38 protein-coding genes (1 of these 38 running past the window's edge) are annotated in these 44,002 nt (G+C 68.5%); 6 read left to right on the forward strand and 32 right to left on the reverse strand.

The window, feature by feature from the left end:
* The 3 genes in view from QME70_11580 to QME70_11590 are tightly spaced (at most 34 nt apart) and all read right to left on the reverse strand, a layout consistent with a single transcriptional unit that may run on beyond the window.
* Positions 1–1,592 carry the 5' portion of an aldehyde ferredoxin oxidoreductase family protein gene (locus QME70_11580; protein ID MDI6895216.1) on the reverse strand. 244 nt of this gene lie to the left of the window's left edge, so 1,592 of the gene's 1,836 nt are visible here — the first part of the coding sequence; its start codon is at positions 1,590–1,592; its stop codon lies off the left edge, out of view.
* 22 nt (positions 1,593–1,614) lie between these two features.
* Positions 1,615–2,877: an S-layer homology domain-containing protein gene (locus tag QME70_11585; GenBank protein ID MDI6895217.1), complete on the reverse strand. Its 1,263-nt coding sequence runs from the start codon at positions 2,875–2,877 to the stop codon at positions 1,615–1,617.
* A gap of 34 nt (positions 2,878–2,911) precedes the next feature.
* A complete protein-coding gene (locus QME70_11590) occupies positions 2,912–6,421 on the reverse strand; it encodes an efflux RND transporter permease subunit (GenBank protein ID MDI6895218.1) in 3,510 nt (1,169 codons plus the stop codon).
* Between the two features lie 123 nt (positions 6,422–6,544).
* On the opposite strand from QME70_11590, the gene QME70_11595 reads away from it, so the two are divergent.
* Genes QME70_11595 through QME70_11610 form a run of 4 tightly spaced genes read left to right on the forward strand, consistent with a single transcriptional unit; the run spans position 6,545 to position 10,857 of the window.
* Positions 6,545–7,396, forward strand: a complete 852-nt coding sequence (locus QME70_11595) for a DegV family protein (protein ID MDI6895219.1) — start codon at positions 6,545–6,547, stop codon at positions 7,394–7,396.
* A gap of 16 nt (positions 7,397–7,412) precedes the next feature.
* Positions 7,413–8,891, forward strand: coding sequence for a radical SAM protein (locus QME70_11600; protein MDI6895220.1), 1,479 nt, complete (start codon positions 7,413–7,415; stop codon positions 8,889–8,891).
* Entirely contained in the window at positions 8,891–9,187 is a 297-nt protein-coding gene (locus QME70_11605) for a hypothetical protein (GenBank protein ID MDI6895221.1), read from the forward strand. The genes QME70_11600 and QME70_11605 overlap by 1 nt, the downstream gene beginning before the upstream one ends.
* Positions 9,187–10,857, forward strand: a complete 1,671-nt coding sequence (locus tag QME70_11610; GenBank protein ID MDI6895222.1) for an AarF/ABC1/UbiB kinase family protein — start codon at positions 9,187–9,189, stop codon at positions 10,855–10,857. The genes QME70_11605 and QME70_11610 overlap by 1 nt, the downstream gene beginning before the upstream one ends.
* Before the next feature lie 106 nt (positions 10,858–10,963).
* On the opposite strand, the gene QME70_11615 is transcribed toward QME70_11610, so the two are convergent.
* The 14 genes from QME70_11615 to QME70_11680 all read right to left on the reverse strand — a co-directional run bounded on the left by QME70_11615 (position 10,964) and on the right by QME70_11680 (position 25,157).
* Complete coding sequence (locus QME70_11615; GenBank protein ID MDI6895223.1) at positions 10,964–12,550, reverse strand: NADH-quinone oxidoreductase subunit N; 1,587 nt, start codon at positions 12,548–12,550, stop codon at positions 10,964–10,966.
* A gap of 1 nt (position 12,551) precedes the next feature.
* On the reverse strand, positions 12,552–14,018 hold the full coding sequence (locus QME70_11620) for an NADH-quinone oxidoreductase subunit M (GenBank protein MDI6895224.1): 1,467 nt from the start codon (positions 14,016–14,018) through the stop codon (positions 12,552–12,554).
* A 3-nt stretch (positions 14,019–14,021) separates the two neighbouring features.
* Positions 14,022–15,947: an NADH-quinone oxidoreductase subunit L gene (gene nuoL, locus QME70_11625; GenBank protein MDI6895225.1), complete on the reverse strand. Its 1,926-nt coding sequence runs from the start codon at positions 15,945–15,947 to the stop codon at positions 14,022–14,024.
* Between the two features lie 4 nt (positions 15,948–15,951).
* Complete coding sequence (nuoK, locus tag QME70_11630; GenBank protein MDI6895226.1) at positions 15,952–16,260, reverse strand: NADH-quinone oxidoreductase subunit NuoK; 309 nt, start codon at positions 16,258–16,260, stop codon at positions 15,952–15,954.
* On the reverse strand, positions 16,247–16,975 hold the full coding sequence (locus tag QME70_11635) for an NADH-quinone oxidoreductase subunit J (GenBank protein ID MDI6895227.1): 729 nt from the start codon (positions 16,973–16,975) through the stop codon (positions 16,247–16,249). The genes nuoK and QME70_11635 overlap by 14 nt, the downstream gene beginning before the upstream one ends.
* Positions 16,972–17,526, reverse strand: coding sequence for an NADH-quinone oxidoreductase subunit I (locus tag QME70_11640; GenBank protein ID MDI6895228.1), 555 nt, complete (start codon positions 17,524–17,526; stop codon positions 16,972–16,974). Before QME70_11640 ends, QME70_11635 begins: the two co-directional genes overlap by 4 nt.
* 4 nt (positions 17,527–17,530) lie before the next feature.
* Positions 17,531–18,538, reverse strand: a complete 1,008-nt coding sequence (gene nuoH, locus QME70_11645) for an NADH-quinone oxidoreductase subunit NuoH (protein MDI6895229.1) — start codon at positions 18,536–18,538, stop codon at positions 17,531–17,533.
* A complete protein-coding gene (locus QME70_11650) occupies positions 18,535–20,406 on the reverse strand; it encodes an NADH-quinone oxidoreductase subunit D (protein ID MDI6895230.1) in 1,872 nt (623 codons plus the stop codon). Before QME70_11650 ends, nuoH begins: the two co-directional genes overlap by 4 nt.
* Position 20,407: 1 nt before the next feature.
* On the reverse strand, positions 20,408–20,929 hold the full coding sequence (locus QME70_11655; protein MDI6895231.1) for an NADH-quinone oxidoreductase subunit B family protein: 522 nt from the start codon (positions 20,927–20,929) through the stop codon (positions 20,408–20,410).
* Positions 20,920–21,273, reverse strand: a complete 354-nt coding sequence (locus QME70_11660; GenBank protein MDI6895232.1) for an NADH-quinone oxidoreductase subunit A — start codon at positions 21,271–21,273, stop codon at positions 20,920–20,922. The genes QME70_11655 and QME70_11660 overlap by 10 nt, the downstream gene beginning before the upstream one ends.
* A gap of 194 nt (positions 21,274–21,467) precedes the next feature.
* Positions 21,468–22,571, reverse strand: a complete 1,104-nt coding sequence (locus QME70_11665) for a N(4)-(beta-N-acetylglucosaminyl)-L-asparaginase (protein ID MDI6895233.1) — start codon at positions 22,569–22,571, stop codon at positions 21,468–21,470.
* Between the two features lie 115 nt (positions 22,572–22,686).
* Positions 22,687–23,889 (reverse strand): amidohydrolase, encoded by a 1,203-nt coding sequence (locus QME70_11670; protein MDI6895234.1) that lies wholly within the window; start codon positions 23,887–23,889, stop codon positions 22,687–22,689.
* A gap of 145 nt (positions 23,890–24,034) precedes the next feature.
* A complete protein-coding gene (locus QME70_11675; GenBank protein ID MDI6895235.1) occupies positions 24,035–24,745 on the reverse strand; it encodes an HAD family hydrolase in 711 nt (236 codons plus the stop codon).
* Between the two features lie 61 nt (positions 24,746–24,806).
* The gene (locus tag QME70_11680) at positions 24,807–25,157 is read right to left on the reverse strand and encodes a hypothetical protein (GenBank protein ID MDI6895236.1); all 351 of its coding nucleotides are present in this window, start codon (positions 25,155–25,157) and stop codon (positions 24,807–24,809) included.
* 490 nt (positions 25,158–25,647) lie between these two features.
* Between QME70_11680 and QME70_11685 the strand changes: the two genes are divergently transcribed.
* Complete coding sequence (locus tag QME70_11685) at positions 25,648–26,169, forward strand: ECF transporter S component (GenBank protein ID MDI6895237.1); 522 nt, start codon at positions 25,648–25,650, stop codon at positions 26,167–26,169.
* A gap of 140 nt (positions 26,170–26,309) precedes the next feature.
* Positions 26,310–26,591 (forward strand): hypothetical protein, encoded by a 282-nt coding sequence (locus QME70_11690; protein MDI6895238.1) that lies wholly within the window; start codon positions 26,310–26,312, stop codon positions 26,589–26,591.
* Positions 26,592–26,613: 22 nt separating this feature from the next.
* On the opposite strand, the gene cutA is transcribed toward QME70_11690, so the two are convergent.
* From cutA to QME70_11765, 15 genes are all read right to left on the reverse strand, one after another.
* Positions 26,614–26,940 carry a divalent-cation tolerance protein CutA gene (gene cutA, locus QME70_11695; GenBank protein ID MDI6895239.1) on the reverse strand — a complete coding sequence of 109 codons (327 nt, stop codon included), beginning with the start codon at positions 26,938–26,940 and terminating at the stop codon, positions 26,614–26,616.
* A gap of 100 nt (positions 26,941–27,040) precedes the next feature.
* The gene (locus tag QME70_11700; protein ID MDI6895240.1) at positions 27,041–27,514 is read right to left on the reverse strand and encodes an RDD family protein; all 474 of its coding nucleotides are present in this window, start codon (positions 27,512–27,514) and stop codon (positions 27,041–27,043) included.
* 36 nt (positions 27,515–27,550) lie between these two features.
* Positions 27,551–28,543: an NADH:flavin oxidoreductase gene (locus QME70_11705; GenBank protein MDI6895241.1), complete on the reverse strand. Its 993-nt coding sequence runs from the start codon at positions 28,541–28,543 to the stop codon at positions 27,551–27,553.
* 59 nt (positions 28,544–28,602) lie between these two features.
* A complete protein-coding gene (gatB, locus tag QME70_11710) occupies positions 28,603–30,096 on the reverse strand; it encodes an Asp-tRNA(Asn)/Glu-tRNA(Gln) amidotransferase subunit GatB (GenBank protein ID MDI6895242.1) in 1,494 nt (497 codons plus the stop codon).
* A 70-nt stretch (positions 30,097–30,166) separates the two neighbouring features.
* A complete protein-coding gene (gene gatA, locus QME70_11715; protein MDI6895243.1) occupies positions 30,167–31,660 on the reverse strand; it encodes an Asp-tRNA(Asn)/Glu-tRNA(Gln) amidotransferase subunit GatA in 1,494 nt (497 codons plus the stop codon).
* Between the two features lie 20 nt (positions 31,661–31,680).
* Complete coding sequence (gene gatC, locus QME70_11720) at positions 31,681–31,977, reverse strand: Asp-tRNA(Asn)/Glu-tRNA(Gln) amidotransferase subunit GatC (protein MDI6895244.1); 297 nt, start codon at positions 31,975–31,977, stop codon at positions 31,681–31,683.
* A 164-nt stretch (positions 31,978–32,141) separates the two neighbouring features.
* Positions 32,142–33,113: a D-2-hydroxyacid dehydrogenase gene (locus tag QME70_11725; protein MDI6895245.1), complete on the reverse strand. Its 972-nt coding sequence runs from the start codon at positions 33,111–33,113 to the stop codon at positions 32,142–32,144.
* Positions 33,114–33,123: 10 nt separating this feature from the next.
* Complete coding sequence (locus QME70_11730) at positions 33,124–34,377, reverse strand: FAD-dependent oxidoreductase (GenBank protein MDI6895246.1); 1,254 nt, start codon at positions 34,375–34,377, stop codon at positions 33,124–33,126.
* Positions 34,293–34,937: a MoaD family protein gene (locus QME70_11735; GenBank protein ID MDI6895247.1), complete on the reverse strand. Its 645-nt coding sequence runs from the start codon at positions 34,935–34,937 to the stop codon at positions 34,293–34,295. Before QME70_11735 ends, QME70_11730 begins: the two co-directional genes overlap by 85 nt.
* Positions 34,938–35,028: 91 nt before the next feature.
* Entirely contained in the window at positions 35,029–36,786 is a 1,758-nt protein-coding gene (locus QME70_11740; protein ID MDI6895248.1) for an aldehyde ferredoxin oxidoreductase C-terminal domain-containing protein, read from the reverse strand.
* A 315-nt stretch (positions 36,787–37,101) separates the two neighbouring features.
* Complete coding sequence (locus QME70_11745) at positions 37,102–39,087, reverse strand: DUF2325 domain-containing protein (protein MDI6895249.1); 1,986 nt, start codon at positions 39,085–39,087, stop codon at positions 37,102–37,104.
* Positions 39,088–39,111: 24 nt separating this feature from the next.
* Entirely contained in the window at positions 39,112–40,155 is a 1,044-nt protein-coding gene (locus QME70_11750; protein ID MDI6895250.1) for an acyl-CoA dehydratase activase, read from the reverse strand.
* A 1-nt stretch (position 40,156) separates the two neighbouring features.
* On the reverse strand, positions 40,157–42,382 hold the full coding sequence (locus tag QME70_11755) for an acyl-CoA dehydratase activase-related protein (GenBank protein ID MDI6895251.1): 2,226 nt from the start codon (positions 42,380–42,382) through the stop codon (positions 40,157–40,159).
* A gap of 212 nt (positions 42,383–42,594) precedes the next feature.
* Complete coding sequence (locus QME70_11760) at positions 42,595–43,032, reverse strand: zinc ribbon domain-containing protein (GenBank protein ID MDI6895252.1); 438 nt, start codon at positions 43,030–43,032, stop codon at positions 42,595–42,597.
* Between the two features lie 112 nt (positions 43,033–43,144).
* Positions 43,145–43,711 (reverse strand): class II aldolase/adducin family protein, encoded by a 567-nt coding sequence (locus QME70_11765; protein ID MDI6895253.1) that lies wholly within the window; start codon positions 43,709–43,711, stop codon positions 43,145–43,147.
* Positions 43,712–44,002: the final 291 nt, after the last annotated feature.

A 44,002-nucleotide genomic window follows, 5' to 3' on the forward strand; every position in this document is an offset into this window, starting at 1 on the left:
TCCAACTCGAACAGGGAGGTGTTCCAGCCGGTAACGACCCTCACCAGATCGGCGAGCTGGTGGTACGTCCAGGGGACGAAGTAGCAGACCACGGCGGAATCCTGGAAGTGACGCCAGTTGGTCACGTAAGTAAACAGCCGCACCTTGTCAGGGCCCAGGTCGTGCAGGGGAACGGGCCCTGCCAGGCCGAACACGCCCGCCTCCTTCACCGACGAGGATCCTTCCTTCATCCAGATGGTGTCGTGCAGGTTGTGGCAGTGGTCGGCCCCGGTGGGGGAAACGGCATAACCCAGCCCAAGAGCGTGCTTCAGGCGGGGCTCGTGCATGGGCACCTCCTGGCCCTTTACCTGCACCGCCCACGACTCGCTTCCCTGGCCCAGGAAGCGGGCCGCCCTGAGCGTTCCCTCAGCGAGCAGGTCCCCAATACCCTCCCGGCCCGCGATCTGCCGCACCAGCTCCAGCATGCCCTCCGCGTCCCCGAAGCGGGGCAACCTCCTCCCCTGCCAGGCGTCCAGCACCCCGCGTTCGGCGCATTCCATGGCGAAGGCCACCGTTACCCCGGTGGAGATGCTGTCAAGCCCCTGGGCCGCACATATCTCATTGGCCTTGCACACCGCGGCCAGATCATCCACGCCGCAGGAGGAGCCCAGAGCCGCCACCGTCTCATACTCGGGCCCTCCGTAACGGGGATAGGGTGAGGTGGCCTTCACCACCCGCTTGCACCGGATGGGGCAGGCGTAACAGCTCTCCCGGCCCGCCAGCAGGGTAGCGGTCATGGTGCGGCCGTCTATCTTTTCGACTCCCTCAAACGATCCCTGGCAGAAGTTCCGGGTGGGGAGTCCCCCCTGGGCGGAGAGGGCTGCCGTGCCCCCGGCCGTCCCGTGCTCGTGCAGGCCCCAGGCCTTTTCTCTCCAGGTGGTGCTCATTTCCCGCACCAGCCTGCGGAAGCCGGCCTCGTCGGCCACCGGGACGGAGGCGTCACCCCGCACGGCGACGGCGCGCAGCTTCTTGGACCCCATCACCGCCCCCAACCCGGTCCTGCCTGCGAAGTGGGTGAGGTCGTTCACCACGCAGGCGAACCTCACCAGCTTCTCGCCCGCTGGCCCGCACTGGCACACCCGGAGGCGGGACCCCAGCTCCTCCCGCAGGCGGGCTTCTACGTCAGCCGTCTCCAGGCCCCAGAGGTGGCGGGCATCCCTGATCTCCGCCCCGCCGTCGTGGATCCAGAGGTACGCCGGGACGGGTGAGCGTCCCTCCACCACCAGGGCATCGAAACCCGCCCGCTTGAGCTCTGCCCCCCAGAATCCGCCGGCCTCGGCGCTGCCCAACCGCCCGGTCAAGGGGCTCAGGGCCGCCACCCCGTTGCGCCCGCATCCGGGCGCAGGAACCCCGGTCAGGATTCCGGGGGCAAACACCAGCCTGTTCTCGGGTCCCAGGGGATCGGCCCCCTCGGGCACCTCGCGCCACAGGAGGTACGCAGCCAGACCCCGTCCTCCCATCAGGCGGCGCAACGGCACTTCTTCGAGCGGCTCAATGCCTACCCGCCCCCGGGTGAGATCCACCCGGAGCAGCTTTCCCCACCAGCCTCCCATCCCAGACCCCCCGTGCAAGAGACTACCTGATGAATACGGGGATGCGCAGCACTGTTCCTGCCGCCCCCTCGTCCTCGGGAGGCTGATAGCTCACCTCCACTATTCCCGCACTGGAAGTCAGAGGCCGGGTGAAATACAGCCATTCGGCGAACCAGCCCGGCCCGGAGCCTTCCGCCCCCGAGCACAGGCTTGCCGACCGGGAAGCCAGTTCCCGACCCCGGGAATCCATCAGCGTCACGCTTACCTGACCGCGGGACCACCGGGCGGTACCGACCACCAGCACCTCGCCCTCCAGGCTGGCCTGAGTGACGGGACTCACCACCCAGAGGTCGGGCCCCCCCAGCTGCAGGAGCCCCGCCAGCACCCCGGCCCACTCGGCACGGGAGATCATCTCCCGCTCCACCCAGGGACGGCCGGAGCCATCCGGGATGGCCGCGCCTGCTTCGTCCCCGGCCGCCCGGTGCAACCACTCCACGAGGGTTGCACCGTCAAGAGCTTCGCCCGGTGAGAACGCCTCGTGGCTGCGGGCATCCGGTACGATCCCCCGTCTCATTGCCTCGGCCAGGTAAGGCAGCACCCAGTGCTCCCGGGGCACATCGGAAAACCCGATCTCGGCCGTCGCTCTCGCCATCCCCACGGGCAGGCCCCGTCCGGGCAGGGCCTCCACCAGGGACTTGATCGCCTCCGCCCGGGTGAGCGCCCCCTGGGGCCGAAACATCCCGTCCGGATACCCGGAGAACACTCCCCGCAGCGTCAGGGCCAGGACGGCCCCGTCATCCGCGTCTCCCTGCAGGTCGGGAAACCCTGCGAAGACCACGCGGGGGTCGGGTGCCACCCCCTCCGGACCCGCCGGGAGCCAGGGGCGGCCTCCCGCCCTTACGACAACTCTGTCCACATCGGGAAACTGGCAGAGGGTATGAACGATGGCCTGTACGGCCAGGTTTGCCAGGCTCCCCCGCGGCTCCGGTTTGCCCGGTTGCAGATCCACCGAAGCGATGCGGCTCGCCACCGTCAGGCGCTCCACGCGGGTACCGCGGGGCAGGGCCGGACCTACCACATCGCCAGCCCGTGGCCCCCGGCACAGGGCCTCCAGGACGTCCCGGTAGGGACTGGCTCCTTCCCACAGGAACACCCTGACGGGCAACAGCCAGGCGGGTTGCCCGCGGGGGAAGTTCAAGTAGAGCAGCCGCGCCTGCCCGGCCTGGGCGTGCACCTCCGGCAGCACCCCTGCGGCCAGCACTGCACCCGCGACCAGCACCGCGCACATAAACCGAGCAACACGCACCCTGGCGTCCCCACCCAACTCCGTATCTACCCGTTTAGACTCCAGGCCTATCCTCGCGGTTCCCCCTCCGGGCGACCAGCAGGAACAGCTTGCCCAGGATTTCGAGCAGTTCCGAGAACTCCTCCATGGTTACCTCCTCGCCGGAACGCACCATGGCCTGAGCTGGCTTCCTGGCAGAAGCCGAGGCGGGGGTGCCCCCGGAGGCAACCGCAGCACCGGCGAACAGGGAAGGCTCCAGCAACGCGCCGGCAGCAGGCGACGCGGCCGGGGGTGCGGCAGCGCCGGCGGCGGAGGACGGTGATGGCACGGGGGCCCCGCTGGCGGCAGGCGACGGCGCGGCCGGGGATGCGGCAACGGCGGCGGCGGCGGAGGACGGCGCGGGAGCAGGGGCAGCCTCAGAGGCGGGCTGCCACCGGCGGGTACCGGCCAGCAGGCTGTACGCGACGGGGATCACCAGCAGGGTGAGGGCAGTGGAGGTGGTGAGACCGCCCACCACGGCCCGGGCCAGAGGGGCGTTCAACTCCCCGCCCTCGCCCCAACCAAGGGCGAGGGGCAGCAGACCCAGGAGGGTGGTGAGGGCGGTCATGAGGACGGGACGCACCCGCACGCCTGCCCCCTGCACGATGGCTTCCCGGCCCTCCAGGCCCCGGCGGCGGAGCTGGTTGATGTAGTCCACCATCACGATCGCGTTGTTGACCACGATCCCGGCCAGGATGATGCCGCCGATGTAGGCAGTTATGCCCAGGGAGGTTCCGGTGGCGTACAGGGTACCCACCACGCCCACGAAGGCCAGCGGAACGGTCAGCATGATGATCAGGGGGTGAAGCAGCGATTCGAACTGGGTGGCCATGACCATGTAGACCAGGGCCACGGAGAGGGCCAGGGCCAGGTTCAGCCCACTGAAGCCCTCCTCCATCATCGCCGAGGCACCCCCGATTTCCACCGTGACTCCCTCCGGCAGGTCCAGGCCGCCCAGGACCTTCCCGACGTCGGTGGTCACGCTGCCCAGGTCGCGCCCCTCCACCAGAGCGGTGATGAGGGCGGAAGGCCGCTGCCCGTCCCGGGTCATGCTCACCGGCCCCCGCGCCTCCCTCAGGCTGGCCACGTCCCCCAGCTTCACCGCCTGGCCGGACGATGCCAGGATGGGCACCGACTCCACGTCCCCCGGAGTGGGGAAGTGTCCGAAGTCCTGGCGCACCCTTACCGGCAGGGACTCCGAACCCAGCTCCACCCTGGTGACTATCTGCCCCTTGACGGCATTGCTCACCGCCATGGCCACCTGGGCGGGAGTGACACCCCGGGCCAGGGCCGTGTCCCGATCCACGGAGACATCAAGCTCCGGTTTCGCCTCTTCCAGGTTGGACTCCAGATTGCGCAGACCCACCACGTCCCGCAGCGCAGTCATGACGCGATCTGTCGATTCCGGAAGCCGACCGGAATCCAGGCTCTTTACGTACACCTGCATGCTGTTCCAGGCCATGCCACTGGCACTGCTGGCGAAAGACTGCATGTTGAAGGTGACCTGGGCCGGGCCCCTGATTTCCTCCACACGCTGTCGCACCCGGTCCATGATTTCGGCCGTGCTGGCCTTTCGCTCTTTCTCGGGGACCAGGTTCACCAGGATCTGCGCCCTCGACGTCCCGCCGGTCACACCGCGGGCCACTACCCCGAAGCCTTCCCCGCTGCCCACCGTGGTGGTATCCAGCTCGACCTCGGGGAACCCGTCCAGGATGGTCTCGATCTCTTTGGCCTTGGCGCTGGTCGCCTCCAGATCGGTACCGGCGGGCATGGCGATGTCGATGGTGAAGGCGCCTTCGTCGGTCACGGGGAGGAACTCCGTTCCTATGCCCGGTGCCAGGTAGGCCGCCCCGCCCAGGCAGAGCAGCACGCCCAGCACCACCACCGCCCGGTGTCCCAGGCACCAGCGCAGGGTGCGGGCGTATGCCCCCTCCTTGGGAGCGCGACCCCCCCTGCTCCGCGGGCGGAAAAGATGGGCGGCCATGGCCGGTACCAGCGTCACCGCCACCACCAGGCTGGCGGCCAGGGCGAAGCTCACCGTAAGCGCCAGCTCGCGGAAGAGGTGCCCGGTGATGCCTCCCACGAACACCACGGGCAGGAAGACGGCCAGGGTGGTGAGAGTGGAGGCGGTGATGGCCATGGCCACCTCGGAGGTGCCGGTGATGGCGGCCCGATGCGGATCTTCCCCCTGGTCCAGGTGGCGGAAGATGCTCTCGATGACCACGATGGCATTGTCCACCAGCATCCCCACCCCTAGGGCCAGGCCGCCCAGGGTCATGATGTTGAGGGTGAGGCCGGAGAAGTGCAGGAGCACGAAGGTAGCCACCACCGAGAAGGGAATGGCCACGGCGATGGCAAAGGTGCTGGCCAGGTGGCGCAGGAACAGGAAGAGAACCAGGACCGCCAGGGCCCCCCCGGCGAGCAGGTTATCCCGCAGGGTGCCCAGGAACATCTCGATGATGCGGGCCTGGTCCATTGCCACGAAGATCTTGGCCCCGGGATAGTCCTTCCGGATGGCATCCAGCTCTTCCCGCAACCGGCGGGCCACCTGGACCGTGTTGGCGTCTCCTTCCTTCTGGATGGAGAGCTCCACGCTGGGGCTGCCGCCCGTCCGGGAGACGGAGGTGGAAGGGGCAAACCCGCGCTCCACCGTGGCCACGTCAGCCAATCTGACCGGACGCATCACCGGCCGGGCTGGCGCGGGCCTCGAGCGGGCACCGGTCGCCAGCGAGCTCGCGTTTGCGGAGCCGTCCGGCGGTCTGGCACCCGCGCCCGCGGCGCCGGGGACGGCGTAATACCCCACCACCAGGTCGCGCAGGTCGTCAAGGGTCTGCAGGCGCCCGGACAGCCTGACCCCCAGCTCCCGGCCGTCCTTCCGCACGGAGCCCAGGGGCCAGTCCAGGTTGGAAGCCCTGATGACGCCCGCTATCTGATCCTGAGTGAGCCCGTAACGGTCGACTGCTGCCGGGTCCAGATCCACCTGGATCTCGGGGTCACTGGAGCCGAATACCTCGACCGCAGCCACGCCGTCGATGCTCTCCAGGCGGGGCTTGAGCACCTCGCGGGCAAAGGTCGTGGTCTCCCCCAGGTCCCCTTCCGTGGCCACGGTGAGCGACATCACCGGCATGAGGGTGGGATCGAACTTCACCAGGAACGGCCGCCTCGCCCCTTCGGGGAGGTTCACCTGGTCTACCCGCTCGGCCACGCCGGACCGCGCCTCGGCCATGTCCGTACCCCAGGCGAACTGCAGGATCACCACCGACACGCCTTCCTGGGAAATGGAACGGCAGTCCGTCACTCCCGGGGTGGTGGCCGCCGCCGCCTCGATGGGCTCCGTCACCAGCGACGAAACCTCCCGCGCGGAAGCCCCGGGATACGAGGTGATGGCCGCCACCACCGGTGCGTTCAACCGGGGGAGCAACTCCAGTCTCAGGTTGGTGAGCGCCACCACCCCCAGGAGGATGACCGCCAGCACCAGCATGGTGGTGGCCACCGGGCGGCGCACCGTGTGTTCCCACAGCTTCACGTCCTCGCCCCCCATCCGGCGCAATTATACTCCCACCTTGACACCGGCTTCCAGCGGAGATATCATGACCCCAGGCAAAATTGGGTCTTTTGGGATGAGGCCCGCAGGCTGAGGAGGAGAACCGTGGGGAAAGTTAAGGTGGTGACGGATAGCTGTTCTGGCTTCCCTCCCGAACTGGCGGAGGACCGAGGGGTGGCGGTCATCCCCCTCACGGTACGTTTCGGAGACAAAACCTTCCGCGACGGCGTGGACATGACGGCGGAGGAGTTCTACCGCCACCTGCCCTCCGCCCCTGAGTTGCCCAAGACCTCCCAGCCGTCGGTGGCCGAGTTCCGGGAGCTTTTCGACCGGCTGGCCGGACACGGTGACACGGCGGGAATCCTGGTGGTCACCCTGAGCCACAAGCTGAGCGGTACATACCAGTCGGCCGTCCAGGCGGCCCGGGAATTCAATCGGGTCCCGGTAGAGGTGGTGGACTCCATGAGCGCCTCGGTGCCGCAGACCTTTGCCGCGCTGGCGGCCGCCCGCGCCGCTGACCGGGGGGCGGGGCTGAGAGAGGCGGCGGCAGCCGCCCGGGAGGTGGCGGCCAGGTCCCGCCTGTATGCCACCCTGGAGACGCTGGAGTACCTGCGCCGGGGCGGGCGCATCGGCCGGGCGGCGGCCTGGGCGGGGGCAGTCCTCCAGATCAAACCGGTGATCACCATCGACGGCGGCGAGGTGGCGCCGGCGGCCCGCCTGCGGACGCGGGCCAAAGCAGTGGAGTTCATCCTGGATCGCCTGGGGGATGAGATCAAACCGGACCGGCCGCTGCACGCGGGCATCATCCACGCCAGCTCCCCGCAGGAAGCGGCAGATCTGGCCGGGGAGGTGAGAAGGCGTTTTCAGCCCGAAGAGATCATCATCTCGGGACTGACCCCCGTCCTGGGCACCCACGCAGGCCCAGGGGCCCTGGGAGTCGCTTACTACCAGGATTAACGAGGAGGCGACGGTCATGAGTACACCGGCCCGGGCTACTCTATCCGCGCGCGCCAAGCGCTATGCCGCCCGCCGGGCCATGGAGTGGCTGACGGGTTACCTGCGCCGGGACCCCGATCAGGCAGTGAACACCATTCTGTCGTGGGGCACCCGGCTGGCCATCATGGAGGCTCACCGCCGGCAGATCGAGGAGATAGCGGAGACCCTGCGGCGGAACCCCGCCATGATGCAGTACGTGCGCCGGCTCGCTCTGGAAGTCCACCCCAACCAGCACCGGGGTGCGATTTTCAACTGGTTTGTGAACAACATCCTCTTCGGAGTACCCGCCCAGTACGCCCTGGCCGCCAGGCTGGGGCACGGCATCCCCAACTTCATCCTGGTGGATCCAACCGAGGCGTGCAACCTGCGCTGTGCCGGCTGCTGGGCGGGGGAGTATGCCCAGCACCACACCATGGACTTCGACCTCCTGGACCGCATCGTCACCGAGGCCAAAGACCTGGGCATTTACTGGATCGTGATGTCGGGCGGCGAGCCGCTCATATACAAGCGTCTCTTCGACCTCTTCGCCAGGCATCAGGACGTGGCTTTCATGGCCTTCACCAACGGAACCCTCATCGACGACCGGGTGGCCGACCGCATCCTGGAAGTCGGCAATTTCGTCCCCTGCATCAGCCTGGAGGGGTTCCGGCAGAGCACCGACGGCCGGCGGGGGCCGGGCGTGTTCGATAAGATCTCGGCGGCCATGGACCGCCTGAAGGAGCGCAGGCTCATCTTCGGGACCTCGGTGACCATCACCCGGAACAACGTGGAGGAGATCACCTCCGACGCCTTCATCGACTGGCTCATTCAGAAGGGCGCTTTCTTTGGGTGGAGCTTCCACTACATCCCCATCGGGCGGGACCCGGACGTCAACCTCATGGTCACCCCCGAGCAGCGGGAATACTTGGTGTGGAGGGTGCGAGAGATCCGCACCACCAAGCCGTATCTGATGGCGGACTTCTGGAACGACGGCTACCTCACCCTGGGATGCATCGCCGGGGGGCGCCGCTACTTCCACATCACCGCGTCGGGCCACGTGGAGCCCTGCGCCTTCGCCCACTTCTCCGTGGACACCATCAAGGGGAAGAGCCTGCGCGAGGTGCTGCAAAACCCCCTCTTCCGCGCCTACCAGAAGCGGCAGCCCTTCAACTCCAACTACCTCCTCCCCTGCCCCATCATCGACAACCCCCAGGCTCTGCGCGAGATCGTGGCGGAATCTGGCGCCCATCCCACCCACCCCGGTGCCGAGACGGTGCTGCAGGGCCCCATCGCCTCCCACCTCGACGACGTATCCCGCCGCTGGGCCGAGCGGGCGGCCCTCATCCAGCGACGGCTGGAGGAGCGGGCGCGCACCCGCGGCCCGGCGGCCTCCGCGGAAGCGTCCACTGCCGGCACCGCCTGCGCAGGTGAAGAGGAAGAAGAGCGGGTAGCTGTTGCCCACGGAGGCGAGACGTGATGAGCGAGAGCATCAGCGAAGCCGCCCTCAAGGCGGCCGACCTGGCCCTGGGGGCCGCCGACTACGCCCTGGAGGCCGCCCGCAAGCTCACCGGGCAACTGACGGGTCGCGGCGGACAGCACCGCCAGGAGGTGACCCGCCGCCTCGAACGTTTGGCCGAGCGGGGCCGGCGGCTGCGCCTGGCCACCCGCGCCGACCTGGAACAACTGGGGACGCGTCTGGCCACCCGGGCCGACCTCGAGCGGCTGGAGGCCAGGATTGCCGCCCTGGAGAAAGCGGCCCGGAAAGAAAGCTGATGAGGTTCGCCTCCCGCCGGGCCCAGTTGGCCAGGCTGAGAGAAATCTCCCAGGTCATGTTGCGGCATGGCCTGGGATTTCTCCTTGTGGAGGCCGGCCTTTCCCACCTGGTGCCCCGGGCCCGGCGCCGTGCCGCTACCCGGGGATACCACCTGCGGGCGGCCCTGGAGGAGCTGGGACCAACCTTCGTTAAGCTGGGCCAGGCCCTGAGCACCCGCCGGGACCTCTTACCGGCCGACGTCATCCGGGACCTGGAGGCCCTGCAGGATCAGGCCCCGCCCCTGCCCTTCTCGCGGGTGAAAGAGGTCATCGAGGGGGAGCTCCGGGGGCCCCTGGAAGACGTATTCGCCTCGTTCACACCCGAGCCCCTGGCCGCCGCCTCCATCGGGCAGGTGCACCTGGCCGTCACCCCGGAGGGACGGACGGTGGCGGTGAAGGTGCAGCGCTGGGGTATCGAGGAGCGGGTGGAGGCAGATCTCGCCATCCTTCAGGAGACGGCCGGTCTAGTCGAGGCCCGTACCGCCTGGGGGAAACAGTACGGTCTGCGCGACCTGGTACGGGAGTTCGCCCGCACCATGCGGGCGGAGATGGACTACCGCACGGAGGCCGAGCGCTGCACCCGCTTCGGCGAGAACTTCGCCGGCGATCCCGAGGTCCGTATCCCCGCCGTGCTTCCCGAGTTGACCTCCCGGCGCGTGCTCACCCTGCAGTACGAAAGCGGGGTCAAGATCACCGACCTGGACGGTCTCCGCGACGCCGGTTACCGCCCCGGGGAAGTGGCCCGCAGGCTCGTGCGGGCCATGATGCGCCAGATCTTCGCCTTCGGGTTGTTCCACGCCGATCCCCACCCGGGCAACCTGGCCGTGCTCCCCGGGGAAGTGATCTTCTTCATGGATTTCGGGCAGGTGGGGCAGCTCACCCCCGACCAGCAGGATCTGCTCCAGGAAGGGGTAACGGCCCTGGCCCGGGGCGACGTGGACACCATGGTGCAGGTGGCCCTGGACCTGGGCACGGTGGGCGACCTGGACCAACAGGCCTTCTCGGCCCGGGTAGCCCATCTGGTGGAGAAATACCTCTCCCGGCCCATGGGCGGGCTCGACCCCGTGGAGGCGGTGCGGGACGCCCTGGACCTGGCCCGCGAGTTCCGGGTGCGCATACCCTCCGCCTTCGCCCTGCTGGGGAAATGCCTGGGCACCCTGGAGGCGGTGGTCACCACCCTGGACCCCGACCTCCGCATCATGGACATGGCCCGCCCCGCCGCCGAGGAGATCCTGCGCCAGCGCGTCTCTCCGCGGGCCGCCCTGCGCCGGGCTCGCCGCGACCTGGGCCTGTGGTGGTCCATGTTCCGCCGCCTGCCCCGTCGCCTGGACCGGGTCATTGCCAAGCTGGACCGCGACTCCCTGCGCATCCGCTTCACCCTGGAGGACCAGGAAGTCCTCCGCCGGGTCGAGCGCCTGGCCACCCGTCTCTCGCTTGCCATCCTGTTCCTGGGCGCCGCCGTGATGGTGACCGGCCTGGTGGTGGCGGGCGCCGCCGGCGGCGCCCTGCGCCTGCCCGCCTGGATGCTCAGCCCCTTCTTCCTGGCCGCGGCGGGCGCCGTAGTCGCCATGTTAGCCCTGGCCGTCCTCGCTTCCGCCCTGCTGGGCTCCCGCCCGCGCCGCCGCCGCTGACACCAGATGCACCACGAGCTACCTGTTTGGCCGCTCTATAGCGCTCAGCAAGTCGCGTTCATCGAACTCGCAGGCACAAGGGAAACGGCGGATGATCCCAAATCGCTCAGGGCAGGATGGCGGTGGCCGCGGCGGCCCAGCCCAGGAAGTACTCGAAACCGAGGCCGATGACTATGGTGAGGACGGCGGTTACGACCACCACCGCGGTTACCGCCGGGCAAACCCGCTCGTCCGCAGGAGACCGCTCGCCGGCGAGGGGCGTCCCGGCCGCAGGCACGGCGGGGGAGGGCCCTCCCGAGGCAGGCTCCGGGTGGTGGGGCTCCGCGGGCCGGGTGCCATCCCTCGCCACGTCGGGCGCTTCCGAAGCGAGGAACATCTGGCGGACGACGCCGTAGTAGTAACCCACGGAGATGACGCTGTTCACCACGATGACCAGGGCCAGCCACACCCCGCCCTGCTCCAGGGCGGCGGAGAAGAGGTAGAACTTCCCGAAGAAGCCGGCCGTGGGCGGGATGCCGATCAGGGAGAGGAAGTAGATGACCATGGCCCAGGCCAGGAGGGGCTGGCGCCGGGCCAGGCCGGTGTAGTCCTCGATTTGCTCCCCGCGGGCGGAGACGGCCACGATGACGGCGAAAACGCCCAGGTTGGCGAACAGGTAGGCCAGCAGGTAGTAGGCCACCGCCCGGCTCCCCATGGGGGTGCCCACGGCCAGGCCCACCAGGATGTAGCCGGCGTGGGCGATGGCCGAATACGCCATCATGCGCTTGATGTTCTTCTGGGGAAGGGCCGAGAGGTTGCCCACGAACATGCTCAGCACCGCCAGCACCGCGAAGGCCGGGGTCCAGGCCGGTCGCAGTTCACCCAGGCCGGCGAAGAACACCCGCAGCAGGGCGGCGAAGGCGGCCGCCTTGGGACCCACCGAGAAGAAGGCCGTGATGGGCGTCGGTGCGCCCTCGTAGGCGTCGGGTGCCCACATGTGCAGAGGGGCACCCGCCACCTTGAACCCGAACCCCACCACCAGGAAGGCCAGCGCCGCGGACCCCAGGACCGACCCCGAGGCGGCGCGGGCGATGGCATCCAGGGAGGTGCTCCCCGCGGCACCGTACAGCAGAGAGATACCGAAGAGAAGCACGGCCGAGGCGACCGCCCCGGTGAGGAAGTACTTGACGGACGCCTCCACCGAGCGGGCGTCCTCCTTCAGGTAACCGGCCAGCACGTAGGAGCAGAGGGACGCCAGCTCCAACCCCAGGTAAATCATCAGCAGGTCGCGGGAGGAGGCCATGAGCATCATCCCCAGGACGCCCCACAAGAGGAGCGGCCAGTACTCCCCCCGGGCGGGGGCGCGCTGCCGCAGGAAATCGACGGACACCAGGGCCACCAGCAACCCCGCCGCCAGGAACATCCCCCGGAACAGGGCGGCAAAGGGGTCCAGGGAGAGCATCCCCGCCCAGAGCTCGGCGCGGGTCCCCAGACCCGGGACCAGGGCCACCAGGGCCACCGCGAAGATAGCCGCCGTCGCCCCTCCCCATGCCGTCTCCACCCCGCTGGCCGCCGGCCGGGCGGATGCACCGGGGGCGATGGCGCCGGAGGTGGCGGCTGCGGGGACGGGACGGCGGGTGGCGGTGACCACCAGCAGCAGCACGAGGGAGGCGGCGGTCAGGATGAGTTCGGGTGCCAGAGCAGCCCAGGCCACCCTACATCCCTCCTACCCGGGCCGCCAGCTGGATCAGAGCGGGATTGGTGAAGTCCAGCAGCAGCCGCGGGAACACACCCAGCACGGCGATGAGCACGATGAGCGGGATCACCGTGGCCAGCTCCCGGCCGGTGACATCGGGCAGGGCCTCAAGCTCCGGACGGGACTTGCCCATGAGCACCCGCTGCATCATCCACAGCATGTACCCGGCGGTGATCACGATGGTGGCGGCGCCGATGATCACCAGGGTGCGGTACACGGGGAAGGACCCCAGCAGCACCAGCAGTTCCGCCACGAAGCCGGACAGGCCGGGCAGGCCCAGGGAGGCGAAGGAGGCGAAGGCGAGGATGATGCCATAGGCGGGCAGGGCGGTGTAGAGGCCGCTCAGCTTGGCGATCTCGCGGGTATGGGCGCGGTCATAAATCATCCCCACCAGCAAGAACAGCATCCCGGTGATCATACCGTGGGAGAACATCTGGAAGATGGCGCCGCTCAACGCCATCGGGGTGCCAGCGGCGATCCCCAGCATGACGTAGCCCATGTGGCTCACCGAGGAATAGGCCACCAGCTTTTTGAGGTCGGCCTGCCACATGGCCACGAAGGCTCCGTAGATCATGCTGATGACGCCCAGCACGGCGATAGCGTAGGCGAAGTACGATGCCGCCTCGGGGAAGGTGGGCAGGCTCACCCGCATGAAGCCGTAGGTGCCCATCTTCAGGAGGATACCGGCTAGCAACACGGACACCGCCGTGGGGGCCTCGACGTGGGCGTCGGGCAACCACGTGTGGAATGGGAATATGGGCACCTTGACCGCGAAGCCCAGGTAGAGGGCGGCGAACACCCAGAGCTGGAAGTGGAAGGGGAACTTGACCTGCTGTAGGGCCATCATGTCGAAGGTGGGATGGCCCAGGGCCTGGGCGCCCGCGAAGTACATGGCCAGGATGCCCACCAGCATGACCACGCTACCGAGCAGCGTGTATATGAAGAACTTGATGGCAGCGTACTCCCGGCGCGGGCCGCCCCAGATACCGATGAGGAAGTACATGGGGACCAGCACCAGCTCCCAGAACACGTAGAAGAGGACGTAGTCCAGGGCGCAGAACACGCCCATCATGCCCGTCTCCAGGAGCAAAAGGAGGGCGAAGTAGTCCTTGGGCCGCGGCGAGATGTGCCAGGAGGCCAGGCAGGCCAGGAAGGTGAGCAGGGCGGTCAGGAAGACCATGGGGAAGCTGATGCCGTCCACGCCCAGGATGTAGTTGATCCCCAGGCTGGGCATCCAGGCCGCCCTCTCTGTGAACTGCATCCCGGCACCGGGCTGGAAGGCGGTGGCCATCCAGATGGAGATGACCAGGGGGATGGCGGTGCTGACCAGGGCCGCCGCCTTGAAGCCCCGCTCGTCCTGCCGCGGCCACAGGGCCACCACCGCAGCGCCCGCCAGGGGGATGAATATGGCCAGCGTGAGCAACATGCCCTAGAACCCTCCCATCAGATAAAGGGTGAACAGCCCTGCCACCAGGCTGAGGGCGAATACCAGCACGTAGGAGCGCACCAGGCCGGTCTGGGTGGCACGCACGGCCTGTCCCGCCGCCACCGTACCCGCCCCCACCCCGTTGACGGCGCCGTCTATCACCGCCAGGTCGAAGGTGGCCGAGGCGCGGCTCAGTTGCACGGAGCCCCAGCCCACCCCGTTCACTATCCCGTCGATGACCCCCAGGTCAAAGCGGGCCAGCAGCGATGACAGGGCCAGGGCGGGCTTCACCAGGGTGACGTAGTAGATGCGGTCGAAGTACCACTTCTCCTTGAACAGGCGGTAGAGCGGCCCCAGGGCGCCAATGGCCCGGCGGCGGTCCACCAGGCCCAGGCCGTAGATGGCCACCCCCACCGCGATGCCGGTGAGGCCGGCCCCCAGGGCCATGGCCATCACACCGGGGGCGGCGTGCTCGGCGGCCTCCACTCCGGAGAGCCGCACGAAGAAGTTGCCACCCAGGCCGGCCACCGTGGCCAGGCTGGCGAGCACCACGAGCGGCCCCGTCATAACGGCGGGCGACTCGTGGGCGTGGTAATGGGAACGCGGCTTCCCGAAGAAGGTGAGGAGGCAGGCCCGGGTCATGTAGTAAGCCGTGAGGAAGGCGGTGCCCACGCCCGCCCAGAACACGCCGGGCAGGTGGGAGTGATAGGCGCCCAGCAGGATCTCGTCCTTGCTGAAGAAGCCGGCGAAGGGCGGTATCCCCGCCAGGGCGGCCGTCCCCGCGAAGAAGGTCCAGGCCGTGACCGGCATGTGCCGGTACAGGCCGCCCAACTGGTGCATTTCCTGGCGTTCGGTGGCGTGGATGATACTTCCCGAGCCCAAAAAGAGGAGGGCCTTGAAGAAGGCGTGGGTGATGAGGTGGAACACCGCCGCCGCCGGCGCCCCCACCCCCAGGGCCATCATCATGTACCCCAGCTGGCTGATGGTGGAGTAGGCCAGCACCCGCTTGATGTCGGTGGTGACGGTGGCGATGGTGGCGGCCAGAAAGGCGGTGATGGTGCCCACGTAGGCCACCACGCTCAGGGCCAGGGGGGCGTGCTCGAAGAGCACGTAAGAGCGGGCCACCAGGTACACGCCCGCGGCCACCATGGTGGCGGCGTGGATGAGGGCCGACACCGGGGTGGGGCCCTCCATGGCGTCCGGGAGCCACACGTGCAGCGGTACCTGGGCGGACTTGCCCACCGCCCCCATGAACACGAGCAGGGCCGCCGCCGTCACCAGGCCCGGTGCCAGGCTCCCGGTGCCCAGGGCCTCCCGCAGGGGACCAAACGAGAAGGTACCGGCGGCGGCAAACAGCATCATGATGCCGATGAGCAGGCCTACATCACCCACCCGGGTGGTCATGAAGGCCTTCATGGCCGCCGCCGAAGCGGAAGGCTTCTCGTACCAGTGACCGATGAGCAGGTAGGAGCAGAGTCCCATGATCTCCCAGGAGATGAACAGGAGCAAGAAGTTGTCTGCCAGCACCAGGGCCAGCATGGCCGCCGTGAACAGGGAGAGGGTGGCGTAGAACCTGGTGTAGCGGGCGTCCCCGTGCATGTACCCCACCGAGTAGATGTGGACCATCAGGCTGACCAGGGAGACCATCACCAGCATGACGGCGGTGAGGGCATCGACCTGGAAGCCGAGGGGGATGGTAAACTGGCCCACGGGCATCCAGGGATAGCTGAAGTCGAACACGGCCTCCCCTTCCACCCCGGCCCTGGCCCCCATGAAGGAGAAGAGCACCGCCAGCGAAAGCAGGAAGGAGACGCCCACGGCTCCGATGCCCAGGAGCGATCCCCCGTCACGGAAGCGCCGCCCGAAGAAACCGATGGCCAGGAAGGACAGGAGCGGGATCATTGGTATGACGAAGGCGTAACCCAGCACCCTCTCACCCCCTCAGCAGGCGGATGCGGTCCACGTCGATGCCGTGTCGGCGCCGGGCCAGGAGGAAGATGATGGCCAGGCCTACCGCCACCTCCGCCGCCGCCACCGTGATCACGAACACTGCCAGCACCTGCCCCGCCAGGTCCTGCGGGTGCAGGTAGCGGTTGAAGGCCAGCAGATTGATGTTGGACGCGTTGAGCATGAGCTCTATGCCCATGAGGATGCGCACCGCGTTGGGCCGGACCAGGGCGCCGAACAACCCCAGGGCGAAAAGCGCCGCTCCCAGACCCAGGTAGAACTCAACGGGTACCACGGCTCGCTCCCCCTTCTCCTGCGCTCGGCGTTTCGCCGCCCACGCCAGCGGTCTTGCCACCGGTAGCGGCCGGACGACCCGCCGCCGCATCGGCCGGATCACCTGCGGGCGCATCGGCCGGGCCACCCACCGGCCCCGCCCCCCGCGGCTTCCCGGGGACGCGGACAGAGAGGTAGATGGCCCCCACCAGCGCCGCCAGCAACACCACCGAGGCCACCTCGAAGGGGATGGCGTAGGTGGTGAAGATCTGGCGGCCCAGCGGGGCCGTGGTGCTACCCAGGGGTGCCGCCTGGGCGGCCAGCCCCGCCCCCCGGTACACCGCACCCATGGCGGCCACGAATCCCAGCGCCGCCAGGGCGGCCAGCACACCCACCCATCCCCTCTCGGGCTCAGCCCGGCCACTACCCGAGCGACCGCCACGGGCGGTTTCCTCGGCGGAGTCCCGCCCGGCGCCACCGCCCTCGCCGCGCACTTCGGGCGGGGACGAGAGCATGATGGCGAATATGATCAGGGTGGTCACCGCACCCACGTAGATAAGCACCTGGGTGGCGGCCAGGAAGTCGGCCCCCAGCAGGAGGAATATCCCCGCCACGCCGGTGAAGCACAGGGCCAGGTACAGGGCCGCGTGCACGATGCGGGGGGTGGTGATCACCCGGAAGCCAGAGGCCAGGACGAGGATGCCCAGGAAAGCGAAGGCGATCATTTCCCAGTTCAACTCACCTCAGCCCCCTTCCCGGCGTCCCCCTGCGCCGCGTCCGCCGCGCCGCCCTGCGCGGCAGCCCGGGCCTCCGCGGGGGAGAGCTTCTGGCCGACCATGATGCGCGAGTATGGCTGGGTGCACCCCAGCTCGGTCAGGGTGCCCAGGTCGTAGATCAGGCCGTCGGGGTCGTCCACGGCCGTCTCGAAACGGGTGCTCATCCCCAGGGCGGCGAAGGGACAGGCCTCCACACACAGGTTGCACTGCAGGCAGCGCCCCATGTTGAGGTTCCACGCCTTGGGGTACATCTTGCGATCCTCGCCCCGGGCGGACTCGATGGAGATGGCGTCCACGGGACAGGCGCGGGCGCAGGCCATGCAGGCCGTGCACTTGAGCTTGCCCGTCTCGTCGGAGAGGAGCACCGGGTGACCGCGGAAGAGGGGCGAGGTGCGGGGCCGCTGATCGGGATACTGGACGGTCACCGGGGGCGAGAAGAACTCCCGGATGGTCACGCCCAGGCCCTTGAACATGCTGCGGGCAGCCTTCCAGGTATCGAGCAGCAGTTCCATGGCCCTACCCCCAGAGAGCCAGGCCGATGCCGGTGAGGACAATGTTCAGCAGGGCCACCGGCAGCAGGAACTTCCAGCCCAGCTCCATCATGTGGTCGATGCGGATGCGGGGGAAAGTCCAGCGCACCCACATGAAGAAGAAGATGAAGAAGTACAGCTTGGCCAGGAACCACCAGGGTCCCGAGGCGAAGGGGCCCAGCCAGCCGCCCAGGAAGCAGGTCGCCGCAATGGCGGAGATGGCCATCAGGCTGGCGTACTCGGCCACGAAGAACATGGCCCAGCGCATGCCGCTGTACTCCACCTGGTATCCGGCCACCAGTTCCTGCTCGGCTTCGGCCAGGTCGAAGGGGGTGCGATTCAGTTCCGCTGCCGCCGCCACCAGGAACACCAGGAACCCGATGGGCTGCAGCAGGACGAACCAGGCCCGCTGCTGGGCGTGCACGATATCCACCAGGCTCAGAGACCCGGCCACCATGGCGACCCCCACCAGGGAGAGGGCCAGGGGCACCTCGTACCCCAGCAGCATGGCCACCGCCCGCATGGCCCCCAGGGTGGACCACTTGTTCCCCGAACCCCATCCGGCCATAAAGAGGGACAGCATGGTGAAGGAGCCCAGGGCCACCAGGTAGAGGATGCCGATGTTGAGGTCGCGCGACACCCATCCCTGGCCGAAGGGGATCACCACGAACAGGGCCACTGCCGGCACCATGATCACCATGGGCGCCAGCAGGAACAGCCAGCGGTCGGCCCGGGCGGGGATGATATCTTCCTTGGCCAGCAACTTCACCACATCGGGGATGCTCTGCAGCCAACCCTCCGGCCTGCCCACGTACATGGGACCCTTGCGGCGCTGGAAGCGGCCGCACACCTTGCGCTCCAGCCAGATGAGCATGATCTCGTTGCCAAACACGAAGGCCAGCACCAGCAGCACCTTGATGAGGGCCGACACCAGGGGCGACCAGAACCCGGGCAACGACCCCACCAGGGCATTGAGGGAGGAAACGATGCTCACCGGTCCACCTCCCCCAGCACGATGTCGGTGGAACCAACTATGGCCACCAGGTCGGCCACCTTGTATCCCCGCGCCATGAGGTCCAGGGGCTGCAGGTTGGAAAAGCACGGCCCTCGCCACTTGATACGCCAGGGCTTGGGGGAGCCGTCCGACACCAGATAGCACCCCACCTCGCCCCGGGGCCCCTCCACCCGGCCGTACACCTCGGCGCCGGCAGGGGGCTTGAGGGCGCGGGGCACCTTCCCCACCATCTCCCCCTCCGGTATGGAGGCCATGGCCTGACGCACGATGCGGATGCTCTCCTCGATCTCCCGCATGCGCACGATGCAGCGGTCGTAGAGGTCACCGGCCTCGCCCAGGGGGATGCCGAAGGAGAAGCGCGGGTACACGGAGTAGGGCTCACTCCGGCGCAGGTCCCAGTCCACCCCGCACGCCCGCAGCATGGGTCCTGCAACGCCATAGGCGGTGGCGTCCTCCGCCGAGATGGCCCCGATGCCCTTGGTACGGCTGAGGAAGATGGCGTTGCCGATGAGGAGGTCGTAGTACTCCTTCAGCTTCTCCTCCTGCACCCGGAGGTAGCGCTCCACCTCGTCGAACCAGCCCGGGGGCACGTCGTTGCGCACCCCGCCCAGGCGCAGGTACCCGTACAGCAGACGGGCACCCGAGAGGCTCTCGAACAGGTCGTAAAGCATCTCCCGCTCCCGGAAGGCGTAGATGAACGGGGTGGTCGCACCCATATCCAGGGAGAAGGTGCCGAACCAGATGAGGTGGCTGCATATGCGCTGCAGTTCGGCGGTGATCACCCGCAGGTACTCGGCCCGCTCGGGCACCTCGATCCCCAGCAGGGCCTCGGCTGCCCGGCAGTAGGCCCACTCGTTGGTGATGGCGCCCAGGTAGTCGTTGCGGTCGCAGAAGGGGACGATCTGGGCGTAGTTCCAGCCCTCACAAATCTTCTCGAAGCAACGGTGCAGGTACCCGATGACCGGGTCCACGCTCCGCACCACTTCGCCGTCGAACCGGGCCGCCACCCTGAGCACCCCGTGCGTGCTGGGGTGCTGCGGTCCCATGTTGACTTCCAGCACCTCCGGCTCCGCCTCGCCGGCGCCCGGCACCGCTACCTCCTCCCGGCCCTGGGGCCGGCTGCCATTGCCGCCAGAACCCGCAGCCACACCTTGGCTCGACGGCGCAGGTACCGCGAAGGCCGGGGCGTCACCACCGCGTGGGGGGTTGTCTGCGGAGGGGGGAATGCCGCCGGCAGCGGCGGTGCTGCTCCAGGGGGCGAGCAGCGCGGGTCGATCTGCCGGGCCCACCCGCTCGCGGGGCGGCCGCGGGTCGGCGAAGTCCTTGCGCAAAGGATGTCCGGGGTACCCCTCCCAGAGCAGGATGCGCCGGTGGTCGGGGTGCCCCTGGAACCGGATGCCGAACATGTCCCAGGCTTCCCGCTCGTGCCAGTTGGCCCCGGGCCAGACCCCGCACAGGCTGGCCACCTCCGGTGCCTCCCGGGGGAGCAAGGTCCTCATCACCACGGAGACTTTCCTGGCCAGGGAACGAAGGTATGCTACCAGGGTCATCGAGTCCTTGCCATCGACCGCAGTAAGGAAGGAGAAAAAACGGGCGTCCACGGCGGGGTCGTCCCGCAGCGCGCGGGCCGCTTCCACCCAGCGCTCCCGCGGCACCTCCAGGACCAGATCGGGGCCGGAAACCTTCACTTCCAGCCCCAGTGCCGCGGTCAGGCGGCCGGCCAGATCCTCGCCACCCGCCGGCGCGCTCAGGTCCAGGCCGGCTGCGCTCTCTCGAGCGCCCAGCCCTGCGTTGGCTGCACTTTCCCGAACGCCCAGTTCCGCGTTAATGCCACCCTGCTCGGACAAGTCACACCACCTTCCCCGCCCGGGCCTTCTCGAGCAGCCGGGGGTCGGGAGGCAGCCCGTCCCGCAGCACCTTGGCCCGAAGTTGCAGGAGACCGTAGAGCACCGCTTCCGGACGGGGCGGGCATCCGGGCACGTAGATGTCCACGGGGACGATCTTGTCCACGCCGGGGACCACGTTGTATCCGTTGCGATAAGGACCGCCGTAACATGCGCACGCCCCCACCGCCACCACCCAGCGGGGCTCCGCCATCTGGTCGTAGAGGGCGCGCACCCGCGGGGCCATCTTCTCGGTCACCGTGCCCGCGACGAACATGAGGTCAGCCTGCCGCGGCGAGGCCCGGAAGAACATGCCCAGGCGGTCCAGATCGTGCCGGGCCGCCCCGGCCGCCATGGGGGTTTCGATGGCGCAGCAGGCCAGCCCGAACAGGAGGTACCACAGGGAGTTCTTGCGGCTCCAGTTGAGGACCCGCTTCACACTGGTGGTGATGACGCCGGGGAGATGCTCGCTTTCCGCTATACCCATTCCAGCACCCCCTTGCGCCAGGCATACACCAGGCCGATCACCAGCACCGCTATGAACACCACCATCTCCACCAGGCCGGCCACCCCCAGGTGCCTGACCATGACCGCCCAGGGGTACATGAATACGGTTTCAATGTCGAACACCAGGAACAGCAGGCCGAACAGGTAGTAACGTGCGTGGTACCGGATCTGCGCGCTGCCGACGGACGGTTCGCCGCACTCGTACGTTACCAGCTTTTCCGCATAAGGATGGTGGGGCCGCAGCAGCTTCCCCACCAGCATGGTAACGGGCACAAAAAGAAAGCCGGCGGCGACGAAGATGACTACTTCCAGGAAACTGTCCACCTGCCCCCTCACCCCCAACAATGCCGCAACCTTCCTGCAATAGGGCCGTTAGGGTTAAGCAACATCCAAAGGCAAGCTTACACCGTGGCAACCCCATATGTCAACAAAGAAGTGTGCAATTTCACATGCCCTGGTCCCGGCCGGGGGATGGCCCCGGGCCGGGGTGAGCCGGGGGCCGGGCGCGGCCTCCCGCCTCAGGAAGAACGCCCGGCCGTGACCGGAACCCACGTCCTGTCCCTCTCTTCGTAAGCATCCATCTCTTCGGTCATGAACACGTAGGTGGCGCGGGCACGGTTGGAGAACGCCGCGTGGTTCCCCTCCCGGTCCATGGCCACCACGCTCACCGTGCTGAAGTAGCGGTCGACCAGGTAGCCCAGCTCCTCCATGGCACGCTTCCCGGCCTCGTGGAGGGTGAATCCCTCCCGGAGGTGACGTACCAGGCTGTAAGCGGTGCAGGACCGGATGGTCATCTCCCCCCGCCCGGTGCAGGCGGCAGCGCCGTACCGGTTGTCGGCGTAAAGGCCCGCACCCACCACCGGGCTGTCGCCCAGCCGGCCGGGATACTTCCACGCCCACCCGCTGGTGGAAGTAGCCGCCGCCAGGTCTCCCGCGCGGTCGCGGGCCAGAAAATTCACTGTTCCCGGGGAAGCCGGTTCGCCCGCCCGGCCCGGGGCATCCCGGTCGGCACCCGCCGCCCGGCCCGGGGCATGCTCGCGGGATACGGCCGACCCCGGACCCCGCTGGTGGACGCCACCGTACGCGGTGCACACCTTCTCGGGGTCCATGGCCCACTCCACGTACTGCCGGATTTTCTGCAGGTAGGGAAGCCGCGAGGGGTCCGGCACTTCTCCCTCGTCCCGCAGCATGCGCAGCCACACCTCACGCGCCTCCGCGGTGAGTAGCTCGCTGGGGCTGAACCCCATCTCCCGGGCGAACCTCTCCGCCCCCTCACCCACCAGGAAGACGTGGGGCAGTTCCTCCATCACCCGCCGGGCTATGGAGACGGGATGGAAGAAATCCTTCACCGCCCCCACCGCCCCGGCGGCCAGGGTGCGCCCGTCCATAATGGCCGCGTCGAGCTCCACCACGCCCAGGAGGTTGGGCAGGCCACCGTAACCCACCGTGTGGTCGTCGGGGTTCGCTTCCACTGCCCGCACCCCCGCCTCCACCGCATCCAGGGCCGAACCCGCCTGCCGCAATACCTCCACCGCCCGGGCAATTCCCACCCGCCCGTTGGCGGATGCCACCACCACTCCTGGCCCCATCCCCCGCTCCTTCCCTTGCTCCTTCCTCTCCACGCACCTGACCTTCACCGGGGTCCGCCACCCCGCCCGGCCCGCCGTCAGCACGGGCAGGATCGTCCGCTCCGGTCAGGCGGACCTCCGCGCGCTCGGTTCCGCGCCGTGCCGACCGTCAGCAGGGGCAGGGTCCGGTGTGGCCCGAGACCAGGTCGGCCGGCCTCTCGTACACCACCCTGCCGTCGATGAGCACCTTCTCGACCTGGGTGAACGTGCAGAAGGGGTGCCCGTTGAAGATGGCGATGTCCGCGTCCTTGCCCGGCTCCAGACTGCCCAGCCGATCGGCCACTCCCAGGATTTCGGCGGGATTGATGGTGACCGCGCGGAACGCGTCCTCCTCGGGCATCCCGTACCGCACCGCCAGGCCCGTCTGCACCGGTAGCCAGCGGGTGGAAGAGGCCGAATCCACCTGGATGGCCACCTTGACCCCCGCTTTCGCCAGGATTCCCACGTTCTTCATGGTCACCTCGTTCAGTTCCATCTTGCTCCTGCTCATGAGCAGGGGTCCCACCACGCAGGGAATACCCTTCTCGGCCAGGACGTCGGCGATCTTGTACCCCTCCGTGGCGTGCTCGAGGGAGAAGAGGAGGCCGAACTCCTCGGCTATGCGGATGGCGGTCATCATGTCGTCCGCGCGGTGGCAGTGGATGCGTACTCTGATCTCCCGGCGCAAGGCGCGGGCGACGGTCTCCCAGCGCAGGTCCCGCTCCGGGGGAGCAGCATCCTCTTTCCTGGAAGCCTGCTCCAGCTTGCGCATGTAGTTCTGGGCGGAAACCAGGGCCTCCCGCATGACCGCCGCATTCCCCATCCGCGTGGAGGGAACCTGCTTCTTGCCCTCGCCGTACACCCGCTTGGGATTTTCCCCCAGGGCCATCTTGAGGGCCTCGGTGCCCGGGATCGCCATCTCCTCCACCGTACGGCCCGCCAGCTTGACGGCCAGCCCCAGGCCCCCGATGACGTTCCCGCTACCGGGCCCGGTGAACACCGCAGTGACTCCGGCCGCCACTACATCCGCAAAGGAAGGATCGGCGGGGTTAATGGCGTCGATGGCCCGCATGTGGGGGGTGATCGGGTTGGTCATCTCGTTGCCGTCCTGATGGGCCCACACGTGAGGCTCCCCGAACAGGCCTATGTGGCTGTGCGCGTCGATGAAACCGGGTGTTACCCAGCAGCCGCGCGCGTCAATCACTTCCGCTTCGGGCGGAACGGGGATGTCTTTGCCGACAGCCTTGATCTTGCCCCCGTCCACGAGCACGACGCCCCCGTCGATGGTGCCAAGGGTGATGGTGAGCACCTTACCGCCAACGATGGCTTTCATCAGCAACTCCCCCCGAGACGCTTTTCGCCCGCGCCGGGACGCGGGACCGGGTAAGACTTCGGCACCCGAAGCAAAGCTCCTTCCCCGGCCACGCTGCCCCGGCGCCGGCGGGCCGCCGGGACCGCTCGCCGGCGGGCCGCCGGGGTCATAGCAGGGTGATCAGGTCGGCGAGTGCCCCGCGCAGGTCGGGACGGTAGTGCGGCTCGCCCTTGTCCCTCAGGTAAGGACCCTCTACCAGGAAAGTCCTGATCCCCAGGAGAGAGGCAGCCAGGTCCTCCTGCACATCGTTGCCCACCATCAGACATTCCTCCGGGCGGGCACCCACGAGATCGAGGATCTCCCTATAGTACTCGGGGTGGGGCTTGCACGCATGCATGTCCTCGTAAGCCGTCACCAGGGCGAAGGGGAAGTCGTCGATCCGCCCCCAGCGCATGCGCTCGCGGATGGCCACCCGGGGGAAGAGAGGGTTGGTGGCCAGCACGAGGGTGTACCCCTTCGCCACCGCGTGCTCGAGCACGCGCCGGGCCTCGGGCAGCGCGGCGGCCAGGTAGCCCAGGGACGGGAACTCGTCCCGGTAGAAGGCGGTGAACAGAGGGTCGAGCTTTTCCCGGGCAATGCTCACCCGGGGAAGGAAGTCACTCCAGAAGGCCTCTTCGTTGGAACGGGAAAGGTCGCGGTCGGAAATCATGGTCCAGGTGGAAGCCAGGATGGCATCCACCAGGTCGGAAGCCGGCAGGAGACCGTCGAACCGCCGCGCCAGGGCCCCGAAATAGATGGGAACGAAAGCGTCTATGTCCAGTCCCAGCAGGGTGCCGTCCAGGTCGAACAGGAGCACCCCCACGCCGCGCAAGTCCACATCCATCCCCCCAGCGTTGCCTCTTCGGGCCGCCATCGCCCGCTTCCGGGCCGCATGCCCCCTACCACAACCGGATGCAGATCTCCACGTCGCCGGGCTGCAACTCGAGCAGAGTACGCTTACCGCTCCGGCGCACGTCGGTCCACACGCGCCACAGCCCGTCCAGGCCCGATCCCAGCAGCCGGGTGCCGTTGGCCCCGACCTTCCTCCTGCTCACCGCCTCCAGCACGCGTGCCAGGGGCCGCCCCGCCAGGCGCCCCCCCAGGTGCAGGAACACGCCGCCGCCCAGGTGCAAGAGATCCAGCCACGATCTGATCAAATCGTCCACCACGGCGAGGGTGACGGGGATCAGGAAGCGCCGCCCGCCCGGCCGGCCGACGCGGATCAGCAGCAAATGGTTGCGCGGCCACACCGTGTCCTCACCTCATCTGGCATGGTAGCAGTCCGGCCGCGCCCGGTCAACCTCTTGCGCCCGATCATGCGACCGATCACCTTTGCAATCCGGTCAACCTTTCTGCTCGCCCACTTCAGGCCCGCGCTCCCCGCGCAACCGCGCGCAGGCCCGCTGCTCGATCACGCATCCTGCTCTATCAGGCATACCGCTCTTGCTGTATAATGAGGCCAGGCGGTAGCCTTCGGGGCGGGGTGAGGGAAGAAACCTTCCCAATTCCCAACCGGTGGTGATGCCCCTGCCGCCCGGCAGGGGACGAGCCCATCAGCCCCAGCGGTGGACTCCGGTGAGAATCCGGGGCCGACAGTAAAGTCTGAGTGGGAGAAGGCACGGGAACATCGGCGGCAAACAGTTGCACGCTGACCCGGATTCCCCCCGAAAGGCTCCCTCGGCCGAGGGAGCCTTTCCGTCAGCAGCCCCGGGCTCCCCGCAAACCAAAGGGGGGTTCTGGATGTCCAGGAGTGTGCTGAGGGAAATCGTTCTCACGGCGCTGTTCGTGGCCCTGGTGGCCCTGGCCACCATGGTCATCAAGATTCCCACCGGGGCCACCCAGGGGTACCTGAACGTGGGAGAAGCGGTGATCTTCTGGGCGGCCCTGTGGCTCGGTCCCCGCACAGGGGCCATCGCCGGGGGAGTGGGGTCGGCCATGGCAGACGTACTGACCGGCTACGCCATCTGGGCTCCCTGGACCCTGGCGATCAAGGGTGCGGAAGGACTCCTGGTGGGGCTGCTGGCTCACCGCACCTTCGCCCGCGGACATGCCCTGACGGCGGGCGTGGTGGGCGCCATGGTGGCCGGTGCTGCCTGGATGGTGCTGGGGTACTACCTGGCCTCGGTGGTGGTCCTGCACGGGTTTGCTCCCGCCCTGGCCACCATCCCCGAGAACGGCCTGCAGGGGCTCGCCAGCGTGGTGCTGGGAGCCGTGCTGGTGCGGGCATTCCGGGGGGCAAAGGAGTTGGTCGAATCCCGCTAGCACCTGCCGGCCACAGCCCTCGGGTTTCTGGCGCGCAGCCCGTTACCGCAAGCCGCTGCTCCGGCAGCACGTCGAGGAGCGGATAAGGCGGGCACCCATGGCTCAAAGTACAGGCAGAAGAGGCAAGAGGAGGCGCCGCCTTGGGCGAACGGTATCAGCGCGTATCCGGCTTCCTGGCAGGGCGCCCGGCCCACCTTCAGGCCAGGCTGGCCAACCTGGAGAGCAACCTCACCTGCACGGTAGACCGGGTGGCGGCCCCCGCCGACCCTGCTCCCTTTCTCACCTTTACCCTCTCCTCCCCCCGGGCCGGCACCACCGTGACCCTCAAAGAGGAAGAGATCGCAGAGGTCCGGGCCGCACCGGACGGGCGCAGCCTGGTTATCCGCATGGATGACGGCACCGAGTTCACCCTGACCACCTGATGGGGACGGCTGCTGTCCCTGTTCAGGAGCTCCTCAACTCGCCATCCATCCAGGATGCGTAAGAGGCTTCCACCTGGTCCAGGGGGACGACCAGGAAGGCGGGCACCTGGTAGCTGTGGCGGCTCTTGATCTCGTCGCGGAGGGCGGGGACGAGGTCCATCCTGGTCTTGAGCACGAGGACCGCTTCCGAAGCGTGTTCCAGGTTCCCTTCCCACCGGTACACTGACGTCACCCCCGGAACGACGTTGGCGCAGGCGGCCAGGCGGGCAGATACGGCCGCCTCGCCCAGCCCGACCGCTTCTTCCGAGCTGCCTGCGGTGACATACACCAGGCAATACCTGACCGACATCGCGCCACCTCCGTACCAGCACACCACCATCCATTCTGGTGGTGGCGCCGGGCCCCTGGGGGCGCAGCGCCAGCCCCGCACGCGTGTAGCGGCCGGCCTGTCAGGCGCGGGGGCCTTGCTGGGCCTGGGGGGGGTCCACGGCCTGGGTCTCCACCACCTGGGTGTTGGCCAGCCTGTCCCCCATCCGCCTGCCCTGGGGATCGACCAGTACCAGCACGGTTTCGAGGATGCCCAGAATGCCGCCCACCACGGCACCGGCCGCCCATCCCACCACCGGGATCACGGCAAGGAGCGAGCCCGCGGCAAGGGTGATGTTCCGCCGCGCCGAACCCACCAGGTCGATGTCCCCGCCCCCCAGGCTGACCACCTCGAGCCCCAGCAGCTTCTTGCCGATGCTGCGGTTCTTCCACTGCGCATCCCTGGTGATCTCGTAAACCAGGGCGTCCTTGGTGAGGGTGTACGCAGCCCCCACCAGGGCACCCACCACGGGGATGAATCCGGGGATGCCGGCAATGATGCCATCCACCAGGGCGGCCAGGAAGCGCCGGAACAGGTCGGCCTTCCGGTAGTTCATGATGCAACCCTCCTCCTCCCGTCCATTCTATGCCCGTCAGGGTCCCTGCAGGGCGGCGATGGCTTTCCGGGCCCAGTCGGGGTCCGCCAGCAGGGCCCTGCCGATGCCGACCAGGTCGGCCTTCCCTTCCCGCACGATGCGGTCGGCAAAGATGGGATCGGTGATCCCGCCGGTCACCACCACAGGCACTCTTACCACCTGTTTGATCCCTTCCGCGAGGGGAACGAAGTACCCCGGCGGGGCGCCGGGCGGTCGCGACCCGCCCAGCCCCCCGGTCACGTCCACGAGATCGACCCCGGACTCCACCAGCCAGGGAACTACCACCTGGCTTTCCTCCAGGGTGAGGCCGCCGGGGACGTTGTCAGCCGCCCCCAGACGGTACAGGAGGGGGTAATCGGCTCCCACCGCAGCCCGCACGGCCCGGACTACTTCCAGCGGGAAGCGGACTCGATTCTCCAGTGGACCGCCATACTCATCCTGGCGGCGGTTGGTGACCGGAGAGAGGAACTGGTTGAGCAGGAAGCCGTGGGCACCGTGGATCTCCACCCCGTCGAACCCGGCCAGGCGCGCCCGCCGGGCCGCGGTGGCAAAGGCTTCGGCCAGCGCCGCCAGTTCCCCCGCCTCCAGAGCCCGGGGCGCCCGGTGGGACCGGGGGTTGAGCACCTCCGACGGACCCACGGGCCGGGCACCCGCCACCTCCTCGGTGGTGGCGCCCCCGGCATGGGTGATCTGAATGGCCACCTTCGCCCCCGCCTCGCGGATGGCTTCCGCCAGGCGCCGATAAGCAGCGATGAGGCCGTCGTGATGCATACCCAGTTGCGTGCGCGTCAGCCGCCCACCGGTATCCACGTAGCTGTGCTCCACGATGACCAGGGCCACACCCCCGCGCGCCCGCGGCAGGTAATGGTCGAAGTGTCGTTGCGTCGGTTCCCCATCGGTGGTGGCCACATCCGAAGCCATGGGTGGCATGACGATCCGATTCCGCAGCTCCATGCCCTTAAATTCCAGCGGCGCAAGAAGTCCCGGCATCCTCGCACCCCTTTCAGATTCGCGACTCGCCCTTCTCTTTCACCACGGGCGGGAAACGGTCACGCCGGTCCCGGCGGTCCCAGGCGGTCCCGCAGCAGGCGGTTTACCATCTGGGGGTTGGCCTTTCCCCGGGTGGCCTTCATCACCTGTCCCACCAGGAACCCCAGCGCCTTCTCCTTGCCCTTGCGGTAGTCTGCTACCACCGCAGGGTTACCCGCGACGGCTTCCTCCACCGCCCGATCGATGAAGGCCTCGTCGCTCACCTGCTCCAGACCTTTCTCCCTGACGATTTCGGCTGCGGGGCGCCCCGTCTCGCACATCACCCCAAATACCTGCTTGGCCACCCGCGTGTTGATGGTGCCCCGCTCCACCATCCTCAGCAACTCCGCCAGGTGCCCCGGTCGCACCGGGATATCTTCGGGCTCCAGACCGTGCTCGTTCAGGTAGCGCCGTACCTCTCCCATCACCCAGTTGGACACCGCCTTGGGCTGGGGATAGGCGCTTACCGCCTCCTCGAAGAACTCTGCCAGACCCCGGGAGGCGGTGATCACAGCGGCATCGTACGGGGGCAGGCCCAGCTCGCGCACGTACCGCTCCCGGCGGGCATCGGGCAACTCGGGCAGGGATCGCCGGACCTCTTCTATCCAGGTGGGATCCAGCACCAGCGGCGGCAGGTCCGGGTCCGGGAAATACCGGTAATCATGGGCGTATTCCTTGGTGCGCAGGGTGCGGGTGCGGCCCGCCCCCTCATCCCAGTGGCGGGTCTCCTGCTCCACCTCGCCGCCCGCTTCCAGCAACTGCACCTGGCGCCATATCTCGTAAGCCAGCGCCCTCTCCACGGCGCGGAAGGAGTTCACGTTCTTGACCTCGGTGCGCGTACCGGCCCGCTCACCGGGCCGCCGCACCGAGACATTGATGTCGCAGCGCAGGGACCCCTCCTCCATGCGGCAGTCGGACACCCCGCAGTACTGCATGATGGCCTTCAGCTTCTCCAGGTACAGCCGCGCTTCCTCCGGGGTGCTGAGATCGGGCTCGGAGACGATCTCCGCCAGGGGGATGCCCGCCCGGTTGAAGTCCACCAGGGAGTAACGGGCCGTCACGATGTCGTCGGCGGCATGCATGGACTTGCCCGTGTCCTCTTCCAGGTGGAGCCGGCGGATGCGTATCTTCCTGGACCCTTCCGCCGCCGGGATCTCGAGATATCCGTCTCCGGCCAGGGGCAGGTCGTACTGGGATATCTGGTAGTTCTTGGGCATGTCCGGGTAAAAGTAGTTCTTGCGGTCAAACTTACTGTAAGTCGCCACCCGGCAGTTGAGGGCCAGGGCAGCCTTCACCGCCAGTTCCACCGCCTGCCGGTTGGGGACGGGGAGCACGCCGGGGAGACCCAGGCAAACCGGGCACACCTGGCCGTTGGGCGGGGCGCCAAATCGCGTGGGGCAGGGGCAGAACATCTTGGAAGCGGTGGCCAGCTCCACGTGCACCTCCAGGCCTATCACGGCCTCCCATCCCGCCGGTACTCCCGATTCCCGACCGCCCCCACTTAACTCGCTCAACGTCACTCACCTCTCCCCACCAGGACCGTCCCCCGGCACCGGCGTCCTCCCCGCACGCGCCCCGCCGTCCTCATGGGGTGACCTCCTGGCGCCAGGGGGCTCCGCCGGTGGCCTGCTCAAAGGCCCACGCCGCCTGCAGGATGAGGCCTTCCGCGAAGGGCGGCCCCATGATCTGCAGGCCTACCGGCAAACCCTCGCTCTGGCCGCAGGGGATGGATATGGCGGGGATACCGGCCAGGTTGACGGGGATGGTACACACGTCAGCCATATACATGCTGAGGGGGTCATCCGTCCGCTCCCCCAGGCGGAAGGCCACTGTGGGCGAGGTGGGGGCGACCAGCAAATCGTAACGCGCAAAGGCCTGCTCGAAGTCCCGCCTGACCAGGGTCCTCACCTTCTGGGCCTTCAGGTAGTACGCATCATAGTAGCCCGCGGAGAGTGCGTAAGTGCCCAGCATGATGCGCCGGCGCACCTCCGGCCCGAACCCGCGACGCCGGGTGCGGGAGTACATGGCGGTGATGTCGCCACCCTCCACCCGCAGCCCATAGCGCACCCCGTCGTAGCGGGCCAGGTTGGAAGACGCTTCGGCCGGAGCCACCAGGTAGTACACTGCCAGGGCGTAGTCGGTATGAGGGAGGGAGCACTCCTCCACGGCGCACCCCAGATCGGCCAGCGCCCCCAGGGCCGCCCGCACGGCCTCCCTCACCCCGGGCTCGATACCCTCTCCCATGTACTCCCGGGGTACCCCCAGCCGCAGCCCGCGCACGTCCCGTCCCAGCACCGCCGTGTACTGGGGCACCGGGACCTGAGCCGAAGTGGCATCGCGGGGGTCGTGGCCGGCCATCACTTCCATCACCAGGGCACAGTCGGCCACCGTGAGGGTGAGGGGTCCGATCTGATCCAGGGAAGAGGCGAAGGCGACCAGACCGTACCGCGACACCCTGCCGTAGGTGGGCTTGAACCCCACCACCCCGCAGAACGAAGCGGGCTGCCGCACGGAGCCGCCGGTGTCGGACCCCAGGGCGAAGGGCACCAGACCGGCCGCCACTGCCGCCGCCGAGCCGCTGGACGAACCCCCCGGCACCCGGGTGGTATCGTGGGGATTGCGGGTGGGGAAGAAAGCGGAGTTCTCTCCCGAGGAGCCCATGGCGAACTCGTCCATATTGGTCTTGCCCAGCAGGATGGCCCCCGTGCCGGTCAGTTGCTCCACCACGGTGGCGTCGTAAGGGGGCACGTATCCCTCCAGGATGCGGGAGCCACACGTCGTCGTCACGCCCCGGGTGCACATGTTGTCCTTGCAGGCGTATGGTATCCCCGCCAGGATCCCGTGGCCGCCTGCGCTGGGGTCAGGACGTGCTGCCGGCGCCGATGGGTGCGCTCCCGTCTCTCCTACCCCGGCACTCTGCCGCCGGGCACGGGCCAGCTCTTCATCGATAAGGGCGGCGCGTTCGAGGGCGCGGTCCCCGTCCAGGGTGAGAAAGCATCCCAGCACGCCGTCCAGGGAGGCAGTCCGGCCCAGGCAGGACTCCACCAGGTCACGGGCGCGCAGCTCGCCCCTGCGGATGGCGTCCGCCGCCTGCGCGATCACGCCCCCTCCTCCTCCCCTTCGCCCGTGCGGGGCACCCGGAAGAGGTCGTCAACCCGGTCCGGGGCGCCCGCCAGCGCTCCTTCCGGGTCCAGACCGGGGGCGGGCTGATCTTGCCGCAGAGGGCTGGCCATCCCCTCCAGGGCATGGAAGGTGGGAGGGATGCCCTCGGTATCGACCTCCTTCAGCTTCTCCATGTACTCCAGGATGCGACCCAGCTGCCCGGCCAGGACCTGCTTCTCCTCGTCCGTCAGTTCCAGCCGGGCCAGCCAGGCCACATGCTCCACCTCTCGCATACCGATGGGCAACGCCCCACCCCCCGGAGCCGGGTTGACCCGACTTCACAGTCTTTCCTATCTTACCACCTGATCACCGGCGCTCACAACGGCCCTGTGTGTCACCGGGTGCCTGTCGGCCCTGCGGGCTCGGCCCCGCACCAGCCGGCGCCCGGCGCCGCGTCTCAGTATCCCCGCCCCTTGTCCACCACATTGCGCAGGGGCTCCCCCGCCAGAAAACGGCGCAGGTTATCGAGGAATATGCCCAGGGCCCGCTCCTCGTAGTCTTCCATGCTGCCGCCCATGTGGGGCGTAATGACCACGTTGGGCAGCCCCCACAGCTCGCTCTCGGGGGGCAGCGGTTCGGCGGCGAACACGTCCAGCCCGGCCCCCGCAATGCGTCCCTCTTTCAGGGCGGACACCAGCGCCGGTTCGTCCACCACCTCTCCCCGGGCCACATTGATGAGGTGGGCGGTGGGCTTCATCGCCTCCAGCTCCCGCCTGCCTATCATCTCCCGGGTCTCGGTCGTGAGGGGAACGCAGAGCACCACCCAGTCGGCCCGGCCCAGCAGCCGGAGCAGCGAGTCCGGTCCCCCCACCTCCTTCAGCCCCGGTGCCGCGTCCGCCGGGCCACCGCCTCCGGGATGAGCTGTACGCCTCACGGCCAGCACCCGCATGCCGAAGGCCAGACCTTTTCTGGCCACCTCGGTCCCGACCGCCCCCAGGCCCACCACCAGCAGCGCGCCCCCGGCCAGGACCCGGCCCTCCCGCCTTTGCCAGCGGCGGTCCCGCCGGTCCTCCCAGAACTCGGGCAGCCGGCGGGCCAGGGCGAGCATGAGGGCGAAGGCATGCTCGGACAGGGAATGGGCGTGTAACCCCCGGGAGCAGGTCACCGCCACCGGCCCGGACACCAGTTCCGGGGTGAGCAGCCTGTCCACCCCCGCGGCCGGGGCATGAACCCACTTCAGCTGCCGGGCCCGGGCGGCGGCACCAGCGCTCAGACGGGTCCCGTAGATCACGTCAGCTTCTTCGACCAGGGCTTCCGCCTCTTCCCTCGTGGGCGCACGGAGCACCCTGATCCCGGGCGCCACCGCCTCGATGGCCGCCACGCCCTCATCGCTCAGCCGGCTCAAGGCCAGGATCTTCAACTGCTCCACACGATCCCCCCTAACGTCGGCGGTAATAGAACGCGTGCTGGCGTACGTAGGCCGGGTAGAGCCGGCCGGTGCGAAAGGCCTCGGCCAGATCGGAGGCAGGCTGACCCGACTGGATGGCCGCCATGACCACCCCGGACCAGGCCAGGTCGCCCACGAAAATGGCGCCCACCGGCCGGTCTCCCTGCAGGACCAGCTTGCGGTAGAAGCCGGGACCCCGCACCTTCACCTCCCGGTAGCCGTTGCCCCGAGGGCTCACCACACCTCCGCTGGCGATGCCGGTCTCACCCAGGCACAGTACGTTCCGCCCTATTCCTCCCCAGAAGCACTCGCACGGCCCTCTTACCATGTTGGCCCCCGCTACCCGCCCCTGGGCCACCGCATTGGGCCAGAGGGCATTGACGCGCGGCTCCCCGCGGGACGGATCGTATACCTCGGCCACATCCCCAGCCGCGAACACCCCCGGGGAGGAAGCGGCCATGTGCTCGTCGCAGAGGACGCCGCGGTTGATCTCCAGACCCAGGCGACGGGCCAGCTCGAGCCGCGGCCTGACGCCCTTGCCGACCACCACCAGGGCGCAGGGAACAGGTCGCCCGTCGGAAAGGTAGGCCACCAGACCATCTCCCGCCCGCGCAAGGCCCGCCACGTCCACTCCGGTGAGGACAGTGACCCCGTGGCGGGCCAGCATCTCCCCCACCAGGTGACCCGCCTCCTCATCGAGAGCCTGCGAGAGCACGCGCGGGGAAGACACGGCCATGACAACCCGCATCCCGAGGCCGAGCAGGCCTTCGGTGGCCTTGAAGCCGATCATGCCCCCGCCCACCACCAGGGCGGTTTCCCCCGGCCGGGCCCGAGCCAGAATGGCCCGGGCGTCCGCCAGGGTGCGCAGGTTGAACACCCCGGCCAGGTCGGCACCGGGAGCATCGAGTCGCACGGGTTCGGAACCGGTGGCCAGGAGCAGCCGATCCCACGCCAGCGCAGTACCGCCCTCCAGTTCCACCCACCCCTCCTCACCGTCGCGCCCGGCGGCCACTGCCTTCCGACCGGCAAGGAGGGTGATGCCCCGGGCGTGGTACTCGCCGGCCCGGGCCAGGAAGACATCTTCCTCTGAGACGCGGCCCGCGATGAAATAAGAGGTCAATACCCGGGAATAGAAGGGATGGGGCTCGTCGGTCACCACGGTCACCTGCGCCTGGGGGTCAAGTAACCGGATGGTGGAGGCAGCCGTGTAACCGGCCGCCCCGTTCCCGACGATGACGTGGCGCACGAGTATCGCCTCCCGCCTCCGCCCCCGCCGCGGTCACCGCCGGCAACGGGCGGGATGATGGTCACCGTGTCCCCGGCCCGCAGGGGGGTATCCGCGCCCTGCAGGAACCGCACGTTACGTCCGTTCACCAGGACAGCGACGGCCTCCTGCACCTCGCCCGCCGGCGTGAGCAGGCGGCGGGCCAGGGGCTCCCCGAACCTGTTCACCAGGAAGGACAGCACCTCCCGCACCGAAGAGGCCTCCACGGTGAGGCGGGGGGTGCCCGTCACTTCCCTGAAGGTGGCGAAGACCTGCACCTGGACGGCCGGTACGGCCACCCCTCCCCCGGCAATGGGGGGAAAGATCCCGATCTCATCTCCCTCGCGCAGGATCAGGCCGGGCTGTTCCCGCCTGCCGTTCACGAACGCCTGCTTGACTTCCTGGGGCGGCATTCCCAGGCGGGCGTAAAGGTCAGCAAGGGTGCTGCCCGGCGGAAGCTCCAGGGTAAAGGCTCCGCGCTCGCTGCCTCCCGGGGCGTAATCCCTTAGCGAGGCGTACAGCCGCACTCGTACGACGGGCATGGTCAAACCTCCAGCGGCGGGGGGTTGCTTCTTACGGCAACCCCCCGCGGGTGGTCATCCTCGTCAGGGCACGGCTCCAGCCCGGGTGGGCTCACCGGCTCTTCTCCAGCAAGACCGCCACCCGGTCCAGTTCCTCATCGGGTACGTCGTATACCCGGTTGTGAGGTGGGAGCAGCTCGTAGCGCATGAACTCGGGCGGCCGGTCATGAGCCCGGGTGAGTCCTGCTTCCTGGTTGAACCTGCGCTCCTCGAGCACGATCTGGGCGCCGGTGGCGGCGGCGTCGGCCGTGGACCAGGTGGTTCCCAGCACGCCGTTGCAGGTCTCCACCACACCCTCGAATCCGCTGGGGATATCCAGGATGGCGAACGCGATGAACAGGCAGTATCCCGTGCTGTCGACGAAGGCGGTGGCCGCCTGCAGGTTTGCGGATATCTCCACCTTCCCCTCGGCAAGGAGCGGGTCCGCCTTCCCGCCCACCGACAGGATCTCAGGGGCGATGGTGTACCCGGCAGTGTGATCGGCACCCATGGGGGAAGTCAGGTAGGTGACGCCGATTCCCTTGACCGCGCGGGGTTCGTAGGCCGGCATACCCTGGCCCTTCGCCACGGGCACGCGGGTGACCCCGAATGCCCTCCCGGTGAATGCCGCTCCGTTCCCCAGAATGCGTCCCAGTGGCGTTCCCCGGGCGCATTCTCTCAACAGGTCTATGGCGGCCCTGCCGTTACCGAAGGGGATGAGCCCCGCCTCCATGGCTACGGCCAGCGTGACACCCGCTTCGATGGTATCCAGGCCGCTGTCGTTGCAGACCCAGATCAGCTCGGCGATGGCGTCCAGGTCATCTATCCCGCAATTGGCGCCCAGGGCCCACACCGACTCGTACTCCAGGCAGGAGACGTGCTCAGAGCCATCCGGGCGCGACCAGATGTTGCTGCACTGGATGACGCAGCCCGGGTGGCAGCCATGGCCCGTCTTGCCCCGGCCGCCCCGCTGCCCGATAGTTTCCGCGATGGTCTCGCCCGCGATCTTGCCGGCCCCCTCAAACCTGCCAGCACTGAAGTTGCGGGTCGGCAGGCCCCCTGCCTCGTTCAAGATGTTGATGAGCACGGCAGTACCGAAGGAGTTCAGGGCACCACCGGGCTTGGTAACCGCATGTTCGCGCAGGGCGTCGGCGAGCTTTTGCCGTCCGGTATGGAACAGTTCCTCGTTGGCCAGAGCCACCCCGGGCGCTCCCGCGTCGTCCACCACGATGGCCTTCAGACCCTTGGCTCCCATCACCGCTCCCAGCCCGCCTCGCCCCGCGTACCGTGACGGCCGGAACTCGCCGTCGTTGAAGCATACACCGGCCATGGCCATGCGTTGTTCGCCGCATGGTCCCGTCACCACAAATCCCGCCTCACCGAACCGCTGCCGCGCACGAGCGGCAAACTCATATAGTCCCAGGCCGGCGAGATCTCCCGCCGGCTCCAGCTCGCCGCCGTCTTTGTTCAGCCTGAGGATGAAAAAGGCCCTCTTTTCCCGGGGCTCTCCTTCTACTACCACCGCCGCGATTCCCATCCTGGCCAGGCTCTGGGCTACCGGCGTCCCCGCGTTGGCCTCCTTGATTCCACCGGTGAGGGGAGACTTGCCCCCCACCGAAATGCGGCCCGAGCTGGGAGCTGCCGTTCCCGTCACAATGCCAGGGGCGAACACCAGGCGGTTGTTGGGGCCCAGCGGATGGCAGGTGGGGGGCACCTCGTCGGCCACCAGGGTCGAGGTGAGCCAACGCCCCCCGCAGAAGCAGTACTTCTCGGGCAATTCCTCCACCCTCACGGTCTTTTCGGTCATATTGACCCGAACCAGTTTACGCACCTCGGCACCTCCCGTTCTCAACGCTGGGATCTTGGCATCGACTGGCTCTCACCGAAACAGGGCTCTACCTGCGCTGGAGAACTGACCGTCCGCGCAGCAAAAGACACCCACTCGCTCTGCGATCCCACCCCCGCTCCCTTCCCATGATTGCGGCAACTGACAAAAACAACGAGCCGCCCAGGCGGCTCCTTTGCAGCACGGCAGGCGGTGAGGTCACCCTCCCACCCTGGCCGGACCTCCGGCGGCTCCGGTTAGGCGTGGCATGGCGGGGCAAGTCCTGGCATCTGGTCGGAGCATCGCGGCTCGGAGCACGACCTATTGGTTCGCCGCCGGGCTTCCCGTTTCCTGCCCGGCCGCGCCGGCCTGGCCCGCCTGCCCGGGCTGCCCCGCCTGCCCCGCGTGCCCCGCGTGCCCCGCCTGCCCTACCATCTCCACGTGCCCCCGGGCACCGGCCAGGGCCCGCACCAGAGCGCCGGCACCCAGCTCGTTGCAATATACCAGCTTCTTGGTGAACCTGGCGCCGGCCTCGCGCACCAGGTCGAAGGCCTTGTGGCTCATCCTCCCGGTCATCAGCACCACGAGGTCGGCGGTGCGCACCTTGCCCGGCAGGGGCCGCAGCGCCTCGAAGCCGCTGTGCCACTCGAAAACCCCACCCCTCTTCTCCACCGCCTGCCGGTACCACTGCTCCTGGCCGTCCCCGCCCACCACCAGAACGCACCAGTCCTTGAGCCAGCCGCCCGGGCACAACTCCTGGCTGTCAGCCTGCCCACGGCCCATCTCCCCGACTGCGGCAGCCTTCCGTCGCCCGGCCCGCACCCGGCGCAGGGGCAACCTGGCGACGGGGAAGGGGTTCTCCACCTGATGCACCTGCAGCACCCGCGCCCACCCCTGCCCGGGCCGGGCCCCGTCGGGCACTTCCACGGTCACCGGGTCGCCATCGGCTGCCCCCATCGCCTCTACCTCTCCGGGGACCAGCACCCACTCGTCGCCTTCGGGCGTCCGCACCACGGGTTGCTCCCCCAGCCGCAGGTATCCCAGCAATGCGCGCCGGGGCACCCGGCCGGCAAGCTGGACTCTGGCCCCCCCGCCCGCCACCGTGACGGCCACCTCATCCCCTTCCAGCAGGCGCAGCCCTCGCGCCACTCCGTCGGACAGGCACATCCGCACGTCACCACTGGAGAACTCCCAGCCCTGCCGGAACTCCACCCGGCCGGCCACCGGCGGGGCTCCGGGCACCGAACGTACGATCCGCTCCAGGTCGGCCACCAGCCTCTCCAGCACCCGGGCCGCATCGGGAACCGCAATCCGCGCTCCCTCCGGGACCGCACCCCGGCCCGTGTCGAGGGATGCCGCCCGGGCCGCGGCAGCGTCTCGCTGCGCCAGCCGGGCTTTCAGCTGATCGATCTGGACATCGCGCGCTTCCAGCTCCCGGGTCAGGAACGCCACCCGGGACTCCAGGTCCTGCACTCGGGCGCCGAGTTGAGCGCAGGATGCCTGGTGCCCCTGGGCCTGGGACTCGGCCTGGGCCAGCGCCTCGGCCAGCTCGGCCACCCTGCCTTGCAGAGCCAGGGGCTCCCGCAGCTCCTGGCGCAACCTGTCGAGTTCCTGGCGCACCCTTTCCAGATCCCCGGTGGCCTCCTGCAACCGGGAAGACAGCTCCCCCTTTTCCTTTTCCAGGCGGCGGGTCACCTCTGCCAGGCGTGCCCTCTCCTGTTCCCGCTGGGCCAGCCTCTGCTCGAGGGCAGCCACCTCCTTCTCCAGGCGGGCAATGGTCTGATCGCGCTCATGAAGCAGGCGCTGCTGTCGCCTGCGCAGCCTTTCCGCCTCCCGCCCGGCCCCTCCCTCCGCCGGTCCCGGCGGCGGCGCCGGTGCTGCCTCCTCCCCCCGTTCCTCCGCCAGGGCACGCGCCCACACGGGAGCAGCCATCCTCTGGACGGTAACCCTGTCGTCCAGGTCCAGACACATGGCGACCGCCGCCGCCCCCCAGCGCTCCGTCCAGTTGGGAAGACTACCGCGAATGGCGGCCACGGGCAGCCCCTCCATCATGCGGCCCAGCTCCCCCACCCGGTCCAGGATGGCACCCAGCAACACCGGGCGCAGGTCCGCCTGGCGCGCCCACGCGGTCGCCAGCTGGCGGGCCAAAAGCCGGGCGGGCGCGGTCTCCAGGCGCCAGCCCTTCACCGGCACCCCCAGGTCCCGGGCCAGCCCCACCAGGGTGCCCCTGGGCAGGGAACCCAGCAACAGGCGGACCTGGACGTCGCCCAGTCTGGTCCAGAAGTCCCCTTCGCTCCCGGTCGCCATCGCCCACCCCCCCGAGCCGCCTGGTTACCGGTTGACTTCCACGGCGCCGGCACCGTTCAGCAGGCGCAGAGGCGCTTCCTGGCTGCTGTCCCTCCCTCCGGAGGAGAGGGAGAGATCCTCCCACTTCCCGCACCGGGAGCCCCAGCGACTGTGCAGGCTCCCGTCTATGTACAGCTCGTTGATCTCGCACAGGTTCGCACAGTCGCGGCAGATGAAGCTGCGGGGCACGCAGGAAAACGTGGCGATGCGCTCCGCCCCCCGGAAAAGCGACGGGCGGGGCGTACGGGTCATGTCCTGCCGGGCAAGGAGCGCAGCACCCAGCGCCCCCATCACCCTGAAGTGTCGCGGTACTTTGATGGGTATCCCCAGCTGGGTCTCCAGGGCGGCCCGGATGCCCACGTTGGCAGCCACTCCTCCCTGGAACAGGACGATGGGCTCGATGCGCTTGCCGCGGGCCACATTGGCCAGATAGTTGCTCACCAGGGCGATGCAGAGACCGGCGATGAGGTCTTCCCGGCGGTAACCCATCTGCTGCTTGTGGATGAGGTCGGATTCGGCGAAGACCCCGCAACGCCCGGCAATGCGCACGGGGCTCCGTGACCGCAGGGCATACTGCCCGAACTCCTCGATGGGAACCCCCAGCCGGCTGGCCTGATGGTCGAGAAAGGACCCGGTACCGGCGGCGCACACGCTGTTCATGTTGAAGCCCACGGGGACACCCTGCCGGATGAATATGATCTTGGAGTCCTGCCCGCCGATGTCGATGACGGTGCGTACATCGGGCTCCACGCGCCGGGCGGCGGTGGCATGGGCGGTGATCTCGTTCTTGACGCAGTCGGCCCCCACCATGATGGCGGCCAGGAGACGGCCGGAGCCGGTCGTGCCCACGCCCTCCACCTGCAGCCCTGCCCCGAAGCGCGACCAGAGCCCGGCGAACCCCTGTTGAATGGCCTCGATGGGTCCTCCTGTGTTGCGCAGGTAAGTGGAGAACAGCACCTCTTCGGAGTCATCGATGACCACCACCTTGGTGGTCAGGCTCCCCACGTCCACCCCTATGTAGTGCGCCATTTCACCTCACCCCGCCGGCCTGCCACTCCGCGCGACCGGTCGGCCACCTCGCTGGCTCGCGGGTCACGGAGCGGCGTGCCCGTCGTCGTTCCTCCAGGAGATCCAGAAAGGCCTCCACCCTGGTAATGATGCCCGCCTCGCCGGTCTGCTCACTCATGATGAAGGTGAGGATGGGGAAGTCGTGCTCGTCCGCCGCCCGCACCAGCACGTTCTGCGCCACGATCTCGGGCATGCAGGTGAACGGCATGAGGTGCAGGACCCCGTCCATCCCCTCGCGGGGCGCCAGCACGGCCCCCCCAACGCTCTCGGTACCGTGGCCGCCCACCAGCTCGCGCAGGTAGGGCGACGCCGCATGCCGCACATATTCTTCCCGCCGCCTCAGGTTGCGGTCACGGAACACGTGCAACCGGAACCACTCGGAGGCGCACAGCTCCCGGTGCACCCACACCCGCTGCTCCACCCGGGTCCCCACGATCTTCTCCAGATCCTTGTTCACCAGGGGCTCGAGCAGAACGTAGATTTCCCCCAACACCCGCACGTGCAGGGGATCGGTGTCCAGGGTGGGGATCGCCTCCAGCTCAGCACGGAAGTCATCCCACGCCCGGTTCATCTCCCGGTAGCTGGAGGCGCGATCCAGGCGGCCCAGGAAGCGCTGGTAGGCGCGATCCGCCGCCCCCCTCTCCTCTTCGAACGCTCGCCACCTGTGCAGCAGGCGCTCCCCCCGGTCGGTGAGAACCACCTTTCGCCAGCCAAAGCGGAAGGCACTGATGATGCGCGGCCAGGACGCTCCCCCGGCCACGTGCCTGACCACGCGGGCGAAGGGAGCCCAGTTGCTACGCAGGGGCACCGGAGAGTTGAAGGCCGGCATTTCGAACCGGTAGCCGTACCGGCCCAGGAGAAGCTCCTGCACCTGGGCATACCATCCCAGACGGCACCTCCCCTTGCCCATCACCATCAGCAGCATGTTTGCGCCCCGGTCCAGCAGGTGGCGCATCTCCCCCAGCAGGGTGACCATGGGGAAGCAGATGAACTCAGGCGCCAGCTCTTTCCCCAGGTCCACCGTTTCCTTCCCCAGGCGGGGGAGCCTCACCACCTCCACGCCGCACTCTTCAAGCATGGCCCGCACGCCCACGTCCAGGCTCCCCATGGTGACCACTCCCGCCTTGAGATGGCGCGGCTCCGGCCCCCGCCGCGGGAACACGGTGGTATGGAGCAGCGGCGACACGCGCAGGGTGCGGCTGTCGCCCACGGGAGAAGTGTCCATGAACGCCTCCAGCCTGGTCACCAGCCCCGCCTCTCCCGTCTGCTCGTCCACGGTGAGAATGAGCAGGGGGATGCCGCGGGCGTCCGCCTCCTCCTGCACGAAGTTCTCCACGACGGACATGGGCCCGCACTCGAAGGCCTGCACCAGCACCAGTTTGTCCACCAAACGATTGCGGAGCCAGTGGAGCACCGCCCCCAGCAGGTGTGCCTCTATGTACCACATCTTCTCGCCCTCGAAGATGGTGGCCATTTCCCGCCGGGCGCTCTCGTCGTCCACCATCTCGGCCGTGGCCACCTGCCCATACTCCCGCAGGCGACCGACCACGTCGTGTCCGATCAGGTCGTAGAGGAGGTAGGCGTGACCGGCCACCCCGATGCGGAGGCCGGGATCGTGCCTGACCCGGGACGAGTAGCGGCGCCGCCCGGGCGGCTCGCGCCCCTCCAGGCGGGCGATGGCCTCCGGGACAGTCAGACCCTGGCAGCACAGGCTCCGGAAACGGGCCTGCTCAGCTTCGCCGGCCTCCAGCGCCGCCCGCACCCGCTGGGGACCCTCCACCCCCAGCCGGGCCGCCACTTCCCGGAAGGTGTCCTGCCAGGCGGAGGGCCGATCCTTGCGGTCGAGCACCGGGGCGAGCACAACATCGTCAGGTAGCCCCAGCCCCACCCTCACCATGTCCGTGATCCCGATCATCTTCGGGCACAGGTAATTCGCCGCATCCACACTCACCATGTAAGGGAGGAAGAAAAAGTCCACCCCGGCCGACCGCAGCCAGGCGGCGTGGGCGAAGCACAGCTTCACGGACACACAGGGTTCGTCCGTGGGGCACGTTTGCATGAGGTCGAGGGTGCGGCGCGAACTGCGTGGGGACACCACCACCTCCGCCCCCAGGGCCTTCAGGAATCCCCGGTAGAAGGGATAGAAGTAGTAATAGGAGAAAGCACGCGGGATTCCGACCTTCGGCATGGCGGGCCTCCCGTCAGACAGACCTCCGCACGCCCCGCCAGAGGATGACCGCCCCCAGCACTACCAGGATCAGGGGCCACCAGGACGCGCTCAACCCCCACCAGAAGTTCCACGAAATGGGCCTGCGGGCCGCATTCCCCCGCTTCCGCGGGCCCAGCTAGCCTGCGCCCATCCCCCCGCGGCCGGTACCCGACCGGTCGCGGCCCGCGGGACTACTTCAGGGCCGCACCACATTGCCTGCAGAACCGGTCCTGCGGCTCCACCGGGCTGCCACACCGGGGACACTGCCCCGCCGTCTCCGGAGTACCGGCAGCGGCCTGTGCAGGTGCTCCCGCCTGCTCGGCCCGGGCCTTCTCCTCCTCCTGCGCGCGCAGGGCTGCTATCTCCGCTTCCTTCCCCTTGATCTTCTCCACGACCTCCTGGGCACGCCTGCACAGGTCCATCACTTGGGCCGGAACCTCCCGGCCTTCTTCGAACTGGGTGTATATGGTCTTGCCGATCTCTTCCCAGAGGTCGTCGCGCTTGCCCGCCAGCCCGGCGATGTCCAGCCTCAGCTTACCCACCCTGGCCAGCTCCTCGGACTCCCGGGCCACCACCCGGGCACCCTCCTTCAGGGTACGGCCCAGCCTGTCGAGGAAATCCTTGGCCATGCCCTCAACCTCCTTCCCGCCCGGTCAGACCGGGTCGGCACGCCCCACCCGGCGTCCGCTCTACCAGTTTAAGGCTAGCTTTCCCCCCTGTCAAACGGTGCACCCCCGCAGCTCACAGCACGAGGAGCCGCGAGAGAAACTCCATGCGGGCCCGGTTCTCGACGTGATCGGCCACCAGGAAGGCATCCCGGATGTCCCTGCCCACCGTGACTATCCCGTGGTCCTGGAGCAGAGCGCATTTGACACCGGCTTTCCTGAAGGCAGCCGCCACTCCGCGGGCCAGTTCGGGGGACCCGGGCGGGGCGGGAGGGACCACGGGTACGTCACTCCAGCTTTCCCGAGGGTCCGGCTTACCGGCCTGGGACGCGAGAGCGGTGGCGAAAGGGGGGTGGCCGTGGAACACCGCTCCGATCTCGGGGTGTTCCCGGTAGAGGGCCAGGTGGAAGCCGAGCTCCGTGGAGGGCTTCCCCGCCCCGCTCAGGACCTCGCCCTCCATGGAGACGAGCAGGAAACTTTCCGGGGTGACGTCGAGAAAACTCAATCCGGTGCGCTTGATGAGGACGGGGCCGTCCTCCGCCACCCGCGCGCTCGCGTTGCCCCCGGCCCCCGCGGTGAGACCCCGCCAGTAAGCGGTCCTGCAGACCCTGGTCATTTCCTTTCGCAATTCACGCTGGTCCACCGCATACCCTCCCCTTGACGCGCCCACCGCATTATCGGGTTCACCGGAGCGGGACGACCGCAACGAGCTCTTCCCCACTTTGTCTCCCGGCCTTGGCGCCCTCGGTGCCGTCTGCGCGCACGATATACTTTTCGATGCTGACCAGGCGCCGGTCCTTCCCCCAACCCCGGTCCCCCCCAGGCAAGGTGGATCTCTGCGCGCATCAGCCAGCAAGACGGAAGCCCCCGCGGGGCGCGTCCCCGCGGGGGCTCTCCAACAGCTTCCCGGCACCGACCTACTCTCCCGGGCGGC

The sequence above is a fragment of the Bacillota bacterium genome, from assembly GCA_030019365.1.
In the GTDB taxonomy this organism is placed as follows: Bacteria; Bacillota; Sulfobacillia; order JACIYH01; family JACIYH01; genus JACIYH01.

Excerpts from the sequence above, each read along its gene's own strand:
- QME70_11700 (MDI6895240.1), bottom strand. The coding sequence starts at position 27,514 with ATGAACTACCGGAAGGCCGACCTGTTCCGGCGCTTCCTGGCCGCCCTG.
- QME70_11755 (MDI6895251.1), bottom strand. The coding sequence starts at position 42,382 with ATGCCGAAGGTCGGAATCCCGCGTGCTTTCTCCTATTACTACTTCTAT.
- QME70_11620 (MDI6895224.1), bottom strand. The coding sequence starts at position 14,018 with ATGTTGCTCACGCTGGCCATATTCATCCCCCTGGCGGGCGCTGCGGTG.
- QME70_11760 (MDI6895252.1), bottom strand. The coding sequence starts at position 43,032 with ATGGCCAAGGATTTCCTCGACAGGCTGGGCCGTACCCTGAAGGAGGGT.
- cutA (MDI6895239.1), bottom strand. The coding sequence starts at position 26,940 with ATGTCGGTCAGGTATTGCCTGGTGTATGTCACCGCAGGCAGCTCGGAA.
- QME70_11640 (MDI6895228.1), bottom strand. The coding sequence starts at position 17,526 with ATGGAACTGCTGCTCGATACCTGGAAGGCTGCCCGCAGCATGTTCAAG.
- QME70_11745 (MDI6895249.1), bottom strand. The coding sequence starts at position 39,087 with ATGGCGACCGGGAGCGAAGGGGACTTCTGGACCAGACTGGGCGACGTC.
- QME70_11600 (MDI6895220.1), top strand. The coding sequence starts at position 7,413 with ATGAGTACACCGGCCCGGGCTACTCTATCCGCGCGCGCCAAGCGCTAT.
- QME70_11610 (MDI6895222.1), top strand. The coding sequence starts at position 9,187 with ATGAGGTTCGCCTCCCGCCGGGCCCAGTTGGCCAGGCTGAGAGAAATC.
- QME70_11655 (MDI6895231.1), bottom strand. The coding sequence starts at position 20,929 with ATGGGTATAGCGGAAAGCGAGCATCTCCCCGGCGTCATCACCACCAGT.
- QME70_11735 (MDI6895247.1), bottom strand. The coding sequence starts at position 34,937 with ATGCCCGTCGTACGAGTGCGGCTGTACGCCTCGCTAAGGGATTACGCC.
- QME70_11705 (MDI6895241.1), bottom strand. The coding sequence starts at position 28,543 with ATGCCGGGACTTCTTGCGCCGCTGGAATTTAAGGGCATGGAGCTGCGG.
- gatC (MDI6895244.1), bottom strand. The coding sequence starts at position 31,977 with ATGCGAGAGGTGGAGCATGTGGCCTGGCTGGCCCGGCTGGAACTGACG.
- QME70_11750 (MDI6895250.1), bottom strand. The coding sequence starts at position 40,155 with ATGGCGCACTACATAGGGGTGGACGTGGGGAGCCTGACCACCAAGGTG.
- QME70_11670 (MDI6895234.1), bottom strand. The coding sequence starts at position 23,889 with ATGAAAGCCATCGTTGGCGGTAAGGTGCTCACCATCACCCTTGGCACC.
- QME70_11685 (MDI6895237.1), top strand. The coding sequence starts at position 25,648 with ATGTCCAGGAGTGTGCTGAGGGAAATCGTTCTCACGGCGCTGTTCGTG.
- QME70_11605 (MDI6895221.1), top strand. The coding sequence starts at position 8,891 with ATGAGCGAGAGCATCAGCGAAGCCGCCCTCAAGGCGGCCGACCTGGCC.